Here is a 55,529-nt window from a genome sequence, read left to right as displayed (position 1 = left end):
AGCGCACCGCGCGCCTTCAGGGCAGCGGCAGCGGCGCACAGGGTGCCGGCGGTATCGACGATGTCATCGACCATCACGCAGGTCTTGCCTTCGACGTCACCGATGATGTTCATCACGGTGGAGACGTTGGCGCGCGGGCGGCGCTTGTCGATGATCGCCAGGTCGGCGTCATCCAGGCGCTTGGCCACCGCACGGGCGCGGACCACGCCGCCCACGTCCGGCGAGACAACAATCAGGTTCTCGGTGCCGTAGGCGCGCCAGATGTCGGCCAGCAGCAGCGGGGACGCATACACGTTGTCCACCGGAATATCGAAGAAGCCCTGGATCTGGTCGGCGTGCAGGTCGACGGTCAGCACGCGATCAGCGCCAGCGGTGCTGAACATCTTGGCCGCCAGCTTGGCGGTGATCGGCACGCGCGAGGAACGCATGCGGCGGTCCTGGCGCGAGTAGCCGAAGTACGGCACCACGGCGGTCACGCTGGCCACCGATGCGCGCTTGAGCGCGTCGATCAGCACCAGCAGTTCCATCAGGTTTTCCGCGCTCGGCGCGCAGGTCGGCTGGATCACGAACACGTCCTGCTTGCGGACGTTCTCTTCGATTTCCACCTGCACTTCACCATCGGAGAAGTGCGACACCAACGCCTTGCCCGGGCGGACCCCCAGTTCCTTGCAGATGTTCTGCGCCAGACGTTTGTTGGCGTTGCCGGAAAAGACCAGCAGGTTCGGGGACTCTTGCATCATGATTGTCTCGGGCGGGGACGAGTGGCGGGGATCCGGAGTCGGCAAGGACCCCGATGGACCCTTGCTGCTGACAACACCGCGGTTGTTTCCACGTCCCGCGCGGGCGATGCGCTGGAAGGCGCGGACACAGCCGCTATTGGCAGGGGCGGTAGGATTCGAACCTACGAATGCCAGGATCAAAACCTGGTGCCTTGGGCCTCTTGGCGACGCCCCTGCATTGATAAATCAGTGTTGCTCGAGTGCATCCAGCAGTGGCGAACGCGCAACGCCCGCTGCCACCCTTGCCCGCAACTCCTTCGGCAACTTCGACCGCCCCTGCTCTGCAGCAGCCTGCGATGCGAACTCGACGAAACAACCACTTCCCGAACCGGTCAGCCGCGCCGCGCCGATGTCGCTCAACGCGGCAAGCGCTGCCTCGACGGCAGGCTCACGGCGGCGCAGCACCGGTTCGAACGCGTTCCCGACCAGGGTCCCGGAAGCGAAGTCCTCTATTTTCGCCACTGGGCTGTCGCGCGTCAAATCCGGGTCTGCAAACAGGACCGGCGTAGGAACATGAACACCCGGTTCAACCACCACATACCAGGCCGGCGCCAGCGTGATCGGCTGCAGGCGCTCGCCCACCCCTTCGGCCCAGGCGTTGTGGCCACGCACGAACACCGGCACGTCGGCGCCCAGGCGCAGGGCCAGCGCGGCCAGGGCATCCTCGTCCAGGCCGGCGCGCCAGAGCCGATTCAGCGCCACCAGCACGGTGGCCGCGTCGGACGAACCGCCGCCGAAGCCACCACCGGCAGGAACGTGCTTTTCGACGATGATGTCAGCACCTTGCGCGCCCTTCGCCTCATCCTGGAGCAGGCGCGCGGCCCGCACCGCCAGGTCATCGGCCTCGGCCACGCCGGCCAGGCCCTCGCCCTGCCGACGCACCTGACCGTCTTCACGCAGGCGCAGGCCGATGCGGTCCCCCCAGTCCAGCAGGCGGAATACGGTCTGCAGCTCGTGGTAGCCGTCGGCCCGGCGGCCAGTGATGTGCAGGAACAGGTTCAGCTTGGCCGGGGCCGGCCACCAGGACCAGCCCGCGTCGTCGCGCCCGGCGCTCATGGCGTGCCCTGCCCCCACTGGTCCACCAGCAGGCGCACCTTGGCGTCGCCATTGCTGGCCTCGATCCGTCGCGGCAGCGCCGGTCGTCCGGCGTCGGCCGGGTACCAGTCCAGGAACTGCACCTGCCAGCCCATCTGCTGCATGCGGCGCGGCCGGCCTTCACCGTCGCGCTCGACCTTTTCCGGACCGGCAGCATCCCCGGCCACCAGGCCGCGGATCCACTCCGGCAGCTGATTGACCGGGATGTCCCAGCCAGTCGCTTCCAGCAGCAGCTGCTGGGCGTCCTCGCCATCGCGCGGACCGCCGGACAGCCCTTCCAGGCGACCGGCTTCGGAATGGGTGTCGCCGGTCAGCTTCCAGCTCTGCCGGGTCACCGGCGCGCTCAGTTCGACCACGTAGCGGCGGCCGTCCTGCTTCCAGTCGATGCGACCGCTGCCGCCGTCCTTGCCCTTGCTGACCGCCACCCGCCCCTGGAAGGCCCAGTCCGGCTGTGCCTGCAGCGCGGCCACGCGCGCTGCCTCGGCCTGCGCCGCTTCAGCCGAAACAATCTCGACCACCGCTGGCGCCGGGGTCTTCTGCGTGCCGACACTGGTACAGGCGCTCACCGCCAGGGTCACGGTCGCCAACAGCAGCGGCCGGATCAGGAAACCACTCATGGATTGAATTTCTCACGGGCGCGCAGCAGCGCGCGGTTTTCAGGGTCGAGCTTGGCCGCTTCGTCGAAGAAGTGGCGGGCCTCGTCATGCTTGCCCAGCACCCACAGCACTTCGCCGACGTGGGAAGCGATCTCCGGGTCCTTGGCCAGGGTCCAGGCCCGGCGCAGCTGTACCAGTGCCTCTTCCTTGCGGCCCAGGCGATACAGCACCCAGCCATAGCTGTCGACGATGGCGGCGTTGTCCGGCTCGGCCACGCGGGCGCGGTCGATCAGCTCCAGCGCTTCCTGCAGGCGGCCGGTGCGATCGGCCAGGGTGTAGCCCAGCGCGTTCAGCGCCGGCACGTTTTCCGGGTCGGTCACCAGGATCTTGCGCAGGTCGGCCTCGGCGCGCGGGATGTCGTCGCGGCGCTCCCAGGTGAGCGCACGTGCGTACAGCAGGCCGTTGTCGTCCGGGTAGGCGGCCAGGCCGCGGGCCAGCGCATCCAGTTCACCGGCGCTGTCGTCACCACGCTGGCGCAGTTCAGCTTCCAGCAGGTAGGCGTCACGGCGCACATCGTCGTCGACCACCGCGTCGGACTGGATCGCGTGCACTTCCTCCAGCGCCAGCGGCAGGCGCCCGGCCAGGGCCTGGGCATTGGCCGCGCGCAGGCGCGCTTCGCTCAGCTCATCGCCACCGGGCACGCTGTGGTACCACTGCACCGCCTCGGGGTAACGCTTCAGGTATTCGGCGATCTTGCCCAGCAACAGGCGCTGCGCCGGATCCGGCTTGGCCGCCTGCCGCGACAGCTCGTTGTAGAGGTTGGACAGCGCCGCCTTGTCGCCCTGCTTGGCCAGCAGCGAGGCGCGCATGCCCCAGGTCTGTACGTCCTGCGGGCCGAACGCCAACACGCGCTCGGCCGCAGCCGGCTGGCCCAGGCTGTCGTAGGCGATGGCCACCGCATTGCGCAGCTCGGGGTCCTGGCGGGTCTTCGGCTCGACGTCGTGCAGCAGCGACAATGCCTTGTCGGTCTCGCCCGCCTGCTGCAGCTGGCTGGCACGCAGCAACGCTACGCGCGGCTCTTCCGGGAAGCGCTTGACCACTTCATCGATCATGCGCCGCGCCAACTCGGGCTTGTCCATGCGGAGGGCCAGGCGACCGAACTCCTGCCAGGCCTCGATCTTCGGCGGAATCGCATTGGCATCGACCAGCTCGCCGAGCACCTGCGCCGGCACCGCCGGGTCGCGGCCACCGCCGATCAGCGCGGCCAGGGCGAACTTCCAGCCGCGCTCGTCGGGGTCGGCCAGCAGCGCCTGCAGCTCGGTGCGGGCAGCCTTCACATCGCCCTGGCGCATGGCCAGCGCACCGGCGGCGCTGCGCATGGTCAACGAGCGCGGGGCGCGCTGCTGCCACAGGGCCAGGCCCTTGGCGGCGCTGGCATCATCGTTGGCCAGCATGGAGATACGGGTCGCGCGCTCGGCCAGGCCGGCGTCGCCGTCGGTCTGCTGCGCGGCCTGCAGGTACCAGCGCGCGGCCTCGGCCAGCTTGCCGGCCTGCAGGGCGAACTCACCGGCCATCACCGGTTCCAGCGCCAGTTCCTCAGTGGCCGCGGCCCGCACGGGGGCCTTGGCCGGCACCGCCGCCAGGGCCTGGGTGCAGGCCAGGGACAGCAGCAGAACACTGGGGATGCGAATCAATGCGGGCATCGTCGGCATCGGGGCCTTAAAATGTCGTCCAATGGCCAGCAGCTTATCGCAAGCAACTGAACAATGACCCTGTGGGTGCTCGGACTGAATCACCAGACCGCACCGGTGGAGCTGCGCGAGCGCGCGGCCTTCGCCGGTGAGGCGTTGCCGCGTGCGCTGGGCTCGCTGCGCGATACCCCGCAGATCGCCGAGGCAGTGCTGCTGTCCACCTGCAACCGCACCGAACTGTATGCCGTGGCCGAGTCGGCACAGGCGCTGGACCAGTGGCTGCACAGCCAGGCAGGCGACCTGCAGGGCTACCTGTACCAGCATGCCGATGCCGAGGCCGTGCGCCACCTGTTCCGGGTCGCCACCGGGCTGGACTCGATGGTGCTGGGCGAACCGCAGATCCTCGGCCAGGTAAAGGATGCCTGGTCGACCGCGCGTGACCACGGCCTGCTCGGCCAGCGCCTGGACCGCCTGTTCCAGCAGACCTTCTCGGTAGCCAAGCGTGCGCGCACCGATACCCAGGTCGGCGCCAACCCGGTGTCGGTGGCCTCGGCGGCGGTGCGCCTGGCGCAGAACGCCTTCGCGCGCCTGGATGACTCCACCGTGCTGCTGGTCGGTGCCGGCGAGACCATCGAGCTGGCTGCACGCCACCTGAGTGAGGGCAAGGTGCGGCGGCTGCTGATCGCCAACCGCACCCTTGCTCACGCGCAGGAACTGGCCAGCCGCCATGGCGGCGTGGCCCTGCCGCTGACCGAACTGGACCGCCACCTCGGCGAGGCCGACATCGTGTTCTCGGCCACCGCCGCGCGCGAACCTGTGATCCATCGCGAGATGGTGGCCAAGGCACTGCGCGCGCGCCGGCACAAGCCGATGCTGCTGTTCGACCTGGCCGTGCCGCGCGACATCGAAGCCGAGGTCGGCACGCTCAACGACGCCTTCCTCTACACCGTCGATGACCTGGAACGCGCGGTGGAAGACAACCGTCGTGGCCGCCGCGAGGCCGCCGCCGAGGCCGAGGCGATCATCGACCTGCAGGTGTCGCGTTTCATCGAGACCCAGCAGGCCAGCGCCCACCAGGCACCGCTGCGGCAGCTGCGTGCGTTCGGCGAAGCGACCCGCGCCGAACTGCTGGAGCGCGCACGGCAGCAGCTGGCCAACGGCAAGCCCGCCGACGAAGTGCTGGAACTGCTGGCCCATGGCCTGACCAACCGCCTGCTGCATCCGCCGACCGCCGCTCTGCGCGCGGCCGCGCTGAGTGGCGATGCCGACCTGACCCGCGCCGCCGAGCGCCTGTTCCCGGCCACGCCGGGTTACCGCCACCCACCCGTGAGACCCGATGACGCCGACCCTGCGCCGTAAGCTGGAAGCGCTGGCCGAGCGCCGCGAAGAACTGGAACGCCTGCTCGCCGAACCCGATGTGGTCGCCGACAACACCCGTTTCCGCGACCTTTCGCGCGAATTCGCCCAACTTGAACCGGTCGCTGCCGCGCTCGCCGAGGAAGCCCGTGCCAAGGCCGACCTGGCCGCCGCCGAAGGCATGCGCGCCGACCCCGACCTGCGTGAACTGGCAGACGAGGAAATCGCTGCGGCGCAGGCGCGCCTGCAGGAACTGGAACAAGAACTGGCCCTGCTGCTGGTACCACGCGATCCGCGCGACGAAGGCAACCTGTTCCTGGAAGTACGCGCCGGCACCGGCGGCGATGAAGCCGCGATCTTCGCCGGCGATCTGTTCCGCATGTACGCCCGCTATGCCGAGCGCCAGGGCTGGAAGGTCGAGATCGAATCGGACAATCCCGGTGAGCATGGCGGCTACAAGGAAGTGGTGGCGCGCGTGGTCGGCCGTGGTGCGTTCTCGCGCCTGAAGTTCGAATCGGGCACGCATCGCGTGCAGCGCGTGCCGGCCACCGAATCGCAGGGCCGCATCCACACCTCGGCGGCCACCGTGGCGATCATTCCCGAGGCCGACGAGGTCGATGACATCGTCATCAACCCGGCCGACCTGAAGGTGGATACGTTCCGCTCGTCCGGTGCCGGCGGCCAGCACGTCAACAAGACCGAATCGGCCATCCGCATCACCCACGTGCCGACCGGCGTAGTGGTGGAGTGCCAGACCGAGCGCAGCCAGCACGCCAACCGCGACAAGGCGATGAAGCGCCTGAAGGCGCAGCTGCTCGATGCCGAGCGCCAGCGCCAGGACGCCGCGCAGGCCGAATCGCGGCGCCTGCAGGTCGGCAGCGGCGACCGCAGCCAGCGCATCCGCACCTACAACTTCCCGCAAGGCCGGATCACCGACCACCGCGTGGAAGGCCTGACCCTGTACGACCTGCCCAACATCCTCGCCGGCGACCTCGACCCGCTGCTGCAGCGGCTCAGCCACGAACACCAGGTCGATGCCCTGGCCCAGCTGTCGGCGGGCTGAGCACGATGTCGGCCTGGCAGCAGCGACAGCACCTGCAGCAGGCGATCGCACGCCAGCCCGGCGATTTCGTCGCCTGGGTGATGCTGGCCGACCTGGAACTGGAAGCCGGCGACATCGCCGCCGGCGAGCAGGCGGCACGACGCGCGCTGCAGCTGCGCCCGAACCACCCCGAGGCCCTGGCGCGCCTGGGCCGCGTGGCCTGGATGGCCGGCGCGCACGCCGACGCGGCGAAGCTGCTTGGCCAGGCCTCGGCATTGGCCCCGCAGCACCCGGGCATCGCGCTGTGGCTGGGCCATGCGCTGGAAGACGCCGACGATGCCGAAGGCGCAGCAGCGGCCTATCGCCGCGCGCATGCGCTGATGCCGGATGAACCCTACATCGCCGCGCAGCGCCTGGCATGGCAGCGCCGCCTGTGCGACTGGCAGGACGTGGACACGCTGGCTGCGCAGGTACGCGCCGCGCTCGCCGCCGGCCACGGTGCGGTGGAACCCTTCGCCTTCCTCAGCGAAGACGCCAGCGCGGGCGAGCAGTTGGCCTGTGCACGTGCGCGCGCCGCACTGATCGCCGCCTCGGTCCGGCCCTTGCCGGCAGTGACGGTACGCGCGCGCGGCCCGTTGCGCGTCGGCTTCCTTTCCAATGGCTTCGGCGCCCATCCCACTGGGCTGCTGACCGTAGCCCTGCTCGAACACCTGCGTCATGACCCGGCGTTGCAGCTGCACCTGTTCGCGCTGAACCGCGCCGATGGCAGCGGCATCCGCGAACGCCTGCAGTCCGCGACCCGGCTGCATGAGGTGGCCGCACTGCGGCATGCCGACATCGCGGCCCGCATCCGCGCACAGGGCATCGACCTGCTGTTCGACCTGCGCGGCTGGGGCGGCGGCGGCACGCCCGAAGTGCTGGCGATGCGCCCGGCCCCGCTGCAGCTGAACTGGCTGGCCTACCCCGGCACCTCGGGCGCGCGCTGGCTGGACGCCGTGGTCGCCGACGAATTCGTACTGCCGGCAGCGCTGGAACCGCACTTCAGCGAACGCGTCCTGCGCCTTCCGCGGGCCTTCCAGCCCTCGGACAACACCCGCACGCTGGAGCCGTCGCCGTCCCGCGCCGAGTGCGGGCTGCCCGAGCACGGCGTGGTGTTCTGCTGCTTCAACAACAGCTACAAGCTCAACCCGCGCAGCATGGGCCGCGCCTTCGCAGTGTTGCAGGCCGTGCCCGGCAGCGTGCTGTGGCTGCTGTCCGGCCCCGGCCAGGCCGACGCCCGCCTGCGCACCGCCGCGCAGGCTGCCAGCCTGGACCCGGCGCGGCTGGTGTTCATGGCCAAGCTGCCGCATCCGCAGTACCTGGCCCGCTACCCACTGGCCGACCTGTTCCTCGACACGCATCCGTACAACGCGCACACCACCGCCTCCGATGCACTGTGGGCCGGCTGCCCGGTGCTGACCTGCCCGGGCGACACCTTCGCCGCGCGCGTGGCCGGCAGCCTCAACCACCATCTGGGGCTGGCCCGGATGAATGTCGCCGATGATGCGGCGTTCATCGCCACCGCCAGCGCACTGGGCAATGACCCCGCAGCACTGGCCTCGCTTCGCGCCGAGCTGGCGCAGGCGCGCGACCGCAGTGGCCTGTTCGACATGGCCGGGTTTGCCCGCGACCTGTCGGCCCTGCTGCAGCGGCTTGCCGGTGAACACGGCTGGCAGGGCCTCGACAGCACCTGAGCGACCCCTGCGTTACGCTCGGGCTTCCTCCCCGCGTGGTGTGACGATGGCCAAGCTCAAGCGCAAGGACTACGACGAACTGCTTCTGCCGCTGCAGCTGGAACTGACCGCGATGGCGCGCTGGGTGCAGCTCAGCGGGCAACGCCTGCTGGTGCTGTTCGAGGGACGGGATACGGCAGGCAAGGGCGGCGCGATCCAGGCCATCAGCCAGCATCTCAATCCACGCCAATGCCGGGTGGTAGCACTGCCCAAGCCTACCGACCGCGAAGCCACGCAGTGGTATTTCCAGCGCTATGCCTCGCATCTTCCCGCCGCCGGCGAGATCGTGCTGATGGACCGCAGCTGGTACAACCGCGCAGGCGTCGAGCGGGTGATGGGCTATTGCAGCGAAACCGAGTACCAGCAGTTTCTGCGCCAGGCACCGGTGTTCGAGCAGCTGCTGGTGGATGACGGCATCCTGCTGTTCAAGTACTGGCTGTGCGTGGACCAGGAGCAGCAGGAGAAGCGCTTCGCCGAACGCCACCTCGATCCGCTGAAGGGCTGGAAGCTGTCCCCGGTCGACCTGAAATCGCGCAGCAAGTACAGCGCCTATACCGAAGCCCGCGAGGCGATGCTGCGCGCGACGCATCGCGAGGCTGCGCCGTGGACGCTGGTGGATTTCAACGACCAGCGGCTGGGGCGACTGACCCTGGTGCGCAACCTGCTGGACCGGTTGCCGGACACACGGGTGGATGCGCCGTTGCCGGAGCTGCCGAAGCTGAAGGGCAAGCTGCATCGCGAGCACTACGATGTGCTGAAGCCCATCGAGGATTTCCCGGTCGAGGATTAGGGTTGTTCGGCAGGGTTGCACCCTGCACCTGCTCAACGCAACGGCAACGGCAACAGCAACAGCGGGCATCCGCGGGATGGCGGCGCGGTGGGTGGGCACGACCGTTGGCGCCATGGATGGCGACATCGAGCCCCCATGGACGGGTCTACGGCGTGTCCTACCCACCCAACCGCCCCGCCTCCGACAGATCCCTGCGGCTGTTGGTAGGTGTCGACCTTGGTCGACACATCTGTCAGATATCGAAATGGAACCGGGGTCAGATCCGTTTTCCTGCGGAAAGCGGATCTGACCCCATCGGCAATCCCATTGGCCTGGCGGGCGTCGGATCGTGTCTGGGGCAGAGCCCCCTGAGTCAGGGGGCGGCCGCGAAGCGGCGGGGGTTTGGGTGTTGGTAAGTGGGGCCCGCGGTTCGCGCAGCGAAGCGTGGGAGCGGCAGCGCGCATGCGATGGCGCGTACCGAGGTGCAGGGCCGCAGGCCCTGCCGACCACCCCACTATTTGCCAGCAGCGATCTGCTTTTCGATGTCGGCGGCGGTCACCGGGCCAAGGAAGGTGTGGGCCAGCTTGCCCTGCGGATTTAGCAGATGCGTCAACGGCAGGCCTCGCGGCGTGGCGAAGTCGGCCGGCGGATCGAACGGGTCCACGATCACGATCGGATAGGTCACCGGATGCTTGGTCAGGAACGACTGCATTTCCGGCACTTCGATGTCCTCGTAGGCCAGGCCGACCACCTCGATGTTGCTGCGCATCGCATGCAGCGCCGACAGCTCGGGCATCTCCTTGCGGCACGGGGCGCACCAGGTCGCCCAGAAGTTCACCACCACCCACTTGCCACGATGCGCGGCCAGATCGTAGTCGCTGCCATCCACCGCCTTCATCTTCAAGGTCGGGAATTCGGCAGTGGTGCGCTCGGCCGGGGTTTCATCGACCGGTGCCGGAGTGGTCGGCGTCGGCGCCTGTGCCGGCGGCTGGCTGCTGGCCGGTGTCGGCTCCTGGGCCGGCTTGCAGGCCGCCAGGGCCAGCAGCAGGGTCAACGGGAGCAGCAGCGGCAACGGCGTCTTGCGGGTCATGGCATGTCTCCAGAGTCGGTATAGATATCACTGACCTTGCGCTTCAGGCGTTCGCGCAGGGGCAGCCGCAGATCGTCCAGCGCCGCCAGTGCGGCACGGCCCAGGCTGTCATCACGGTACGGCAGGTGCTGCTCGGCCACCGGGATGCGCAGCTGGGTGCATTCGTACAGATCGGCCAGGCTGACCTGGTCCAGGTCACGCGACAGCAGCCACTCGCCCCGCTCGTCGCGGCGCAGCAGGTCGATCTCCTGCAGGTTGCAGATCAGGTCCTGCAGCAGTGAATCGGTCAGCATCGGCTCCAGCCGCAGGATCTCGTCATCGGCCAGGCCCTTGCCCTTGGCCCGTGCATGCTGGAAGCGGCCAAGCAGGCGCAGCAGTCCATAGAACTCATACCCCTGCGGCAGGCGCAGTTCCACCGGCTGGTAGCGGAAGGCGGCCATCGAAGAAGCCAGCGACGCCCCCAGCAGCACCGCCACCCAGCACAGGTAGATCCACAGCAGCAGGATCGGCACGAACGCCACCGTGCCATACAGTTTCTGGTAGGACTGGAAGCTGCCCAGATAGGCACCGATGCCCCACTTCACCAGTTCCAGGATGACCGCCGCCAGGATCGCGCCGGGCACGGCATGCCGCCATTTCACCGTGTGGTGCGGCACCACCCGGAACATCAGCGTGATGCAGACGAACTCGATCAGGATCGGCGCCAGCCGCAGCGCCAGCTCGGCCAACCAACGGCCCTCCTGGGTACCGAACAACGGCATCGCGAACACCCGCGCCGATACCGCAAGCGATGCGGCGGCGAGCATCGCGCCCAAGGTCAGCACGGTCCAGTAGACCAGGAAGCGGGTCAGCTTGGGCCGGGTCGAGCCAACCCGCCAGATCTGGTTGAAGGTCTCTTCCACACTGTTGAGCGTGATCAGCAGTGAGGCCACCAGTGCGATGAAGCCGGCCGCCGTCAGCTGGCCGGCACTGGCCGAGAACTGCCGCAGGTAGCCCTCGGCTGCACGCGCCGCGGAGGGCACGAAGTTGGAGAATACGTAGTCGCTGAGCTGATCGCTCCAGCGGTCGAAGACGGGGAAGGCCGACAGCACACCGAATACCACGATCGCCAGCGGTACCAGCGCGAACACCGTGGTGTAGGCCAGCGCCGCCGCTGCCTGGAACAGGCGGTCGTCGAGGAAGCGATGCCACAGGAAGCGGCCGAAACTGATGGCCCGTGCGCGATCCCGCGCGCGCTCCATCCACAGGTTGAGCGTATCCAAAGGTTCCATCGGTGGAAGGGTACCCGATGCGGAATGCTGGCAGGATAGCCATACTGGTAGCCACACGACGAGGAGAAGCGGGCACGATGGGCGAGATTCTGGTGCTGTACTACAGCCGGGGCGGTTCGGTGGCACGGCTGGCGCGCCAGATCGCGCGGGGCATCGGCGAAGTGCCGGGCATGACCGCGCGCCTGCGCACGGTGCCGCCGGTGGCCGCCGTGACCCAGACCGCGCAGCCACCGGTACCCGACGATGGCGCCCCCTACGTGAGCGTGCAGGACCTGGTCGACTGCCAGGGCCTGCTGCTCGGCAGCCCCACCCGCTTCGGCAACATGGCCGCGCCGGTCAAGCACTTCCTGGATGGGCTGGGCGCCGAATGGGTCAATGGCACCCTGTCCGGCAAGCCGGCCGGCGTGTTCACGTCCACCGCCTCGATGCACGGCGGCCAGGAATCGACCCTGCTGTCGATGCAGGTGCCACTGCTGCACCACGGCTGCGTGATCGTCGGCATCCCGTTCACCGAACCGGCGCTGAGCCACACCATCAGTGGCGGCACGCCCTATGGCGCCAGCCACGTGGCCGGTGCCGCCGACGATCCGCAGCCGACCGACGACGAAGCGGTTCTGGCGCGCGCGCTGGGGCGCCGGGTGGCCGACATCGCGCAGCGGTTGGCCCGATGAACCGCGCGCCGCGCACGGTCCTGCTGTTGGCCCTGATGGGGCTGGCCGCGCTGTTCGCAGGCTGGTTCATCAATGACAGGCACTGGCTGGCCACCCAGCTGGTGTTCACCGCGCCACCGCTGGCGCTGGCCATCGCCGTGCGCCTGGGCTGGCGCAAGGCCGGCTTCTGGGCCTCGGTGCTGGCGCTGGGCTGGTTCAGCCACGGCGTGATGAGCGCCTGGAGCCACCCGGAGACGCGCTGGCTGGCGCTGATCGAGATCGCGCTGGCGCTGCTGGTGATCTTCAGCGCCAGCCTGCCCGGCCTGCGCGCCCGCTTCGGCAAGCGGCGCTGACGCTGCGCGCCCAGGGCCTTATCATCTGCATTCCTGGCCCCGCGCCGCAGTCCCTGTCCTGGTTTCGCGCATGCACATGATGGAAGAGCTCCTGGTCGTCACCACCGGTGGCACGATCGACAAGATCTACTTCGACGACAAGTCGGACTACCAGATCGGCGATCCGCAGATCGGCATGATCCTGCGCGAGCTGGGCGTGACGTTCCGCTTCAACGTGATTCCGATCCTGCGCAAGGATTCGCTGCACATCAACGACGAAGACCGCGAGCTGATCCGCGCCACCATCGCCGCGCAGCCCACCCGGCACGTGCTGGTGACCCACGGCACCGATTCGATGGTGCAGACCGGCAAGGTGCTGGCGACGATCCCGGACAAGACCATCGTGATGACCGGTGCGCTGAGCCCGGCACGCTTCCGCGGCTCGGATGCGGAGTTCAACATCGGTTGTGCGATCGGTGCGGTGCAGTCGCTGCCGAGCGGCGTGTACATCGCGATGAACGGGCGGATCTTCGACCCGCAGCATGTGCGCAAGAACGTGGCGGCGAACCGTTTCGAGTCGGTCTGAGGAACAGCGTGCCGGCCGAGGTCGGCACCCACCCGGACAAAAACGCCCCGGCCGAAGCCAGGGCGTGCCCTTGGAGAGGGACTTGGGCTCAGTACTGGGCGCTGAGGGTCAGGCCCGAGAAGGTGCTGTACGCCTTCACCCGCACATACCAGGTGCCGGCGGCAGGGCTGTTGATGGTGCAGGTCTCGCTGTTGCCGCTCAGGTACGGACGGCAGGTGTAGGTGGTATCGGTCGGGGCACTGCCCTGGCGCACGTACAGGTCGGCATCACCGCTGCCGCCACTGATTGCCACGCGCAGCTGGGTGCTGCCGGCCGGGACGGCGACGGTGTAGTTCAGCTCGGCACCGGTCGCGGCGCCCAGGCCGGTCACCGGCACATTGTTCTGCAGCACGTTGCCACCCGGGTTCGGGTTGCCACCGCCGTTGATCGCTGCGGTGACCGCCGCGTTGGCGTCGACGATGCCGGCGCCGCAGCCCCCCGAGCAGGCGCCCGGCAGCGGGCGTGCGGTGCTCTTGATGATGCTCTCGACCTGTGCCGGGCTCAGCGGGCTCGGCGCCACCGACTGCATCAGGGCCACCACACCGGCCACATGCGGCGCCGCCATCGAGGTGCCGTTGTAGGACGCGTAGCTGGCGCTGCCCGGCGTGGTGGTGCCGGTGTTGAGGGTGGACAGGATGCTCTGGCCCGGGCCGGAAATGTCGATGCCGGCACCATAGTTGGAGAAGCTGGCACGCGCACCGGCCGAGGTCGTGGCCGCCACCGCGATCACGTTCGCGCAGTTGGCCGGCACCGACGAGGACACGTTGGTGTTGCTGTTGCCAGCGGCGACCACCACGGTGGTGCCGCGGCTGACCGCGCCGTTGATCGCGTTCTGGTAGGTGGCCGAGCAGGTGCCGCCCCCGCCCAGCGACATGTTGATGACTTCCGCCGGATTGGCATTGGCCGGCACGCCACTGACGGTGCCGCCGGAGGCCCACACGATCGCATCGGCGATGTCGGAGGTATAGCCGCCGCACTTGCCGAGCACGCGCACCGGGACGACCTTGGCGTTGAACGCCGTGCCGGCCACGCCGGTGCTGTTGTTGGTCACCGCCGCCACGGTGCCGGCGACGTGGGTGCCGTGCCAGCTGGAGTTGGACGCCGGGATGCCCGAGCCGCACTCGTTGGCGCCATACCAGTCGCCCTCGTCGTTCGGGTTGCTGTCGCGGCCACCGCCATCGCGCGCCATCGCGGCATCGCTGATGAAGTCATAGCCGGGCAGGATGTTGGCGTTGAGATCGGGATGGTTGGTGATGCCGGTATCGATCACGGCCACCACCACGCCGGTGCCGGTGGCCTTGTCCCAGGCCGGCCGCACGTTGATCGACGCGTTGGAGGTACCAAAGCCCCACTGTTCGCTGAAGCGGGTGTCATTCGGGGTCAGCGTCGCACGCATGATCTGGTCGACTTCGACGTATTCCACGTTCGGGTCGGCGGCCAGCTTGCGCATCAGCAGCTCGGATTCAGCCTGGTCAAGCGGGCGGTCGGTCCTGACCAGGGTCGGGCCGACGGCCAGCTTGCGGACCTGCTGCAGGCCCAGCGCACGGCCCTGGCTGCTGGCCAGGCCGGCGGCGGCACTCTTCAGCGAAGAGGCCAGTGCGGTGGTGTTGGCCACCGGCGCACTGCCGTCGCGGTACTTCACGATGAAGCGCTGGTGCGTCGGCGCAGACTGCAGGCCGCTGAGCTGGACGTCACCGGCCAGCGCAGGCGTGGCCAGCAGCAGCGATGACAGAACGGACGCACCAAGGACCACCCACACTCGACGCACACGCGGTTGCGTTACCTGGGACATCGTATTTCCCTTTCTAGTGGTGTGAATGCCGGAATCGGCAGAAGCACCGGCCCGAACCATGGGCTGGCTTGCGTTGGCGAGGTTCGAAGTCCGGCGAGTCAGCGGATCCCCCTATCGATCCGCCGTGCAGATGACGCTAATGACCAAAACCGGACACCACAAGATTTTCAGCGTCTTTTCAGCAAGATGAAATGTTCGTTCTGAGACTTCCCGGGTCGAGGGTTTGTGAAGGTGAAGGAACTTTCTCATCTTCTGCACACACCTGACTGGGTCATCACCTGTCCTGCGATGACTTTGCCGACATCGGCATCCGCCGATTCGGGGTCGGAGTGGGGGGTCAGATCCCTTTTCCCACGGAAAAGGGATCTGACCCCACCCACCTGTCCACAACGCAGAAAGCCCGTCACAGGGACGGGCTTTCCAGAAACGCAGCCGCGCGTGGGCTCGGCTCTACAGTTCAGCGTGAGCGATCAGCCCAGCTTGACCAGCCAGTTGTGCCGGTCCGGCAGGCGGCCGTACTGGATGTCGGTCAGTTCCTTGCGCAGCGACATGGTCACTTCGCCGGCCGGCGCGTTGATGTCGCCCACCGAGAAACCCTCGCCCTTCAGCTGGCCGATCGGGGTAACCACCGCCGCAGTGCCACAGGCAAACACTTCGCTGATCGCACCGGAGGCCACGCCGTCCTTCCACTCGTCGATGCTGACCTTGCGCTCTTCGACCTTCATGCCACGGTCGCGCGCCAGCTGCAGGATGCTCTCGCGGGTGATGCCCTCGAGGATGCTGCCGGACAGTTCCGGGGTGACCAGCGTGCCGTCCTTGTAGACCAGGAACACGTTCATGCCGCCCAGTTCTTCCAGGTACTTGCCTTCGACCGGGTCCAGGAACAGCACCTGCGAGCAGCCCTGCGCCTGCGCCTTCTGCTGCGGCAGCAGCGAGGCGGCGTAGTTGCCACCGCACTTGGCGGCGCCGGTGCCGCCCTTGGCCGCGCGCGCGTATTCGGTGGACAGCCAGATCGACACCGGAGCCACGCCCTTGGCAAAGTACGGGCCGGCCGGGCTGGCGATGACGTAGTAGCCGGCCTTGTGCGCGCCGCGCACGCCGAGGAAGGCTTCGTCGCCGATCATGAACGGGCGGAAGTACAGGCTCGACTCGTCGGCCGACGGCACCCACTCGCTGTCGACGGCGATCAGCTGCTTCAGCGATTCGACGAAGATCTCCACCGGCAGTTCCGGCAGCGCCAGGCGCTGCGCCGAACGCTGCAGGCGACGGCCGTTGGCATCCGGGCGGAAGGTCCAGATCGAGCCGTCAGCATGGCGGTAGGCCTTGATGCCTTCGAAGATCTCCTGGCCGTAGTGCAGCACGGCCGCGGCCGGGTCCAGCTGCAGCGGGCCGTAGGCACGCACGCTGGCGTTGTGCCAGCCGGCATCCTTGTCCCAGCGCACTTCCACCATGTGATCGGTGAAGTGCAGGCCGAAGCCCGGCTTCTCCAGGATCTTGGCGCGCTCTTCAGCGCTGCGCGGGTGGTCCGAACGGGTGACGGCGAAGCTGGGAATGGACTGGGACACCGGAGGATTCCTGTTCTGGTTGCGGGTAGTGCCGGGCCCGCGTCACTGCGGGCCCTGGGTCAAAGCATGCCGGTCTCGAGCCGCGCCGCCTCGGACATCATGTGCTGGTTCCACGGCGGGTCGAACACCAGGTCGACGTCGGCCTCGGCCACCGTCGGGATCATTTCAAGCTTGCTGCGCACGTCGTCGACCAGGATCTCGCCCATGCCACAGCCCGGTGCGGTCAGGGTCATCTTCACGTCGATCTCGCGCTTGCCTTCGTCCAGATGCTTGATCTCGACTTCATAGACCAAGCCCAGTTCAACGATGTTGACCGGAATCTCCGGGTCGAAGCAGGTGCGCAGCTGCTGCCACACCAGTTGTTCCACCTGCTCATCGGTGGCGTCGGCCGGAAGCTCGAGCGGTGCCGGCGCCTCCTTGCCGATGGCGTCGCCGTCCTTGCCGGCGATGCGGAACAGGTTGCCCTCGACGAACACCGAATAGCTGCCGCCCAGCGCCTGGGTGATGTACCCATAGCTGCCGGCAGGCAGGGTCACGGTATCGCCCTGCGGGACCATCACGGCCTCGCAATCGCGTTCGAAGTGGACAGGTTCGCTGCTACGGGAATACATGGGGACCGATATGGGGCCGTGGCCGGGGCCACGCAAGACGGCATTCTAGCCCAGCCGCCCCGGCACCGCCGGTGCACTGCGGCAAACCACAGTATCCTGTGGGTGATCTTCAGGGAGCTTCGATGTCCTCCATTGCCACGCGTGCCAGGACCGTCACCTGGCTCTGGTCCCTCATGCTGTTGCTGGGTCTGCTTGTTGCTCCCCTCGCCTGGATGGTCCTGGCGCTGATGACCGGCCGACAGGTCGGCTGGATGGCGGTAGTGTCCGCCCTGGAACTGGTGTTCATGCTGCGCCTGGGCACACTGGGCCCGGGCCGGTTGCGCATCGCCCTGGTCGTGCTCGGCACTCTGCTGGTGGCCGCCGTGGCCAACTGGGCCATCGCCAGCGCCTGGATGGGCGGCTCGATCGGTCTGGACCTGTGGGACGCCACCACGCGGATGGGCCCGCACCTGGCCTGGACCCTGATCAACCTGGCCAATGGCGCGATGGAATGGCTGTGGCTGGCCGTGGCCGTGGTCGTCGGCGCCTGGCTGGCGCGCTGAGCGCGTAGATCCACGCCACGCGCGGATGGGGGTTAATGCCGGACGCTGGCCGGCAAAAGCGTGCGGCCCCAGGTCCGCACTACCAGATGCAACCACCACGCGCGGATCCGGTAGTGCCGGCCGCTGGCCGGCAAAAGCGCGCGGCCCCAGGTCCGCACTACCAGATGCAACCACCACGCGCGGATCCGGTAGTGCCGGCCGCTGGCCGGCAAAAGCGTGCGGACCAAGGTCCGCACCTACCAGATGCAACCACCACGCGCGGATGGGGGTAGTGCCGGCCGCTGGCCGGGAAAGGGGTCAGAGCCCTGTCCTGCGGAAAGGGATCCGACCCCGGTCTTCAATGCCCGCCGTCGAGCGCCTTCAGCTCGCTCACCAGCGAGGCGGCCGCTTCGGCGCCGTCGCCATAGAGCATGCGGGTATTGTCAGCGTAGAACAGCGCATTCTCGATACCGGCGAAGCCGGTGCCCTTGCCGCGCTTGATCACCACCACGTTGCGCGCGTTGACCACGTCCAGCACCGGCATGCCGTAGATCGGGCTGGCCGGATCAGTACGCGCGACCGGATTGACCACGTCGTTGGCACCGATCACCAGTACCACGTCGGTGTTGGTGAACTCCGGATTGATGTCATCCATGTCGGCGATCAGGTCGTAGGGCACGCCCGCTTCGGCCAGCAGTACGTTCATGTGCCCGGGCATGCGCCCGGCGACCGGGTGGATGGCGAACTTCACCTTCACCCCGCGCTGGCCCAGCCGCTGCGCCAGTTCCCAGATCTTGTGCTGGGCCTGGGCCACGGCCATGCCGTATCCAGGCACGATCACCACGCGTTCGGCGTAGGCCATCATCGCCGCGACATCCGGGGCTTCGATCGGCTTCTGCGCGCCGCTGATCGCCTGCGCTTCGCCACCAGCACCGCCGCCGAAGTTGGAGAACAGCACGTTGCGGATCGGCCGGTTCATCGCCTTGGCCATCAGCCGGGTCAGCAGGATGCCGGCCGCGCCGACCATCATGCCGGCGATGATCAGCGCCTCGTTGCCCAGCACATAACCTTCGAACGACACTGCCAGGCCGGTGAACGCGTTGTACAGCGAGATCACCACCGGCATGTCGGCACCGCCGATCGGCAGCGTCATCAGCACGCCCAGCGCCAGTGCCAGCACGAAGAAGGCAACGATCGCCCAGGCACTGAGCGTACTGCCCGCGATGATCGCCAGCACCACCACCGCCAGCGCCACCAGCAGGTTCATCACCTGCTGGCCGGGCCAGGTCACGCGCTTGTCCAGGCGTCCATCCAGCTTGGCCCACGCGATCACCGAGCCGGACAGCGACACCGCGCCGATCGCCGCGCCGACCACCGCCAGCAGCAGCATCGTGCCGGACGGCTGGCGCGCGGCCAGGTCGGCCAGCGCCTGCGCGCTCCAGTGGCTGGTATCGCGGTGGGCCAGGAAGGCATAGCGCAGCAGTTCCACCGCACCGATCGCCGCCGCCGAGCCACCACCCATGCCGTTGTACAGCGCCACCATCTGCGGCATGTCGGTGATGGCAACCTTGCCGGCCGACCACCAGGCCAGGCCCGCACCCAGCAGCAGTGCCACCAGGATCAACGGCACGTTGTGCAGTTCGGGCAGGAAGAAGGTGGCCGCGGTGGCCAGCAGCATGCCCAGCCCGGCCCAGCGGATGCCGCTGCGCGCGGTCAGCGGCGAGGCCATGCGCTGCAGGCCGAGCAGGAACAGCGTGGCGGCGACCAGGTAGCTGGCCTTGACCAGCCAGTCGAGCAGTTCGACGGTGCTGATGTTCAAGCCTGCGGCTCCTTCGGTTCGTCCTTGCCGCCCCTGGGCGCGCTCGGCTTGAACATTTCCAGCATGCGCGCGGTGACCACGTAGCCACCGGCGGCATTGCCGGCGCCGAGCACCACGGCCAGGAAGCCCAGTGCCTTCTCCAGCGGCGTCTGCGCATGCCCCAGTACCACCATCGCGCCGATCAGCACGATGCCGTGGATGAAGTTGGAGCCCGACATCAGCGGGGTATGCAGGATCACCGGCACCCGCGAAATGATCACGTGGCCGGCGATGGCTGCCAGCATGAAGATGTACAGCGCTACGAACCCGTCACTCACCGGCAACGCTCCTGCTCTGTCTTCGTCGGCCCATCATAACCATGGGCTGAACCCGGCGCGCACCCGGCGTCAACCGGAGCGCCGCTCACGCGTTGTCGATAGTGACCCCGAGCGAGGAACCGTACCCTGTGCTGGTGAGCAGCCCCGCCCCCCCGAGCGCCGAGACCGATGCCCTGCCGGCATCGCTGGAGGCATTCCTGGCCAGCGTCGGCCCGCGTGCGTTCCGCTTCGCCGAGGCCGGCCTGCGCCAGCGCGAAGACGCCATGGATGCGGTGCAGGACGCGCTGCTGCGCATGCTGGATTACACCGACAAGCCGGCCGCCGAATGGGCGCCGCTGTTCTGGAGCATCCTGCGCCGCCGGGTGATCGACCTGCAGCGGCGGCGCCGCTTCCGCCTGCCGTTCTGGCGCGACAACCAGGACGCGGAAGGCGGCGAGATCGACTGGGCCGATCCCGGCCCGGACCCGGCACAGGCACATGAGCAGCGCCAGCAGTACCAGCAGCTGGTGGACGCGTTGCGCACCCTGCCCGCCCGCCAGCGCGAGGCCTTCACCCTGCGCGTGCTGCAGGACCTGGACGGGGCCACCACCGCCCGCGCCATGGGCTGCAGCGAAGGCGCGGTAAAAACCCATCTGGCACGCGCCCGGCAGGCGCTGCAGGACTACCTGGAGACCCACCCGTGAACCGCTCCCTGCCTTCCGATGACACCCTGCGCCGCCTGCACGCGCAGTCGCTGCAGGCGCTGTCGCCGGCAACGCTGGCCCGGCTGCGCCAAGCTCGCCACGGCGCCACGGCCACCACCCATCGTGGGCGCTGGCGCTGGTGGCTGGCCAGCGCCTGCTCACTGGTGGTTGCACTGGGCATCGGCCTGCAGTTCACCGGCCATGGCACGCTTGCGGGTCCGCCGCCGGACCCCGTGCTTGCTTCAGTGGAAGACAACGGCGCGCTCTACGACGAGAATCCCGATCTGTACCTGTGGCTGGGCGATACCGACCTGGCGATGGAGTAAATCATGTCCCGACTGCTTGCCCTGCCACTGCTGTTGACCCTGGCGCTGCTGCCGGCCGTTCCGGCGCTGGCGCAGAACGCCACGCCCGCCCCTGCCGCACCGGTCGCGCCATTGCCTGCGTGGGAGCAATTGAGCGAATCCCAGCGAGAGTCCCTGCTGGCGCCGCTGCGCGACCGTTGGAACAGCGCTGATGCCGGCCAGCGCCAGCGCATGCTCTCGCACGGCCAGCGCTGGCAATCGATGAGCCCGGAGGAGCGCGACAAGGCCCGCCGCGGCCTGCGCCGCTTCGAGCACATGAGCCCGGAACAGCGTGAACAGGCACGCGCCCTGTTCGGGCAGATGCGCAACATGCCGCCGGCACAGCGCGACGCGCTGCGCGAGCGCTGGTCGCAGATGACGCCGGAGCAGCGCCGGGACTGGGTGCGCGACAACCCGCCGCCGGCGAAGCCGCGGTAAGGCCCCGGGGAACGGGGTCAGAGCCCTTTGCTGACGCAAAGGGATCCGACCCCTGGCAGATTGCGGGAGATCGGGGTCAGATCCCTTTGCCAGAGGCAAAGGGATCTGACCCCACGTCATTCATGCCTGCCAGCGCGTCTTTGCCAGCAGCTCGTCGTCCCAGTCGAAACCGAGCCGCCCCTCGCGCACGAACAGCGCAACGAAGTTGAGCAGGTTGCGCGCATACATCTCACTGGCCTGGGTCGCGCCGCGACTGGCCAGGCCCAGCGGACCATCGATGGTCACGCCCTGGTGTTCGATGCAGTGCCCCGGCTGGGTCAGTGCACAGTTGCCGCCGCTCTCGGCCGCCAGATCGACAATGACGCTGCCGGTGGCCATGCCCTCCACCATCGCGGCGGTCACGATGGTCGGCGCCGGCCGACCGGGTACGGCAGCCGTGCAGATCACCACGTCCACGCTGCGCAGGTGGTCGGCCAGCCGACGCTGCTGCTCGGCGCGCTCCTCGTCGGTCAACGCACGCGCGTAGCCGCCTTCACCGGTCGCGCTCACGCCAAGATCGAGGAAGCGCGCACCCAGTGACTGGATCTGCTCGCGGGTTTCCGGGCGCACATCGAAACCTTCCACCTGTGCACCGAGGCGCCGCGCGGTGGCGATGGCCTGCAGGCCCGCCACGCCGGCACCGATCACCAGCACCTTGGCCGGCCGCACGGTGCCAGCGGCGGTGGTCAGCATCGGGAAGAAGCGCGGCGCGCGTTCGGCGGCAATCAGCGCGGCCTTGTAGCCGGCCATGCCGGCCTGCGAACTGAGTACATCCATCGCCTGCGCGCGGGTGGTGCGCGGCAGCTGCTGCAGCGGGAACAGCTGCAGGCGATCATCGGCCGCCAGCGCGGCCAGCGCCGGATCGTTGGCCGGTGCCAGCAGGCCAACCACGCTGGCACCGGGCCTGAGCTGCTCCAGCACCGTCGCAGGAGGTGCCTGCACGCACAGCAGGATATCGATCTCGGCCCAGCGGCCCGCGTCGAAGACACGTGCGCCGGCGTCGTCATAGGCGGCATCGGTGAAGCCGGCGGCCAGCCCGGCGCCGGCCTCGTACCAGACCGTAATGCCGAGGGCACCGAGCTTGCGCGCGGTTTCCGGTGTCAACGCCACGCGCCGTTCACCCGGCGCGGTCTCCTTGATCCCCAGCAACGCCACGGCCATGCAGGTCCCCGCTGATCGGTGAGTTTTCCCGATCCTAGCAGGCAGCCAGCACTCAGTGCAGGGTGGTGCTGCCCGGGTCGAGGCGGTCGATCACGCCCTGCATGGCGCTGTCGAAGGCGCCATCGTCAACGTGGGCACGCAGGCGGCCGAGCCGCACCATCACCGCCAGCTCTTCTGGCGAGGCCACGCAGAAGCGCACGCCGCGACGGTTGACGAACAGCAGGCGCGAGGAAATCGGGCTGACCCAGGACAGCTTGCCCGCCTGGACCTTGCCGTCCTTGTCGACGAAGTCCAACCAGTTGCCGATTTCCATGCGTCGGAAGCGGTCGGCATCGGCGTTGTCGAAATCGTCGGCATCGATCTGCCCGCTGAGTTCCACCGCTGGCGATTCGGCCACCGGCGGTGCCGGCAGCGCGACCTGCGGCAGCTCGGGCAGCGCGCGCTGCAGTTCCGGCCGCGACTCGGCGATGCCCTGCAACGTGTCGTGCAGGGCGTCGATCGCACCGGTAGCCGCATCGCCGTGCACACCGACGCTGGCAAACACCTTGGCCAGCACCGGCTGCCAGGCCTGCAGCCATGGCTTGCCGACAATCTGCCGGCGTGCCTCGGCCACTTCCTCCAGCAGGCCGTCGCCGAGGCTCAGTGCCTCGGCCACCGACGCGCCTTCTTCGCCCTCGCGCAGCAGCGCCAGGGTCAGGTGGTGCTGCCAGGGCTGGCGCAGGAACTCGGCAATGGCCGGCGGAAGGGTGGCATCACCGATGCGACGATCCAGTTCCGCACCGGCCCGGGTGCGGGCCATTTCCAGCTTTTCCTGGCCGCGTTGCGTTTCTGCGGCGCGACGCTCGGCGATTTCCACGCGGCGGCGATGCTGCACCAGGAACTCGCGGAATTCTTCTTCCAGGGTCAGGAAGATCGCCAGGTTTTCGTTGAACTCGGCCACCAGGCGCTCGATGATCTCCTCGACCTTGGCCATCAGCATGCGCTCGGCCTGGCTCTCGCCGGTGTTGCCCTCGCAGGCCTCGGCCAGCGAATTGAGCAGCTTGCGCGCCGGATGGGTCTTCTGCACGAACATGCGGCGGTCGAGCATGGCGACCTTGACGAAAGGCACGACCAGGCGGCCGATCAGTTCGCGCGAGCGGCCTTCCAGTTCACGCTCGTCCAGCATCACGTCGAACAGCATGCCGACCAGGTCGATGGCATCCTCATCCTGCGGGTCCAGCCGGGTCTGGCCCGGATCGACGCCGAGCTGGGTGGCGCTGGACAGCACTTCGCTCTTCAGCCGCTGCGCCAGCGATTCGCCGTCCTCGCCGATGGCTGCACGCAGCGTCGCGCTCGGCGTGGCCTGCAGCAGCGACAGCACCGACATCATTTCGCGCTGGCTGAGCGGGCGCTGCTGGCCGACCGCCACCTGTGCCGCAGACGTGGCGTCCTCACGCACATGGCGGGTCTGCTGCAGCAGTTCGTGCAACGCTTCCAGCAGCATGCCTTGCTGGCCGGCGTAGGCCTCGCCGGCGGCGCCATCATCGCCGCCCAGGTGCTGCTGCATATGCCCGCGGCGCTCGGACCAGCGGGCGGCAAAGCGCTGCGCCCAAGCCGGTGCGGCCTGCTCGTCATCGCTGAACCCCGGATCGACGCCCGCGCCGTGGCGATGCTCGACCAGGTCATCCAGCATCCCGGTCATGCGCGGATCCGGTGCCGGCGGTTGTGGGCGCTGCGGAGCCCCCATCTGCGACATCACGCCGGCTGCGGCCAGCTGCTCGTCCAGCTTCTCGTAGATGCGGCCGACCGGTGCACGCAGGTCGCGCTCGCACAGCTTGATCAGCACCAGATGCACTTCCGGGGCCAGTTCGCAACCGGCAAAGGCCTCGTGGATGGCCACGCCCAGATGTTCGGGGCTGATGGGATTGTGGTCGGCGTCCAGTTCCACGCCGCCGATCAACCGGCCCAGGCGGCGGTCCAGCCGCGCCAGCACCGGCTTGAAGTCACGCAGCAATACAGTGGCGAAATTGCGCACCGCCAACCGCGATTCCAGTACGTGTTCGGCCAGCAGGCTCAGGCCATCCTCGGCCGGCCCCGACAGGGTCGCCTCGGCCGACAGCGGCTCACCGGCCGCCAATGCGGCCCACGCCTGCTGCAGGTGGCCGGCGAAGGCGGCAGCGATCTCCTCACGGCGGCGGCGCAGTTCGCGCATCGCGTCCAGGAACAGCAACTGCGACGAGCCGGCATTGCCGGCGCGGTCGAACAGGGCATCGTCGAATCGCGCCAGTGCGGCCCCGAAGGCCTGGCACAGCGCGGGCAGGACCATGTCCCGGGCAAGCTGGAGCTGGGCCGGGTCACGGCCCGGCGATCCCATCGGTGTGGGCACGCTCATCATTCGGGAAGGCTCCCCACCTTCTCTGGTACGACAGACAGCATGGACATCGCGACGACCGGCACACCCCATGTACCGGAACGTCGATGGTAGGCCGGCCAGCCCGTCACGGACAGTGAAACAGTCCTCACTTCAAACCTCATGACCGGCGGCCCGGCAAGAGGGGTATCGTAAGCCGTGCAAGGCCCACGAGGCGAGGGGAAGCGGCTGTCCGTTTCCCGCCAGTGGCATGATGTTCATCACAGTTTGGTATTCAGGGGCCGGACGCGACACAGACGGCGTCATTGACCACCCCGACTATAATCAAACACCCGTGATGACCGGTTCAGACTCCATGCCCGACCCCGCTGCCCTGCTCGCCCTGGATGCCCGCCGCTCAGTGCCTTCGCGGCAACTGGGCGAGCCCGGCCCGGACCCGGCCACCCTGCAGCGGATGCTGGCGTCGGCCGTGCGCGTGCCCGACCACGGCAAGCGCGTGCCGTTCCGCTTCCTGAAGATCGCCGGCGATGCACGTCACACTCTGGGCGACTTCCTGGCCAAGCGCAGCCGCCAGCGCGACCCGCATGCCGGCGAGGCCGTGTTCGAGAAGGACCGCCAGCGTTTCAGCCACGCCCCTCTGGTGATCGTGGTGGTCGCCAGCCCGCGCCCGGACCCGAAGGTGCCGGAACAGGAACAGCTGATGACCGCCGGCTGCGTCTGCTTCGCCCTGCTGCAGGCCGCGCAGGCGCTTGGCTTCGGCGCACAGTGGCTGACGGCCTGGATGGCCTTCGATCCGGTCGTGCAGGCCCACCTGGGCCTGGTCGAGGGTGAACGCATCGCCGGCTTCATCCACATCGGCACCGCCAAGGCCGACGTGCCCGAGCGCGAGCGCCCCGACCCAGCGACCCTGCTGCAGGACTGGACGCCGCCGGCATGACCCTGCCGGCACCGCCGCCGTCGCTGTACCTGGTCGATGCCAGCATCTACGTGTTCCGCGCCTGGCACTCGCTGCCGGACCAGTTCCAGGACGCGCAGGGCTGGCCGACCAATGCCGTGCACGGCTTCGCCCGCTTCCTGCTGGACCTGCTGGAGCGCGAGCGCCCGCGGCACATCGCCATTGCCTTCGACGAAGCGCTCGACAGCGGCTTCCGCCACCGCCTGTATCCGGCCTACAAGGCCAACCGTGATCCGGCACCGGAAGCGCTCAAGCGCCAGTTCGTGCACTGCAAGGCGCTGTGCGCGGCGTTGGGCCTTGCCGTCCTCGCCCACCACGACTACGAAGCCGACGACCTGATCGGCAGCGCACTGCACGTGCACCGCGGCAGCCATCGCGGGGTGATCATCTCCGCCGACAAGGACCTGTCGCAGCTGCTGCTGGATCACGACGAACAGTGGGACTATTCCCGCAACCAGCGCTGGGACGTGGCCGGCGTGAAGGCACGGCACGGCGTGCATGCGCACCAGATTGCCGATTACCTGGCGCTGTGCGGCGATGCGGTGGACAACATTCCCGGTGTCAGTGGTGTCGGCAGCAAGTCCGCCGCCGTGCTGCTGGCCCATTTCGGCAGCTTGGATGCGCTGTACGAACGCCTGGACGAAGTGCCGTTCCTGCGCCTGCGCGGTGCCGCCCAGATGGCGGTGCGCCTGCGCGAGCAGCGCGAGCACGCCCTGCTCTGGCGCCAGCTGACCACCATCGCGCTGGACGCGCCGCTGGAAGGCAGCCAACCCGGCCTGCTGCGCCAGACCGCCGACCCCGAGCTGCTCGGCGGCCTGTGCCAGACCCTGCGCTTCGGCCCGATGACCCGCCGCCGGCTGTTCGATGCCGCCGGCGTACCCGATATTCTTCCCACCCACAGCGAGCCCGCATGAGCCAGCGCAACACCGAAGCCCCGCGTGTCGTCTATGAAGGCAAGTACCAGCGCATGCTGGTACGCGGCACCTGGGAATACAGCGAACGTACCCATGCCGGCGGCCTGGCCGCGATCATCATCGCGGTGACCCCGGAGGACAAGGTGCTGTTCGTCGAACAGTTCCGCGTGCCGCTGCAGGCCCCCACCATCGAGATGCCGGCCGGCCTGGTCGGCGACATCCACGCCGGCGAATCGATCGAAGTCTCGGCCGTGCGCGAGCTGGAAGAAGAAACCGGCTGGACCGCCGATCACGCCGAAGTGCTGATGATCGGCCCGACGTCCTCCGGCGCCAGCAGCGAGAAGATCGCCTTCGTACGCGCCACCGGCCTGCGCCGGATCGGCGAAGGTGGCGGCGATGACAGCGAAGACATCACCGTGCACGAGATTCCGCGCGCGCAGGCGGCGGCCTGGCTGGTGCAGAAGATGGGCGAAGGCTATGAGCTGGATGCCAAGCTTTGGGCGGGCCTGTGGATGATCGAGCACCACCTGGACGGGCGCCCGCGTGGCTGACGCCGATCTGCACGTACTGCCGGCGCTGCTGGGCGCCGACGACCCGGCGATCTATACCCTCCACCGGCCGCAGGGCGCCTCGCCTTACCTGCTGCTGGCCGATCACGCCGGCCAGCAGGTGCCACGCGCGCTGACCGGGCTCGGCCTGGCCCAGGCCGAGCTGGACCGCCATATCGGCTGGGACATCGGCATCGCCGGCACCACCCGCGCACTGGCCGAACGGCTGGATGCATGGGCGATCGAACAGACCTATTCGCGGCTGCTGATCGACTGCAACCGCCCACTGGCCTCGCCGACGCTGATTCCGGAAGTGAGCGACCACACCGTGGTCCCGGGCAATGCCAGGCTGTCGGCTGCACAGCGGCAGCAGCGCATCGATGCGATCCACGCGCCCTACCATGCGCGCATCGACGCGGAACTGGATGCACGCCGCGATGCCTGCCGCCCCACCCTGCTGGTGATGATGCACAGCTTCACGCCAGTGATGAACGGCACGCAGCGGCCGTGGCACGCCGGCGTGCTGTACCACCAGGACACGCGCTTTGCGCATGCACTGCTGCAGGCACTGCGCGATGAAGGCGACCTGGTGGTGGGTGACAACGAACCGTATTCGGTCAGCAGCACCAGCGACTACGCGGTACCGGTGCACGGCGAAGGGCGCGGCCTGGTGCACGTGGAACTGGAGATCCGCCAGGACCTGATCGCCGATGCCGCCGGGCAGCAGGCGTGGGCGGAGCGGCTGGCGCGGATCTTCAGCGCCTTGCAGCCACAGTTGCTGGCGTTCGGTTGAACGCTCTTGGACCCATCCCGTATCGGTAGTGCCGGCCGCTGGCCGGCAACCTCAATGATCCAACCACCCCGAGGTTGCCGGCCAGCGGCCGGCACCACCGCAGGCGTGGCACATCCACCTACGGCAGCGCCTTCAATCATGCCTCGTTGACCGGGCAGACGGCAGCAGCCGATTCGACCGGCGCCGGGCGCAGGCCCAGCGCGATCACCACGCCGAGCGCGGCGAACAGCGCGGCGCCGTACTGCGCATTGACCATGCCCTGCAGCGCATCAGGGCTGGTTGCCTCCTGCGTGCCGCGCGCGGCGTTGGCCACCATCACCAGTACCGCCAGTCCCAACGCGCCGCCGATCTGCTGTGCGGTGGCGGCCATGCCGGACGCCACACCCTGCTGCGGCCCCGGCACGCCCTGCCCGGCCACGATCCACATCGCCGTCCAGCTCATGCCCTGGCCCACGCTGAGCACCACGATGCCCGGCAGCAGCGGCCAGTAACCGGCGCCATGCGGCATCGCCAGCGCCACCGCAGTGATGCCGATGGCACCGGCCGCGAAGCCCCAGGCCAGCACCTGCCGTGGCGAACGGCGCCGCAGCATGCGTTCGGCAATGCGGATGCCGAAGGTGCACACCACGGTCGGCAGCAGGAAGGCCATGCCGGCCTGCAGCGGGCTCCAGCCGTAACCATCCTGGAAGTAGAGCGCCAGGAAGTAGTACTGCACGCCATAGCTGCTCATGAAGGCGAAGGTCAGGCCGAGTGCCGCGCGCAGGCCGGGCAGGCGCAGCAGCGCAAACTGCATCAGCGGGTCACGGCTGCGCTTTTCGATCTGTACGAACACCGTCAACAGTACGGCTGAAAGCAGCAGGCAGATGAGCGTGGCGCGGGCCGTCCAGCCCCACTCCGGCCCTTGCACCAGGGTGGTGACCAGCAGGCTGCCGCCGGCGGTGACGGTGAGGCAACCGGCCAGATCGAAGGAACGGCCCTGCACACGCGGGCCATCGGCCGGCAACCACGCGCCGGCCGCGACTGCACAGGCGGTGGCCAGCGGAACGATCACCGCCAGCACCGCCGGCCAGCCGAACGCCTGGGTCAGCACGCCACCGAGCAGCGTGCCCAGCGCCAGGCCGGCCGCACTGGCCATGCTCCAGATCGCCAGTGCGCGGTTGCGCACCCGGCCTTCCGCATACAACGTGTTGATCAGCGCCAGCGTGGCCGGGAACAGCAACGCGGCACCGATGCCCTGCGCCGCGCGCGCGATGATCAACAGGGTGGCATTCGGCGCCAGCGCGCCGAACAGCGACGCCAGCGCGAACAGCAGCATGCCCAGCCGGTAGAAGCGGCGGCGGCCGATCAGGTCGGCGGCGCGCCCGCCCAGCAGCAGGCTGCCGCCGAACGCTACGGTGTAGGCACTGACTACCCATTGCAGCTGCTGCGCGTTGATCTGCAGCGCGCGGCCCATGTCGTGCAGGGCGACGAAGATGATGGTGGCATCCAGGGCGATGATCAGCTGGGCAGTGGCCAGCAGGGTCAGCGCCCAGCGCGGGTACTTGAGGGGAGGCATCGGCGGTCTGGTGCGGTGGGGGAGCGCAGTCTCATTGATGCAACCGAATCAATAAACCCCCTACCAGCCATATCTGTCATGATTTTCATCATGAATGGGACCTCGATGGACCTCAATGCAGTGCGCATGCTGGTGCAGGTGGCAGAAGCCCGCAGTTTCACCGTCGCCGCCGGGCAGCTGGGCCTGAGCCAGTCCGGCCTGTCGCGCGCGATCGGCCGGCTGGAGGCCACGCTGGGGGTGAAGCTGCTGCAGCGGAACACCCGCAACGTGGCGCTGACCCCGGATGGCCGCCAGTTCGTCGATCAGGTGGCACCGCTGCTGTGTGGCCTGGAGGATGCCGAACGCCAGTTGGCCGACCGTCCCTGCACGCCCGCGGGCACCCTGAAGATCAGCGCGCCCTCGATGTTCGGGCGCAAGGTGCTGGTACCGCTGCTGGCGCCGTTGCTGCAACAGCACCCGCAACTGCAGGTGGAGGCCGTGCTCAGTGACCGTCTGGTCGATCTGGTCGAGGAAGGTTTCGATGCCGCCCTGCGCACCGGCGTCATCGCCGACCAGCGCATCGTCGCGCGCCCGCTGCGTCCGCTGCGCTGGGTGACGGTGGCCAGCCCCGCGTATCTGGCCCGCTGTGGCGCACCGGACGATGTGGCCGCGCTGCGGGATCACGCGTGCCTGGCGGTGCGCAACCTGCGCAGTGGCCGGCTGGTGGACTGGCAGTTCCTGCAGGAGGGCCAACTGCGCGACTTCACCCCACCGACGCGGATGGTGTTCGACAGTGGCGATCCGCTGGTGGAAGCGGCCATCGCCGGCATCGGCATCGTGCAGGTGATGGATTTCGCGGTGGCCGACGCGCTGGCTGACGGCCGCCTGCAACGCGTGCTGCAGCCGCTTGAAGGCCGCAGCCGCGCGCTGTCGCTGATCTACCCACCGTCGCGCCAGCACTCGCCAAAGCTGCAGGTGCTGGCCGACGCGTTGCTGGCCGGGGATTGGTAAATCCACGCCATGCGTGGATGAAGGTTTCGGCGGGGTCAGAACCCTTGGGTATCCGGTAGCGCCGGGCGCTGGCCGGCGAGCCACATCGGCCGGCGGCGAAACGGACCGGCAAGGCATTGCCGGCCAGCGGCCGGCACTACCGATCAGGCGAAGCCATCGGTGGCGCGCACCAGCGCGTCCACGTTCTCGGCTTCGAACGCCGAATGGCCCGAGGCCGGGGTGATTTCCAGCTTCGCCTTCGGCCACACCTTGGTCAGGTCCCAGGCGTTGGCCAGCGGGCAGACCACGTCGTAGCGGCCGTGCACGATCACGCCCGGGATGTCGGCGATGCGGTGCGCGTCGCGCAGCAGCTGGTCTTCCACCTCGAAGAAGCCACCGTTGACGAAGTAGTGGTTCTCGATGCGGGCGAAGGCCAGGGCGAAGTGCGGGTCTTCGTGGCTGTTGATGAAGTCGTCATCGACGTGCAGGAAACTGGTCGCGCCTTCCCACACCGCCCAGGCCTTGGCGGCTTCCAGGCGGGTGATTTCGTCGTCACTGGTCAGGCGGCGGTGGAAGGCCGAGATCAGGTCATGACGCTCCACCGACGGGATCGGCTTCAGGTAATGCTCCCACGCATCCGGGAACAGGCGGTTGGCGCCTTCCTGGTAGAACCATTCCAGCTCCCAGCGGCGCAGCATGAAGATGCCGCGCAGGACCAGTTCGGTCACGCGCTGCGGATGGGTCTCGGCATAGGCCAGGGCCAGGGTCGAGCCCCAGCTGCCACCGAACACCTGCCAGCGATCGACCTTCAGGTGCTCGCGCAGCTTCTCGATATCGGCGACCAGGTCCCAGGTGGTGTTGTCCACCAGGTCCGCGTGCGGGGTGGATCGACCCGCACCACGCTGGTCGAACAGGATGATGCGGTACTTGGACGGGTCATGGAACTGGCGCATCTTGTCGCTGCAACCACCGCCCGGGCCACCGTGCAGCATCACCACCGGCTTGCCGTCCGGGTTGCCGCACTGTTCGAAATACAGCGTGTGGCGGTCGTCGACCTTCAGGGTGCCGACGTCGTAGGGGGTGATGGCGGGGTACAGCGTACGCATGCTTGCAGCTCCAGGGTGATGCCCTGCCGGGGCAGGAGAACCCCCATTCTAGGCCGGTCGCCGGCCCAGGGTGATGCGGTCGCGCTGCTCCAGGTCCTGCACGGTCTGCACCTCGGCAAAACCGGCGGCGTCGAACAGCGCGCGGATCGCCGCGCCCTGGTCCCATCCGTGCTCGATCAGCAACCAGCCACCGGGCAGCAGATGCGCCTGGCCGCCGTCGATGATGCGGCGGATGTCATCCAGGCCGTCCACACCGGACGCCAGCGCGGAGGCCGGTTCGAAGCGCAGGTCGCCCTGTCGCAGGTGCGGGTCGTCGCTGGCGATGTACGGCGGATTGCTCGCAATCAGGTCGAAGCGCATGCCCTGCAACGGCGCGTACCAATCGTGCCCGCCCTCGGCGAAGCGGACGTTGCGCAGTTCATGGCGCGCGGCATTGCGCGCGGCCACGGCCAGCGCACCCGGGCTGGCATCGGTGGCCAGCACCTGTGCCTGTGGCCGCTCGCTGGCCAGCGCCAAGGCGATCGCGCCGCTGCCGGTGCCCAGGTCAGCCAGCCGCAGCGCACGGTCCTGCGGCAGGCGTTCCAGCGCCAGCTCGACCAGCAGTTCGGTCTCCGGGCGCGGGATCAGCGTGGCCGGATCGACCTCCAGATCCAGCGTCCAGAATCCGCGGCGGCCGGTCAGGTAGGCGACCGGCTCGCCGGCCACGCGGCGGGCCAACAGCGTCTCGAAGGCGGCCTGGTCGGCGGCGGCCAGCGGATCGGTGGCATGCGCGAACAGCCAACTGCGTGGGCGGTCCAGCACATGCAGCAGCAGCAGCTCCGCCTCGTGGCGGGCTTCGACGCCGCCCAAGCGGGCACTGGCGTCGGCCACGATCTGGCGCAGGGTGGGTTCGGTTTGGAAAGACATTCCGCAATTGTAGAGCCGAGCCCGCGCTCGGCTGCTTCTGGAGCCGCCGAGCGCGGGCTCGGCTCTACAAAATCGGAATCCGTTCAGGTTACGCCGGACGGGATAAGGAGGGGCTATCGGCCCCAGGCAGCGGTCCGGCGAGATTTTCCTTGTCACACAGTCAGTTGCAGGATGAAAGCGGCCGGGTTCAGTGCCTGCTCAGTGCATTTTGATAGACTCCATCTATCAAATAGATGCAATCAATGCATTGTTCTTATCGCCAGCGAATGGGTAACCTAGCTCCTGTCGATTCACCCACTCCCCTTCACCAAGAGGAAAAATGATGTCCCTCATCAACACCCAGATCCAGCCGTTCGAAGCCAACGCTTACCACAACGGCGAGTTCATCAAGGTTTCCGACGCCAGCCTGAAGGGCCAGTGGTCCGTCCTGATCTTCATGCCGGCCGCCTTCACCTTCAACTGCCCGACCGAGATCGAGGACGCAGCTGACCACTACGCCGAGTTCAAGAAGGCCGGCGCCGAGGTCTACATCGTCACCACCGATACCCACTTCTCGCACAAGGTGTGGCACGAGACCTCGCCGGCCGTCGGCAAGGCCCAGTTCCCGCTGGTCGGCGACCCGACCCACCAGCTGACCAACGCTTTCGGCGTGCACATTCCGGAAGAAGGCCTGGCCCTGCGCGGCACCTTCATCATCAACCCGGAAGGCGTGATCAAGACCCTGGAGATCCACTCCAACGAGATCGCCCGTGACGTGTCCGAGACCCTGCGCAAGCTGAAGGCTGCCCAGTTCACCGCCGCCAACCCGAACCAGGTGTGCCCGGCCAAGTGGAAGGAAGGCGAGAAGACCCTGACCCCGTCGCTGGACCTGGTCGGCAAGATCTAAGGCAGTACCGGCCTGCCGTGGCCCCACGCCGCGGCGCGCCCTTCATCCCCGTGCCGGTCCCCCCGCCGGCGTGGGGGTGAACCCAAGACAGCCAACGCTCGCCCGCCTTGGCCAGCCAGCCCCTTCCACGGTCGCTGTCTTGGGTTCACCCCGACCCCCAGCTGGTCCGCTACCTTGTACAGCGGTGCCACGCCCTCTGTTTGCCTGAAGCCAGGAGAAGACCGATGTTGGACGCCAACCTGCAGTCGCAGCTGAAGACCTATCTGGAGCGCGTGACCCGCCCGATCCAGATCACCGCGCACGCCGACGACGGCGCCAAGTCGCAGGAAATGCTGGAACTGCTGCAGACCCTGGACAGCCTGTCGGACAAGATCTCGCTGCAGGTGCTGCGCGATGGCCAGGGCCGCGTGCCGTCCTTCGACCTGGGCACCCCGGGCCAGGACATCCACCTGACCTTCGCCGGCCTGCCGATGGGCCACGAGTTCACCTCGCTGGTGCTGGCGCTGCTGCAGGTCGGCGGGCACCCGTCCAAGGCCACCGCCGAGCTGATCGAGCAGGTGCAGAACCTGGAAGGCGACTACCGGTTCGAGACCTACTTCTCGCTGTCCTGCCAGAACTGCCCGGACGTGGTGCAGGCGCTGAACCTGGCCGCGGTGCTCAACCCGCGCATCCAGCACGTGGCCATCGATGGCGCCCTGTTCCAGGACGAAGTCGAGAAGCGCGAGATCATGTCGGTGCCGACCGTGTACCTCAACGGTGAAATCTTCGACCAGGGCCGCATGACCCTCGAGCAGATCGTGGCCAAGCTGGACACCAACGCCGGCAAGCGCGATGCCGAGAAGATCGCCGCCAAGGACGCCTTCGACGTGCTGGTGGTGGGCGGTGGCCCGGCCGGCGCTGCAGCGGCGATCTACGCCGCACGCAAGGGCATCCGTACCGGCATCGCCGCCGAGCGTTTCGGTGGCCAGGTGCTGGACACCATGGCGATCGAGAACTTCATTTCGGTGAAGGAGACCGAGGGCCCCAAGCTGGCCACGGCGCTGGAGCAGCACGTGCGCGAGTACGAGGTGGACATCATGAACCTGCAGCGCGCCAGTGCGCTGGTGCCGGCCGGCGAAGACGGCCTGGTGCAGGTGCAGCTGGAAAACGGCGCGGTACTGAAGTCGCGTTCGGTGATCCTGTCCACCGGCGCGCGCTGGCGGCAGATGAACGTGCCGGGCGAAGACCAGTACCGCAACAAGGGCGTGGCGTACTGCCCGCACTGCGATGGCCCGCTGTTCAAGGGCAAGCGCGTGGCGGTGATCGGCGGCGGCAACTCCGGCGTGGAAGCGGCCATCGACCTGGCCGGCATCGTGTCGCATGTAACCCTGCTGGAGTTCGATTCCAGCCTGCGCGCCGATGAAGTGCTGCAGAAGAAGCTGCGCAGCCTGGGCAACGTGACCGTGCTGACCAGCGCGCAGACCACCGAAGTGCTGGGCGACGGCAGCCGCGTCACCGGCCTGGTCTACAAGGACCGCGTCGGCGGCGATGCCCACCGCGTCGAGCTGGAAGGCATCTTCGTGCAGATCGGCCTGCTGCCCAACACCGAGTGGCTGAAGGATGTGGTGGCGCTGTCGCCGCGCGGCGAGATCGTCATCGACGACCGCGGCCAGACCAACCTGCCGGGCGTGTTCGCCGCTGGCGATTGCACGACGGTGCCCTACAAGCAGATCATCATCGCCATGGGCGCCGGCTCGACCGCCGCACTGAGTGCGTTCGACCACCTGATCCGCTCGTCGGTGAGCAACAGCAGCGGTGCCGTTGCTGAAGCAGCCTGATCCACCGTTCCCAGATCACCGGGAACATTGTCTGCCTGTCGGGTAACCACGCCGTCAGCCGGTCCGTTACCCCTGGGGTGTAAGGATGAACCTACGTGATCTGAAGTACCTGGTAGCCCTGGCCGACCACAAGCATTTCGGCCGGGCTGCCGCCTCCTGCTTCGTCAGCCAGCCCACGCTGTCGACGCAGATCCGCAAGCTGGAAGAAGAGCTGGGCCTGCCGCTGGTGGAACGCGCACCGCGCAAGGTGATGCTGACCCCGGCCGGCCAGGAAGCGGCGGCTCGGGCGCGGGTGATCGTGTCCGAAGTGGAACAGCTGAAGGAGGCGGCGCGACGCAGCCGCGATCCGGAAGCCGGCACGGTGCGCCTGGGCATCTTCCCGACCCTCGGCCCGTACCTGCTGCCGCATGTGATCCCGCGCATCCGCGAGCGCTTCCCGGAGCTGGAACTGCTGCTGGTCGAGGAAAAGAGCGACGTGCTGCTGGACCGCCTGCGCGAAGGCAAGCTCGACGCCGCACTGCTGGCCCTGCCGGTGATCGACGACCAGCTGCATGCCGAATTCCTGTTCGAGGAACCGTTCCTGCTGGCCGTGTCCGGGCGCCACCCGCTGGCCCGCCGCGAACACCTGGACGTGCAGGAGCTGGCCACGCAGAAGCTGCTGCTGCTGGAAGACGGGCATTGCCTGCGCGACCAGGCGCTGGAAGTCTGCCGCCTGTTCGGCGCCAACGAGAAGTCCGAATTCCGCGCCACCAGCCTGGAAACGCTGCGGCAGATGGTCGCCGCCGACGTCGGCATCACCCTGCTGCCGAGCCTGTCGGTGCAGCCGCCGGTGCCGCGCTCGAACAACATCCGGCTGCTCGATTTCACCGGCGAAGGCCGTCCCAGCCGCCGCATCGCCATGATCTGGCGCCGCAGCTCGGCCATGAACGACTTCCTGATGGAGCTGGCCGACCAGTTCAAGCGCCTGCCGCAGGCACTGTTCACGCTGGAGGCGCTCGATGCCGGCAGCGATGCACCGGCCCTGCCCGGCCCCGCGCTGAACGGCTGAGCCCCCGCAGCACCGGCCCGGAATCGGCAGGAGTCGATTCCGGCCGCATTTGTCCCCACAATACAGACAGGCGGCGCCAGCAGGTGCCGCCTTTTGCATGGCTTTCAACCAAGGAGCTTCACCATGAACACCGCCAGCGGCCTGCCGCCGTCGATCACCGTTTCTACCTTCGACATGGACCGCCTGGACGCCATGCTCGAATCCCCTGCGCTGAGCCAGACGCCTGCCGCGCTCGCGCTTGCTGAAGAACTCAACCGGGCCACCGTGCTGGCGCCGGACCAGATTCCCGAAGGCATCGTCATGATGCATTCGCGCGTGGAGTGCGAAGATGAAGTGTCCGGCGAAAAGCACGTCCTGACCCTGGTCTTCCCCCGCGAAGCCAATGTCGATGAAGGCAAGGTCTCCGTGCTGGCCCCGGTCGGCAGTGCCCTGCTCGGCCTGGCCATCGGCCAGAGCATCGACTGGAACGCGCCCGGCGGCCGCAAGCTGCGCCTGCGCGTGACTGCGGTCCACAACGACCGCCCCTGATTACCGCTGCGCACCGCGCGCGATTCGATCCCCCTGCACCAGGAGCCGTAATGAGTACCCCGTCCAAACTGTCCCAGCTGCGCGAACTGTCCGTGGTCGTTGCCGATACCGGTGACTACGAGGCGATCAAGCGCCTGCAGCCGGTGGACTGCACCACCAACCCGACCCTGGTGAAGAAGGCGCTGGACCTGCCGGTCTACGCCGAACTGATCGAACGCGAACTGGCCTGGGGCCGCCAGCAGGCGGGCGACCGCGAAGCCGTGGTGCACGCCGTGGCCGACCGCCTGACCATCGGCGTCGGCGCGCTGTTGAGCACGCTGGTGCCGGGCCGCGTGTCCACCGAAGTGGACGCCGACCAGGCCCACGACACCGCCGCCACCGTGGCCAAGGCCCGCCAGTTCATCCAGATGTACGCCGATGCCGGGGTGCCGCGCGAGAAGATCCTGATCAAGATCGCCGCGACCTGGGAAGGCGTGGAAGCCGCGCGCATCCTGCAGGCCGAAGGCATCGACTGCAACCTGACCCTGATCTTCAACCCGACCCAGGCGCTGGCCTGCAGCGAGGCCGGCGCGTTCCTGATCTCCCCGTTCGTCGGCCGCATCCTGGACTGGTACGTGGCCAACGGCCAGACCCCGGCCAGCATCGACGAAGACCCGGGCGTGAAGTTCGTGCGCGGCGTCTATGCCGAATTCAAGCGCCGCGGTTCGAAGACGGTGGTGATGGGCGCCTCGTTCCGTTCGACCGCACAGATCGAAGCGCTGGCCGGCTGCGACCGCCTGACCATTTCGCCGGACCTGCTGGAGAAGCTGGACGCCGACCACGGCGCGCTGCCGCGCAAGCTGGTGGCCGGTGCCGCTGATGGCGCGGCGGTGCCCCCGATCGATGCGGCGACGTTCGCGGCGGATCTGGCTGCTGATCCGATGGCGACCGAGAAGCTGGCGACCGGTATCGATGCGTTTGCCAAGGATCTGGAAGCGCTGCGCGAGCGGATCCGCGCGGCACTGTGAGGATTCTGGCCAACGGCTGAGCCCCTCGTGGCGGGGGGCTCAGAGCAAAAGCCGTGCTGGGTCGGGCGGGTTGGGTTCGCGGGAGACGCCGTGAATCCATCCCTGGAGGCTTGGCCGCCGCATCCATGCGGCGGACACTCCCGCGAACCCAACCCGCCCGCCCTCTGACAGTTTTCGGTGGCCACCCGCCAGGGAAGAAAGAAAGAAGAGCAACAGCGGGTCGCGCGCTTCGCTTGCTCGGAGCCGAGCATGGCTCGGCTCTACAAGGGCAATGCAGAACCAAATAAAAAGGACGCGGCGAACGCCGCGTCCTTTTTGTTTTCCATCAGTTCGTCAGTAACCCAATGCTCTTTCCCACCCTCACCGGGAAACTGTCGGGGGTGGGGCGGTGTGGGTTGGCAGGACCGTTGGCGCCATGGATGGCGCCATCGAGCCCCCAGGGACGGGTTCACGGCGTGTCCTGCCAACCCACACTGCCCCACCCAACAAGCAGCAACCCAGAGCCGCTTTGGCTTTGGCTTTGGCTTTCAGCCGTTGACGTTGCCCGCCGCAGGCGGACCACCGCGCGTCAGCGCGGCGCCTCCACATCCAACCCGATCGGGCAGCTCACGCCGGTGCCGCCGATGCCGCAGTAGCCGTTCGGATTCTTCGCCAGGTACTGCTGGTGATAGTCCTCGGCGTAGTAGTACGCCGGTGCCGGGTACACGATCTCGGTGGTGATCGGGCCGTAGCCGGCCGCATCCAGCTGGGCCTGGTAGGCCTCGCGGCTGGCCAGCGCGGCAGCGTACTGTGCCTCGTCGGTGGCGTGGATCGCCGAACGGTACTGGGTGCCGGTGTCGTTGCCCTGCCGCATGCCCTGGGTCGGGTCGTGGCTTTCCCAGAACAGCTGCAGCAGCCGTTCCAGGCTCACCACCGCCGGGTCGAACACCACCTGCACCACTTCGGTGTGCCCGGTCAGGCCCGAGCACACTTCTTCATAGGTCGGGTTCGGGGTGATACCGCCGGCGTAGCCGACCGAGGTGCTGTACACGCCCGGCTCGGTCCAGAACTTCCGCTCGGCGCCCCAGAAACAGCCCAGCGCGAAGCGGATCTGCTGCAGGCCCGCGAAACGGTCCTTCAGCGGATGGCTGTTCACGAAGTGCTGGTTGCTGTGCAGCGGCAGCGGTTGCTCGCGCCCTGGCAGTGCCTCTTCCGGGCGCGGCAGGCGCTGCTTGAAGGCCCCGATGCCGAGGATGCCCTGGCCAATTCCCAACATGATGCGCTCCTACGCCGGCAGTCCGGCCATATCGTCTGCATCGGAAATGGGGTCGGCGGCGGCCTGGCCCAAGTCCAGCGCCGCGATGATGTCCTCCGCCTGCGGCCGCGCCGCGTCGGGGATGCCGACCCGCAACACACCGAACAACGGCAGCTCGCCCATGCCCCCCAGCAGCTGCTCGCCGAACACGAAGGCGGGGATGCCGGCGTTCTCCAGCGCGTGCTTGACCAGATGGGCGTCGAACAGGTTGTCGGCCTTGTACACGATGTGCATGCGGCGGCTCCTCGGGGCAGGGCTCCAGCATACGCCCGGGGGCTGAATGGTGCCGGGGGCGGGATCGGAGAGTTGCCGGCCAGCGGCCGGCACTACCAGAGGGCGGGGCCGGCATCCCCACACCCCACCGGGCAGCCCTGCCCCGTACGCGCTAGACTGTTGGTCTTTCTGCCTTTCTTTTCGCCGACTCATGTCCGAGCACACCCCCGCCAGCCCCGAGACCCCCGCCGACAGCCACGAAAAGCGCGATTTCATCCGCCAGATCGTGCGCGAGGACCTGGCCAGCGGAAAGCACCAGGCGATCAAGACCCGCTTCCCGCCGGAGCCGAACGGCTACCTGCACATCGGTCACGCCAAGTCGATCTGCCTGAACTTCGGCATCGCCGGTGAATTCAGCGGCGTCTGCAACCTGCGCTTCGATGACACCAACCCGGCCAAGGAAGATCCGGAATACGTGGCCGCGATCCAGGACGACGTGCGCTGGCTGGGCTTCGAGTGGAACGAGCTGCGCCACGCCTCGGACTATTTCCAGGCCTATTACCTGGCCGCCGAGAAGCTGATCGAACAGGGCAAGGCCTACGTCTGCGACCTGTCGGCCGAGGAAGTGCGCGCCTACCGCGGCACCCTGACCGAGCCGGGCCGCCCGTCGCCATGGCGCGACCGCAGCGTCGAGGAAAACCTCGACCTGTTCCGCCGTATGCGCGCCGGTGAATTCCCGGATGGTGCGCGCACCCTGCGCGCCAGGATCGACATGGCCAGCGGCAACATCAACCTGCGCGATCCGGCGCTGTACCGCATCAAGCACGTCGAGCACCAGAACACCGGCAATGCGTGGCCGATCTACCCGATGTACGACTTCGCCCACGCGCTGGGTGATTCGATCGAAGGCATCACCCACTCGTTGTGCACGCTGGAATTCGAAGACCACCGCCCGCTGTACGACTGGTGCGTGGACAACGTCGATTTCGCCCATGACGATGCGCTGACCCAGCCGCTGGTCGATGCCGGCCTGCCGCGCGAAGCGGCCAAGCCGCGCCAGATCGAGTTCTCGCGCCTGAACATCAACTACACGGTGATGAGCAAGCGCAAGCTGATGGCGCTGGTCACCGAACAGCTGGTGGACGGCTGGGAAGACCCGCGCATGCCGACCCTGCAGGGCCTGCGTCGCCGTGGTTACACCCCGGCCGCGATGCGCCTGTTCGCCGAGCGCGTGGGCATCAGCAAGCAGAATTCGCTGATCGACTTCAGCGTGCTGGAAGGCGCGCTGCGCGAGGACCTGGACAGTGCCGCACCGCGCCGCATGGCAGTGGTCGATCCGGTCAAGCTGGTGCTGACCAACCTGCCGGAAGGCCACGAAGAGCAGCTGACCTTCAGCAACCACCCGAAGGACGAAAGCTTCGGCAGCCGCGAAGTACCGTTCGCACGCGAAGTGTGGATCGACCGCGAGGACTTCGCCGAAGTGCCGCCGAAGGGCTGGAAGCGCCTGGTCCCGGGGGGCGAAGTGCGCCTGCGCGGCGCCGGCATCATCCGCTGCGACGAAGTGATCAAGGATGCCGACGGCACCATCACCGAGCTGCGTGGCTGGCTGGATCCGGAATCGCGTCCGGGCATGGAAGGCGCCAACCGCAAGGTCAAGGGCACCATCCACTGGGTCAGCGCCGTGCACGGCGTACCGGCCGAGATCCGCCTGTACGACCGCCTGTTCTCGGTGCCGAACCCGGACGACGAATCGGAAGGCAAGACCTACCGCGATTACCTCAACCCGGAATCGCGCCGCACTGTCACCGGCTATGTCGAGCCGGCCGCGGCCAGCGCCGCGCCGGAGCAGTCGTTCCAGTTCGAGCGTACCGGCTACTTCGTGGCCGACCGCCGCGACCATACCGCAGCCACGCCGGTATTCAACCGCAGCGTGACCCTGCGCGATACCTGGTCGGCCTGAGGACCTGCGCGGGCGCCTGGATGGCGCCCGCAGGACCGCGACGATGATCACCGCCCTTTCCGTCCTGCTCTGGTTCATCTCGCAGCATCCGCTGCTGACGTTCTTTGCAGCAATGGTGCTGGCCGGGCTGGTCTCGTGGTGGCGGCGCTTTCCGGGCTACGCCATCGTGGTGTTCCCGCTGGCGATGCTCAACATGTTCCTCGGCCACTTCCTCAACGCCGCCTTCCTCAGCGTGGTGGGCGAGCGTGGTGAAGCGGTGATCGTCAAGGCCGAGCGAACCAGCTCCACGCTCAACGAACAGTACATCTGGCGCTACGAAGCGGTGCTGCGCACGGCCGAGGGGCGCGACGTGGACGTGGTGTTCCACACCAACACCGCTTCGCTGTGGCCGCTGGAAAACGCCATCCGTATCCCGGCGCGCGACCAGCCGTTCGTGGTCAAGTACACGCCGGGCTTCCCGCGCAACTTCGTCATCCTCACCAACGAGTCACCGCACGGCGTCGCCCAGGCCCGGGCCAGCGCGCGCGAGCGGGTGGAGGTGGCGGCACGCAAGCTGCATTTCAGCCCGGGTAATGCCGGTTTCCGCGCGGACTATCGCCGCGAGCTGGAAACCTGGCTGCGCGACCACGGCAACGATCCGCAGCAGCAATCCGACGCGCAGCGATATCGCGCCGAGCTCGACGCACTCGACCGCTAGCCCCAGGCCCTGCCTGGATGTTCCGCCTTATCCATCCACAGGCCTGACATGACCACGAGCGCCACCGCCCTCCTCCCGCTGCTGCAGCAGGCCCTGCAGGACACCGGCACCGCCAGCCGCATCGACGGCAACGCGCTGCTGCTGGACAGCGGCCTGCGCCTGACCCCGCATGCAATGGCCGCGCAGGCGCGCGACAACGGCGGCTGGCAGACCTCCACCGTCATTGAAAGCCAGCATCCGCAGTTGTTCGCCGATGGCCTGTTCGAGTACCAGCACGCAAATGGTGCCGATGAGCAGGCATCGCTGTTGTCCGGCTTCCAGGCCTGGGCCCGGGTGGACCTGGTGACCCTGCAGACCGCGATCGGCGCCCAAGACGCACAGGGCCTGCCGATGATGGGCCTGACCTATCCGGTCGGCGACGAGGGTGAGGAACATCAGCGCACCGTGGTGCTGGGGCCGTTGGCGCACTACCGTGCACAGGACGTGGATGCCTCCACCTGCAGCGAAGACGATCATGGCTCCTGCCCCTGCTGCCTGTTCACCCGCAGCATGGAGGCCTTCGACGAGCTGCTGAAAGCCCGCCATTTCCTCGCCATCCGCCTGTTCGCCTCGCGCGATGCCGACGGCCTGTGCGAGGCCGATTGCCGGGTCAACGGCCACGACTTCGCCGCCGCCCTGCCCCTGCTGCGCGCCTATGCTGCCAGTTGGCCGCAGGCCGGGCTGGAATTCCGCAAGCAGTACGTGGTGATCCGCACCGGCTCGCCGGGCTGAGCCCGGCCCACGCGCGGTACAGGCCGGTGCGGCTACACTGCGCGCCGGTTTCCCCAAGCAACCGCACTTTTTCCCATCCCACACGAGGCACCCCCGCGATGCTGTACGCGCAAGTCCACCTGACCCTTCCCGCCTGGATCCACGACCAGATCGACCTGGATCGTCGATATCCGGGCGATGAGGCCAAGGTCGCGCTGGCGATCGAGCTGTCGCGGCTGAACGTCGAGCACGCCAGTGGCGGTCCGTTCGGTGCGGTGGTGTTCGGACCGGACGACAAGGTCATCGCCGCCGGCGTGAACCGGGTGATGCCGCACGCGACCTCGCTGGCGCACGCCGAGAACATGGCCTACATGCTGGCCCAGCAGCGCCTGCAGACCCCGCGCCTGAACGCGGTGCTGTCGCCGGTCACCCTGGCCACCAGCTCGCAGCCGTGCTGCCAGTGCTACGGCGCCACCGTGTGGGCCGGCATCGACCGCCTGCTGATCGGTGCCAACTCGGCCGACGTCGAGGAACTGACCCCGTTCGATGAAGGCCCGCTGCCGGCCGACTGGGTGGGCGAGCTCAACAAGCGCGGCATCGAAGTGGTGCAAGGCCTGAACCGCGACGCCGCGCGCAGCGTGCTGCGTGCCTATGGGGAAAGCGATGGCGCCCGTTACTGAAACCGGCATCGGCCTGCTGTGCCTGTGCCGGCAGGGCTTCGAGCCCGAGCTGGCCGGCGAGCTGCAGTTCCGCGCCGGTGAAGCCGGTTTCGCCGGCTATGCGCGCACCCAGCGCAATGACGGCTACGTGCTTTTCATGTGCGACGAAGCCGCCGCGCTGGCGCCGCGCCTGCGCTGGCGCGAGCTGATCTTCGCGCGGCAGAAGCTGGTGGTGCTGGCCGAACTGCCGCAGCTGGACCCGGCGGACCGGATCACCCCGATGCTGGAAGTGCTGGCCGATGCGCCGCGCTTCGGCGACCTGTGGGTGGAACACCCCGATTCGGACGCCGGCAAGCCACTGTCCGGTCTGGCCCGTGCCTTCGGCAATGCACTGCGCCCGGCGCTGCGCAAGGCCGGCAAGCTCACTGATAAGCCGAACAACCGCCTGCCGCGCCTGCATGTGGTGTTCGTCGATGGCACCCATGCCTTCGTCTGCGTGGCCGACCCGGCCGACAGCGCACCGTGGGCGCTGGGCATCCCGCGCCTGAAGCTGCTGCCCGAGGCGCCTTCGCGTTCGGCGCTGAAGCTGGACGAGGCGCTGCTGACCCTGCTGACGCCGGAAGAACGCGAGGCGCTGGCCAAGCCCGGCATGCGTGCGGCCGACCTCGGCGCCGCACCCGGCGGCTGGACCTGGGTGCTGACCCGCCAGCACATGCACGTGCTGAGCATCGACAACGGCCCGCTGCGCCAGCACGTGCTGGACACCGGACTGGTCGAGCACCTGCGCGCCGATGGCTTCCACTGGCACCCGGAACAGCCGCTGGACTGGATGGTCTGCGACATGGTCGAGCAGCCGCGCCGCGTGGCCGAACGCATGGCCACCTGGTTCCGCGAGGGCTGGTGCCGGCATGCGATCTTCAATCTGAAACTGCCGATGAAGAAGCGCTGGGACGAAACCCGGCTGTGCCTGGACCTGTTCCAGGACCAGGCCGGCAAGCCGCTGGTGGTCCGCGCCAAGCAGCTCTATCACGACCGTGAAGAGATCACCGTCCTGGCTTCGCCGCTGCGCTGATCCGTCATCGGCGGCACAGGTTGCCGGGAGTACGCTCCCGGTACCCTCTGGCAAGGAGCCTGTCATGAACCTTCCACGTGCTGCCCTGCTGTTGACCATCCTGCTGGCCTCGGTACCGGCCATCGCCCAGCACGGCCCGTCCACGCCGGCGCAGAGCCAGCCGCTGGGCCCCACCGGCGGCGCGATCCGCCAGCAACCGCTGGATGCGGGCCGGGTCAGCGGCAGCGTCGAGATTCCGCAGCCGGCCGGCGAGGCGCAGGTGACCGTGCGTTCGCTGGAACCGAGCAGCGTGGTCGGCCAGTACCGCGTCCATTTCGCCGCGCTGGATGTGAACGGCGACGGTTTCATCAGCCGCGAGGAAGCACAGGCCAATCCGGCGCTGGCCGACGAATTCAATTCGCTGGACCGCAGGCACCGCGGCAAGCTGGACCGCACCGACCTGGCCGGCTGGCTGGTGGATTGAAAAAGGGGACGGAGGGGATTAAGTCGTATGTGCACAAACGACTTAATCCCCTCCGTCCCCTTTTTGCTTCAGACGCCGGCGGCGCGCTTCCAGAACGCCTGTACCAGCGGCGGCCATTTGCCGACACAGCCCAGCGCGCGGCCACGGGCCAGGGTCAAGTGCATCTCGTCGTTGGAGAACAGGCGGTTGATCGCATCGAAGCTGTAGGCGGCGATCTGGTTGTCGCTGCGCCGTTCGCGTGCCCAGCGCTGCAGGCGCTGCGGCGACAGCCGCGGCTGGCCACGGCGCTCGGCCGACGGCGCCAGCCACTGCTGCAGGGCGGCGACATCGCGCAGGCCCAGGTTCACGCCCTGCCCGGCCAGCGGATGCACCACATGCGCGGCATCACCCAATGCCAGCACGCGGCCGGCCACGTAGTGACGGGCCAGTTGGCGACGCAGCGGGAAGGCCGCACGCGGTGACGCCAGTCGCAGCTCACCCAGCCGTGCCGCGAAGGCGCGGGTCAGTTCCCGGTTGAAGGCGTCCTCGTCCAAGGCCAGCACACGTGCCGCCTCGTCCTCGGGCAGGGTCCAGACGATCGAGCTGCGGCGCTCGGCCACCGGCAGCAGCGCCAGCGGCCCGCCCGGCAGGAAACGCTGCCAGGCGGTGGCCTGGTTGGGAAGATCGCTGTCCACGTAGGCCACCACGCCACGCTGGTGGTAGTCATGCTTTTCAACCTCGATCCCGGCCAGTTGGCGCAGGGTCGATTCGGCGCCGTCGGCGGCCACCGCCAACGCCGCTTCCAGGCGACGCCCGTCATCCAGGCGCAGGCGCACGCCCTCCTCGTCCTGCTCCAGCGCGTCCACCCGTGCCGGGCAGTGCAGCTGCACGCCCGCCGCCGGCAACGCCGCCCACAGGCGATCCTGCAGCAGGCCGTTCTCGACGATGTAGCCCAGTTCACGACGGCCGAAGCGATCGGCATCGAACAGCAGATCTTCGCCACCGGCCGCATCCCACACCTGCATGCGCCGGTAGGGCCAGGCACGGGCCTGCGCGATCGCCGGCCACACACCGAGGCGGTTCAGCAGCTGAACGTTGTCAGCAGCGAAGGCGAACACGCGCAGGTCAGGCTGTGCGGCCTGCCACGGCGCGGGCTCACGACCTTCCACCAGCGCAACCGACAGGCCGGCATCGGCCAGCGCCAGCGCGCACGCGGCACCGACCACGCCACCACCGACGATGGCCACATCAAGGCGCATGCGCCGGCTCATGCGGCTTCTCCGCGGCACAGGCGCGGCACTTCGCCGCGGAAGCCCATCGCGCCACCGACCAGCATCGACTGCACCGAGGCGCGTTGCGCGGCCACCAGGCCGAGGCTGCGCAGCGGCCGCATCAGCGGTGCCGGATTGCTGGTCAGCCGTGCCAGGCCACCCGAGAACGCCACCGTCTGCCGTCGGTCTTCCTGGCGGCGCGCAACATAGGCCTGCAGCAGCACATCGCTGCCGGCATCCTCGTGCGCATCCTCCAGCAGTTCGGCCAGGGTCAGCGCATCGCGCAGGCCCAGGTTGAAGCCCTGCGCACCCAGCGGATGGATGGTCTGCGCGGCATTGCCCAGCAGCACCGTGCGTTCACCGGCCAATGCGCGCGCCAGCACCTGGATGAGCGGGTAAGCGCTGCGCGGGCCGGATTCGAGCAGCCGACCGGCACGCCAGCCGATCGCATCCTGCAGGCGCTGCAGCCAGGCCGCATCGTCCAGCGCCATCACCGCATCGGCCTGGTCCCGCGCCACGCCATGCACGGTGCCGAAGTGGCGGTCGCCGCGCGGCAGCAGGGCGGTCGGGCCGGTATCGGTGAAGCGCTCCCAGGCCGTGCCATCCGGCGCGCGCTGGCTGCGCACGCGGGCCACGAACAGGGTCTGCTGGAAATCATGCCGGTCGACCTCGATGCCCAGCGCGCCACGCACACCGCTGGTCGTGCCATCGGCACCGACCACCAGCCGTGCCAGCAGTACGCGCTCGCCGGTCTCGTCGGCCACCCGCACCTGGCGGTAGCCGTCGACCACCTCGCCCAGGCCCAGGAACCGCATCGGCCGGTAGCGCCGCAGCTGCGGCAGCTCCTGCAGGCGCGCTTCCAGCGCTTGGCCGAAGTCACGCGCGACAACCACCTGGCCGAACCACGGCCGGTCGTAGTCGGAAGCCTCCAGCTGCACGCGGCCGAAATCGCCGGCGCGGCTGACATGGATGCGGCGGATCGGGCCCGGCGCCATCGCCAGCTTCTGCATGACCCCCAACGCGGTCAGCGCGTTGACGGTCGCCGCGGCGAAACTGAGGTTGCGCTGGTCGAACACCGCCGGCAGCTCGCCGGCCGGGCTGGCTTCGAGCAGGCCCACGTCGCGGCCCAACCGGTCCAGGGCAATGGCCAGGCTGGCACCGACCAGGCCGCCACCGACGATCAGCACGTCATGTCGTTCACTCATGGTGTTCATGATACGCGCTCGCCCCGCCCGGACACCCAACAGCCCCCGACCTGCGCCAACCGGCGCGGCGGGCTAGAATGAAACCTGAATCCGCTCCGGGCCCGCTGCCATGTCCGCCACCGCCAACCGTGCCTTCGTCCTGTCCGTACTCGTGCTGTTGCTGGCGGCGACCCGGGTCAACCACTTCGCGGCGATCCCGGATGCCTCCTGGGCGGTGTTCTTCATCGGCGGCTTCTACCTGGCTGGCTGGACCCGCTGGGCGTTCCCGCTGCTGATGGTGTTCGCGGTGCTGGTGGACTGGATCGTGATCCGCAGCAGCGGCCTGGATTTCTGGCAGCACTACTGCGTGTCGCCGGGTTACTGGCTGCTGCTGCCGGCGTATTTCTCGCTGTGGGCCGGCGGCATGCTGCTGGGCCGCAACTACCAGGGGGCACGCTGGCCGGTACTGGCCAAGGGCGCGCTGCTGCTGGTGGCCTCGGTGGCGGTCTGTCACCTGCTCGCGCAGGGCGGCTTCTACTGGACCAGCCGCAACGTGGCCGAGCCGACGCTGGCCGGCTGGGCACAGAACTACGCACAGTGGTTCGGGCCGTACCTTCGCACCACCGCCATCTACGTGGCGCTGGCCGCCGCCCTGCAGCTGGCCGTGGAGCAGGTACTGAAGCTCCAGCAGGCCCGCCGCGACATCCGGCACTGAGCCGCGCCATGGGTCATCGCCTCTCGCGCATCTATACCCGCACCGGCGACGACGGCAGTACCGGCCTTGGCGACGGCCAGCGCGTGGCCAAGGATGATGCCCGCGTGGCGTCCTACGGCACTGTCGACGAAGCCAATGCCGCACTCGGCCTGCTGCTGGCCACGGCGCTGCCCGACGACGTGCGCGCGCTGGTGGTGCATCTGCAGCACCAGCTGTTCGACCTGGGCGCCGAACTGTGCATCCCCGGCCACGCCGCGATCCACGCCGCCGATGTGTCGGCACTGGAACAGCAGCTGGACCACTACAACGCCAGCCTGCCGATGTTGAAGGAATTCATCCTGCCAGCCGGTGGCGAGGCCGCCGCACGCTGCCACCTGGCGCGCACCATCGTCCGCCGCGCCGAGCGCGAGACGGTCACCCTGGCCCGCCACGACGCCGTGCGCAGCGAGGCGCTGCAGTACCTCAACCGGCTGTCGGACCTGTTGTTCGTGCTGGCCCGGGTGCTGGCCCGTGCCGATGGCCATGGCGAAGCGCTGTGGCAGCCACAGCAGCGCCAGCGCTGAGTCGGCACGATGCTGGTCTTCACCCATCCGTCCTGCCTGCTGCATGACCCCGGCCCTGGCCATCCGGAGTGCCCGCAACGCCTGCAGCATGTGCTCGATGCCCTGCACGCCGCCTTCCCCGGCCAGCTGGACTGGCGCGAGGCGCCGCCGGCCAAGTTCGGCGAACTGACCCGGGTCCACGACAGCGCCCTGCTCGACTTCGTGCTGCAGCCGCAGACCGCGCCGCTGCGACAGCTGGACATGGACACCTGGACCTCGCCCGGCTCGGCCAGTGCCGCCGTGCATGCCGCCGGCGCCGGCGTGGCGGCGGTAGATGCGGTGATGCTGGGCGAGGACCCGCTGGCGTTCTGCGCGGTGCGGCCACCGGGCCACCACGCCACCAGCAGCACTGCGATGGGCTTCTGCCTGCTCAACAACATCGCCATCGCCGCCGCCTACGCCCGCGACCGTCATGGCCTGGAGCGGATCGCGGTGGTCGATTTCGATGTCCACCATGGCAACGGCACCCAGGACATCTTCCAGCACGACGCCCGGGTCTCGTACTACAGCACCCACCAGGCCGGGCTGTTCCCCAACTCCGGCCTGCGCCGCGACCGCGGTGCCGGCAACCTGATGAACATCCTGCTGCCCCCCGGCAGCGGCGGTTTCCGCTTCCGCAATGTGTGGGCCGACGAGATGCTGCCGGCCATCGACGACTTCCGGCCGCAGCTGCTGCTGATTTCGGCCGGCTTCGATGCCCACCTGCGCGATCCGCAGGCCGACCTGATGCTGGAAACCGACGATTTCGCCTGGATCACCCGCGAACTGCATGCGCTGGCGCGCCGCCATGCGGCCGGCCGGGTGGTCTCGATGCTGGAAGGCGGCTATGACCTGCAGGCCCTTGCCGAGTGCAGCGTGGCCCATGTCCGGGCCCTGCTGCCCCCCCCACCGGGCAGCGTCTCCGGATGAACCCGAACCGGCAGGATCCGACGCCCTTCATTGCCCCTATGCAAGGGATGGGGCAAGCTACCGTCCGTTTTCGCCCGAATCCGAACCGCGTGCGCCGAGCCCTCCGCCTGCTTCCCCTGCCTCTGAGCATCGCCATCTGCCTGCCGGCAATGGCCGATGAAAAGCCGCTCAACTGGGGCCTGTGCCCGGCTACCGACGTGATTCCCGCGTTCACCGATGCCCCTATCCCGGTCCCGGTCCCGGGGCAGGACAAGGCCGCCGCCAGCGCCGCGCGCGAGCAGCAGCCGACCGACATCGAGGGTGACCAGCTGCTGGGCACCACCACCGTGCCGCAGTACGAAGGCAACGTGGCCCTGCGCCGTGGCGACCAGTTCGTCGGCACCGACAAGCTCAGCTTCGATACCGAGACCGGCAACTACATCGCCGACGGCAATGTCCGCTACCAGGACTCCTCGATCCGCATGGTCGCCAAGCGCGCCGAGGGCAACCAGGAAAGCGACACCCACAAGATCACCGACATCAAGTACCAGCTGGTGTCGCGCCGCGGCAACGGCGATGCCGAATCGGTCGACCTGCAGGGCGCGGTCGGCCAGATGCACCGCTCCACCTACACCACCTGCGACCCGTCGCAGCCGGTGTGGAAGCTGTCGGCGCCGCAGATCGAAGTGGACAACGACGAAGGCTTCGGTACCGCCCGCAACGCCGTGCTTCGCATCGGCAAGGTGCCGGTGCTGTGGGCGCCGTACTTCAAGTTCCCGATCGACGACCGCCGCAAGACCGGCCTGCTGTTCCCGCAGCTGGGCATGTCCGGCCGCAACGGTTTCGATTACGCACAGCCGATCTACTTCAACCTGGCGCCGAACTACGACGACACGTTGACCCCGCGCTACATGAGCCGGCGCGGCCTGATGCTCGACAACGAATTCCGCTACCTCTACAACGGCGGCCGCGGCGAACTGCTGACCGCGTTCATGCCCAACGACAAACTGCGCGACCGCGACCGCGGCCGGGTGATGTTCGGCGGCTACCACAACCTCGACGACCACTGGCAGGCCCGCGCCAACCTGGCCTGGGTCAGCGACGAACGCTATGTGGAAGACTTCGCCAACCGCCTGGTGGGGGTCACCGCGTCGAACCTGCAGAGCACCATCGGCCTGTACGGCACTGGCAGGAACTGGACGGCCGGCATCATGGCCGACCGCTGGCAGCTGACCGACTACACCCTCAACGAGGGTGCGCTGGCCTACAACCGCCAGCCGCGCCTGTATTTCAACTGGGACAAGCCGGTCCTGCCGTGGCTGGAAACCGGCATCTACGCCGAAGCCGTGCGTTTCACCCACGACGACATCAACTTCAAGTACGGCGCTGATGCGGGACCGGACCTGCAGTACACCCGCAACGGCAGCCGTCAGACCGACGGCATCGGTGTCAGCGGCGGCTCGCGGCTGGATGTCAAACCCTACGTGTCGTTCCCGATCAGCGGCGCGGCCTGGTATGTCACGCCGACCCTGGCCTACCGCTATACCGGTTACCAGCTGGACCGTGGCCTGGTTGATGGCGTGAACGGCATCCGCGGCCAGATCCTGCGTTCGCAGGGCATCGACCCGAACACCGCCACACCGGAACAGCTGCGCGGCAACACCTCGCCCAGCCGCAGCCTGCCGATCGGCAGCATCGACGCCGGCCTGTTCTTCGATCGCGAGACCCGCATCGGTGGCAAGTCCTTCCTGCAGACCCTGGAACCGCGCCTGTTCTACCTGCGCACGCCCTACCGCGATCAGGACGAGCTGCCGATCTTCGACACCCGCGACTTCACCTTCAGCTGGGGCCAGCTGTTCCGCGATTCTCGCTATACCGGCGCCGATCGCCAGAACGACGCCAACCAGCTGACCATGGCGCTGAGCACCCGCTTCATCGACCAGACCACCGGCAAGGAACGCTTCTCGGCCTCCATCGGCCAGATCCAGTACTTCGACGAATCGCGGGTGACCGTCACCCCGGGTGGCGCGCCGGTGGAGAAGGGCAAGTCGGCGTGGATCGCTGACGGCAACTACATGATCAACGACCGCTGGACCCTGGGTGCCACCTACCAGTGGGACCCCAAGTACAAGCGCGAGGATCTGGCCAGCGTCCGCGCCCGCTACCTGATGCCCAACGATGGCGTGATCAACCTCAGCTACCGTTACCGCATCAACTCCGGCGCCCCGGCCACCGCCAACAAGCATGACCGCACGCTGCTGGAACAGGCCGACCTGTCGTTCCTGTACCCGCTGAATGCGCGCTGGAGCCTGGTCGGCCGCTACTACTACTCGCTGCAGGACAAGGAACCGCTGGAGATCATCGCCGGCGTCCAGTGGGACAGCTGCTGCCTGGCCGTGCGTGCGGTCGCCCGCCGCTACGTCCGCAACCGCGAAGGCGAGATGAACAACGCCATCCAGCTGGAGTTCGTGCTCAAGGGCCTGAGCTCCCTGGGCCAGGACACGGACCGTACCCTGCGCCGTGCTATCCTCGGCTACAACCGCGACGACCTCTATCTCGTGCCGCCGAGCAACACCGGGGCGACCCGGGATGACTACGATCCGAACCTGATCCCATGACCAAGCGCTTCCCCGTTCTTCTCGCCTCGCTGCTGGCGGTGTCCAGCGTGTCCGCCCCCCTGCAGGTGCTTGCCCAGGAGGCGCAGCCGCTTGACCGCATCGCCGCCGTCGTCGATGAGGACGTGATCCTGCAGAGCGAGCTCCAGCGTGCGATCGCCAACATCAAGGCGCAGTACGCCGGCCGCGAAAACCAGCTGCCGCCGGAAGACGTGCTCAGCCGCCAGGTGCTCGAGCGCCTGGTGCTGGTCAAGCTGCAGGTGGCCCGCGCCCAGGGCAGCGGCATCCGGGTCAGCGACCAGGAGCTGAACCAGGCGATGAACTCCATCGCCCAGCAGAACGGTTCGAACCTGGACGCCCTGCGCCAGCGCCTGGCCCATGACGGCATCGACTTCAACGATTTCCGCGCCTCGGTGCGTGACGAGATCACCGTGCAGCGCCTGCGCCAGAGCTTCGCGCAGAGCCGCATCAGCGTCAGCGAGGGTGAAGTCGACGCCGCGCTGAAGCAGCAGGCCACGGTGGGCAACCAGTACCACCTGGCGCACATCCTGATCGCCCTGCCCGACGGTGCCAACGCCGACCAGATCGCCACCGGCCAGAAGAAGGCCGATGGTGTGAAGACCCTGCTGGACAAGGGCGAGCTGGACTTCAACGCTGCAGCCGTGCGCTATTCGGACAGCCCGAATGCACTGGAAGGCGGTGACCTGGGCTGGCGCAGCCTGGATGAAATCCCGCAGGCCTTTGCCCAGATGATGGAAAAGATGAAGCCCGGCGAAGTGGTCGGCCCGATCCGTGGCCCGAGTGGCTTCCAGCTGCTGAAGCTGGTGGAAGTGCGTGACGCCAGCTCCGCCGCCGCCGGTGAGCATACGGTCACCGAATTCCACGGCCGCCACATCCTGGTGCGCGTGGACGACCACCAGACCGACGCCGCCGCCAAGGCCAAGATCGACACCCTGCGTGCCCGCATCGCCGGTGGTGCCGAGTTCCAGACCGTTGCCAAGGAATCCTCCGAGGACAACAACAGCAAGGGCCAGGGCGGTGACCTGGGCTGGTTCCCGGCCGACGCGTTCGGTCCGGCCTTCGGCCAGCAGGTGGAAGGCCTCCAGGACGGTGGCGTCAGCCAGCCGTTCCGTACCGATGCCGGTTGGCACATCGTGCAGCGCGTGGCGACCCGCCAGACCGACGTGACCACCGACAACCAGCGTGCCCAGGTCCGCGAGACCATCGGCCGCCGCAAGCTGGAAGACGAGTACAACCGCTTCCTGCAGGAACTGCGTGGCGAAGCCTACGTCAGCTTCCGCAGCGGCGACCGCGCGGAAAACACCGCCACCCCGCCGCAGTCCTGAACGATGCGCCCCGAGCTCGCTCTGGTACCGGGCGAGCCCGCCGGGATCGGCCCGGAGCTATGTGTCCGCCTCGTCCAGCAGCCGCGTGAAGATTGCCGGCTGCTGGCCTTTGCCGACCCGGACACCCTGCACGCGGCCGCGGCCGCGCTGAACCTGCCCCTGCAGCTGCTGCCCGAGGACGCCGAAGCACGCGCCCCCGGCGATCTGCGCCTGCGCGCTGTCCGCAACGCTGCGCCCAGCCGCTTCGGCCAGGCCGATCCGGCCAATGCCGGCGCGGTCATCGGCGCCCTGCTCGGCGCCGGCCAGGCCTGCCTGTCCGGCGAACTGCACGGTGTTGTGACCGGCCCGGTGCACAAGGCGGTCATCAATGAAGGCGGCATCGCCTACAGCGGCACCACTGAACTGCTGGCCGACCAGGCCGGGGTGAAGGTGGTGATGATGCTGGCCAACCACATCGTGCGCGTGGCCCTGGCCACCACCCACCTGCCGCTGCGCGAGGTGGCCGATGCGATCACCGCGCCCGGCCTGGAGCACACGCTGCGCACGGTGCACGCCGCACTGCGCCGTGAGTTCGGCCTGCCTGCGCCGCGCATCGCCGTGCTCGGCCTGAACCCGCACGCCGGCGAAGATGGCCACCTGGGCCGCGAAGAACTGGATCTGGTCATCCCGCTGCTGCAGCGCCTGCGCGCGGAGGGCATGGACCTCGTCGGGCCGCTGCCGGCCGATACCGCCTTCCTGCCCGCCAAGCTGGCCGGCTTCGACACCGTGCTGGCGATGTACCACGACCAGGGCCTGCCGGTACTGAAATATTCCGGCTTCGAACAGGCGGTGAACCTGACCCTGGGCCTGCCCTATCCGCGCGTGGCGGTGGACCATGGCACCGCGCTGGAGCTGGCCGGCCGCGGCATCGCCGATCCCTCCAGCCTGCAGGCGGCAACGACGCTGTGTGCGCAGCTTGCGCGGCAACGTACACTGGGCGCATGAATTCCCCGCATTCCCCCTCCGGCCCGGTGTTCACCGCACCGGCCAAGAAGCAGCTTGGCCAGCATTTCCTGGCCGACCGCCACTACATCGACAAGATCGTGATGGCGGTCAACCCGAAAGACGGCGACCGCCTGGTCGAGATCGGCCCTGGCCAGGGCGCGATCACCCTGCCGCTGCTGCGCGTGCACCCCACGCTGACGGTGATCGAGTTCGACCGCGACCTGATCGCGCCGCTGACCGCCGCCGCCGAGCCGCTGGGCGAGCTGACCATCGTTCATCGCGACGTGCTGCGCGTGGACTTCACCGAACTGGCCGCCGGCCAGCCGATCCGCCTGGTCGGCAACCTGCCCTACAACATCTCCTCGCCGATCCTGTTCCATGCGCTGGAGCATGCCGCGGTCATCCGCGACATGCACTTCATGCTGCAGAAGGAAGTGGTCGACCGCATGGCGGCCGGCCCCGGCAGCAAGGTGTATGGCCGCCTCAGCGTGATGCTGCAGGCCTACTGCCAGGTGACCTCGCTGTTCGTGGTGCCGCCGGGCGCGTTCCGGCCGCCGCCGAAGGTCGATTCGGCCGTGGTGCGTCTGGTGCCGCGTGACCCGGCCGCGATCAACATCAACGACCACAAGCGCTTCGCCGAGGTGGTCAAGGCCGCCTTCGGGCAGCGCCGCAAGACCCTGCGCAATGCCCTGAACAACGTGGTGTCCGCCGAGCAGTTCATCGCCGCCGGCGTGCGTCCCGATGCCCGCGCCGAACAGCTGGACGTGGCCGAATTCATCGCTTTGGCCAATGCCTCCTGATTACACTGCCGGTATGGAAGACGCTGACGTTTATGCCATCTCCGTCGAAGTCGCGCCGCGCTTCCTCGACGATCAATCCGCGCCGGAAGACGGTCGCTTTGCGTTCGCCTACACGATCCGCATCCACAACCAGGGGCGGGTCGCGGCACGCCTGGTCGCGCGCCACTGGCGCATCACCGATGCCAATGGCCGTGTCGAGCATGTCGATGGCGACGGGGTGATCGGCGAGCAGCCGCGGCTGCGCCCCGGTGAAGACTTCCGTTACACGTCCGGTGTCATGCTGGGGACCGATCACGG

At 68.3% G+C, this 55,529-nt stretch carries 54 protein-coding genes, 1 tRNA gene and 1 pseudogene (2 of these 56 only partly in view); 35 read left to right on the top strand and 21 right to left on the bottom strand.

Features of this window, described 5'->3' with window-relative positions; translation table 11 throughout:
* The 5 genes from AC5P7A_RS08015 to AC5P7A_RS07995 all read right to left on the bottom strand — a co-directional run.
* Window positions 1-737, bottom strand: partial view of a ribose-phosphate diphosphokinase gene (locus tag AC5P7A_RS08015; RefSeq protein WP_005415400.1) — the 5' portion only. Its footprint begins 223 nt before the window's first position; the window shows 737 of its 960 coding nt (coding positions 1-737); it begins with the start codon at window positions 735-737; its stop codon lies beyond the left edge, outside the window.
* Between the two features lie 140 nt (window positions 738-877).
* Window positions 878-954 (bottom strand) — tRNA-Gln (locus AC5P7A_RS08010).
* 11 nt (window positions 955-965) lie between these two features.
* On the bottom strand, window positions 966-1,835 hold the full coding sequence (gene ispE / locus AC5P7A_RS08005) for a 4-(cytidine 5'-diphospho)-2-C-methyl-D-erythritol kinase (protein ID WP_495220017.1): 870 nt from the start codon (window positions 1,833-1,835) through the stop codon (window positions 966-968).
* Entirely contained in the window at window positions 1,832-2,491 is a 660-nt protein-coding gene (gene lolB, locus AC5P7A_RS08000) for a lipoprotein insertase outer membrane protein LolB (RefSeq protein ID WP_495220016.1), read from the bottom strand. Before lolB ends, ispE begins: the two co-directional genes overlap by 4 nt.
* Complete coding sequence (locus tag AC5P7A_RS07995; RefSeq protein WP_172601383.1) at window positions 2,488-4,173, bottom strand: tetratricopeptide repeat protein; 1,686 nt, start codon at window positions 4,171-4,173, stop codon at window positions 2,488-2,490. The genes lolB and AC5P7A_RS07995 overlap by 4 nt, the downstream gene beginning before the upstream one ends.
* A 63-nt stretch (window positions 4,174-4,236) precedes the next feature.
* Here AC5P7A_RS07995 and hemA point away from each other — a divergent pair, with 63 nt between their 5' ends.
* Genes hemA through ppk2 form a run of 4 tightly spaced genes read left to right on the top strand, consistent with a single transcriptional unit; the run spans window position 4,237 to window position 9,121 of the window.
* Window positions 4,237-5,520 (top strand): glutamyl-tRNA reductase, encoded by a 1,284-nt coding sequence (hemA, locus tag AC5P7A_RS07990; protein ID WP_014646031.1) that lies wholly within the window; start codon window positions 4,237-4,239, stop codon window positions 5,518-5,520.
* Complete coding sequence (gene prfA / locus AC5P7A_RS07985) at window positions 5,498-6,580, top strand: peptide chain release factor 1 (RefSeq protein ID WP_014646030.1); 1,083 nt, start codon at window positions 5,498-5,500, stop codon at window positions 6,578-6,580. Before hemA ends, prfA begins: the two co-directional genes overlap by 23 nt.
* 5 nt (window positions 6,581-6,585) lie before the next feature.
* Window positions 6,586-8,292 carry an O-linked N-acetylglucosamine transferase, SPINDLY family protein gene (locus tag AC5P7A_RS07980; RefSeq protein ID WP_495220015.1) on the top strand — a complete coding sequence of 569 codons (1,707 nt, stop codon included), beginning with the start codon at window positions 6,586-6,588 and terminating at the stop codon, window positions 8,290-8,292.
* Window positions 8,293-8,338: 46 nt separating this feature from the next.
* A complete protein-coding gene (gene ppk2 / locus AC5P7A_RS07975) occupies window positions 8,339-9,121 on the top strand; it encodes a polyphosphate kinase 2 (RefSeq protein WP_032956942.1) in 783 nt (260 codons plus the stop codon).
* Window positions 9,122-9,614: 493 nt separating this feature from the next.
* On the opposite strand, the gene AC5P7A_RS07970 is transcribed toward ppk2, so the two are convergent.
* Both AC5P7A_RS07970 and AC5P7A_RS07965 read right to left on the bottom strand, forming a co-directional pair.
* Complete coding sequence (locus AC5P7A_RS07970) at window positions 9,615-10,190, bottom strand: TlpA family protein disulfide reductase (RefSeq protein ID WP_241887123.1); 576 nt, start codon at window positions 10,188-10,190, stop codon at window positions 9,615-9,617.
* On the bottom strand, window positions 10,187-11,461 hold the full coding sequence (locus AC5P7A_RS07965) for a YihY family inner membrane protein (protein ID WP_032956948.1): 1,275 nt from the start codon (window positions 11,459-11,461) through the stop codon (window positions 10,187-10,189). Before AC5P7A_RS07965 ends, AC5P7A_RS07970 begins: the two co-directional genes overlap by 4 nt.
* Window positions 11,462-11,538: 77 nt before the next feature.
* Between AC5P7A_RS07965 and wrbA the strand changes: the two genes are divergently transcribed.
* The 3 genes from wrbA (at window position 11,539) to AC5P7A_RS07950 (ending at window position 13,029) form a co-directional block, all read left to right on the top strand.
* On the top strand, window positions 11,539-12,132 hold the full coding sequence (wrbA, locus tag AC5P7A_RS07960; RefSeq protein ID WP_069118531.1) for an NAD(P)H:quinone oxidoreductase: 594 nt from the start codon (window positions 11,539-11,541) through the stop codon (window positions 12,130-12,132).
* A complete protein-coding gene (locus AC5P7A_RS07955; protein ID WP_014646024.1) occupies window positions 12,129-12,464 on the top strand; it encodes a DUF2069 domain-containing protein in 336 nt (111 codons plus the stop codon). Before wrbA ends, AC5P7A_RS07955 begins: the two co-directional genes overlap by 4 nt.
* Before the next feature lie 79 nt (window positions 12,465-12,543).
* Window positions 12,544-13,029 carry an asparaginase domain-containing protein gene (locus tag AC5P7A_RS07950; protein ID WP_010481766.1) on the top strand — a complete coding sequence of 162 codons (486 nt, stop codon included), beginning with the start codon at window positions 12,544-12,546 and terminating at the stop codon, window positions 13,027-13,029.
* Between the two features lie 88 nt (window positions 13,030-13,117).
* On the opposite strand, the gene AC5P7A_RS07945 is transcribed toward AC5P7A_RS07950, so the two are convergent.
* The 3 genes from AC5P7A_RS07945 to sufT form a co-directional block, all read right to left on the bottom strand.
* Complete coding sequence (locus AC5P7A_RS07945; protein WP_197606791.1) at window positions 13,118-14,860, bottom strand: S8 family peptidase; 1,743 nt, start codon at window positions 14,858-14,860, stop codon at window positions 13,118-13,120.
* Window positions 14,861-15,330: 470 nt separating this feature from the next.
* On the bottom strand, window positions 15,331-16,425 hold the full coding sequence (locus tag AC5P7A_RS07940) for a branched-chain amino acid aminotransferase (RefSeq protein ID WP_014646022.1): 1,095 nt from the start codon (window positions 16,423-16,425) through the stop codon (window positions 15,331-15,333).
* Between the two features lie 59 nt (window positions 16,426-16,484).
* A complete protein-coding gene (sufT, locus tag AC5P7A_RS07935) occupies window positions 16,485-17,036 on the bottom strand; it encodes a putative Fe-S cluster assembly protein SufT (protein WP_005415385.1) in 552 nt (183 codons plus the stop codon).
* Window positions 17,037-17,158: 122 nt separating this feature from the next.
* On the opposite strand from sufT, the gene AC5P7A_RS07930 reads away from it, so the two are divergent.
* Entirely contained in the window at window positions 17,159-17,578 is a 420-nt protein-coding gene (locus AC5P7A_RS07930; protein WP_046429036.1) for a hypothetical protein, read from the top strand.
* A 337-nt stretch (window positions 17,579-17,915) separates the two neighbouring features.
* Here the strand turns inward: AC5P7A_RS07930 and AC5P7A_RS07925 are convergent, their stop codons facing one another.
* Together AC5P7A_RS07925 and AC5P7A_RS07920 are read right to left on the bottom strand one after the other, a co-directional pair.
* Window positions 17,916-19,376, bottom strand: a complete 1,461-nt coding sequence (locus tag AC5P7A_RS07925; protein WP_495220014.1) for an NAD(P)(+) transhydrogenase (Re/Si-specific) subunit beta — start codon at window positions 19,374-19,376, stop codon at window positions 17,916-17,918.
* The gene (locus AC5P7A_RS07920; protein WP_014646018.1) at window positions 19,373-19,693 is read right to left on the bottom strand and encodes an NAD(P) transhydrogenase subunit alpha part 2; all 321 of its coding nucleotides are present in this window, start codon (window positions 19,691-19,693) and stop codon (window positions 19,373-19,375) included. Before AC5P7A_RS07920 ends, AC5P7A_RS07925 begins: the two co-directional genes overlap by 4 nt.
* Window positions 19,694-19,821: 128 nt before the next feature.
* Here AC5P7A_RS07920 and AC5P7A_RS07915 point away from each other — a divergent pair, with 128 nt between their 5' ends.
* From AC5P7A_RS07915 to AC5P7A_RS07905, 3 genes are read left to right on the top strand one after another with little or no spacing between them, the layout of a single operon-like run.
* A complete protein-coding gene (locus AC5P7A_RS07915; RefSeq protein ID WP_014646017.1) occupies window positions 19,822-20,376 on the top strand; it encodes an RNA polymerase sigma factor in 555 nt (184 codons plus the stop codon).
* The gene (locus AC5P7A_RS07910; RefSeq protein WP_032956964.1) at window positions 20,373-20,702 is read left to right on the top strand and encodes a membrane protein; all 330 of its coding nucleotides are present in this window, start codon (window positions 20,373-20,375) and stop codon (window positions 20,700-20,702) included. Before AC5P7A_RS07915 ends, AC5P7A_RS07910 begins: the two co-directional genes overlap by 4 nt.
* Window positions 20,703-20,705: 3 nt before the next feature.
* Window positions 20,706-21,158, top strand: coding sequence for a DUF3106 domain-containing protein (locus AC5P7A_RS07905; RefSeq protein WP_014646015.1), 453 nt, complete (start codon window positions 20,706-20,708; stop codon window positions 21,156-21,158).
* 120 nt (window positions 21,159-21,278) lie between these two features.
* Here the strand turns inward: AC5P7A_RS07905 and AC5P7A_RS07900 are convergent, their stop codons facing one another.
* Complete coding sequence (locus AC5P7A_RS07900; protein WP_069118521.1) at window positions 21,279-22,358, bottom strand: NAD(P) transhydrogenase subunit alpha; 1,080 nt, start codon at window positions 22,356-22,358, stop codon at window positions 21,279-21,281.
* 52 nt (window positions 22,359-22,410) lie between these two features.
* Window positions 22,411-24,732 (bottom strand): PacR family protein, encoded by a 2,322-nt coding sequence (pacR, locus tag AC5P7A_RS07895; protein WP_041863077.1) that lies wholly within the window; start codon window positions 24,730-24,732, stop codon window positions 22,411-22,413.
* A 331-nt stretch (window positions 24,733-25,063) separates the two neighbouring features.
* Here pacR and AC5P7A_RS07890 point away from each other — a divergent pair, with 331 nt between their 5' ends.
* From AC5P7A_RS07890 to AC5P7A_RS07875, 4 genes are read left to right on the top strand one after another with little or no spacing between them, the layout of a single operon-like run.
* Window positions 25,064-25,645, top strand: a complete 582-nt coding sequence (locus AC5P7A_RS07890) for a nitroreductase family protein (RefSeq protein ID WP_014646012.1) — start codon at window positions 25,064-25,066, stop codon at window positions 25,643-25,645.
* Window positions 25,642-26,577, top strand: coding sequence for a 5'-3' exonuclease (locus AC5P7A_RS07885; RefSeq protein ID WP_495220013.1), 936 nt, complete (start codon window positions 25,642-25,644; stop codon window positions 26,575-26,577). Before AC5P7A_RS07890 ends, AC5P7A_RS07885 begins: the two co-directional genes overlap by 4 nt.
* The gene (locus tag AC5P7A_RS07880; RefSeq protein WP_024957736.1) at window positions 26,574-27,128 is read left to right on the top strand and encodes an NUDIX hydrolase; all 555 of its coding nucleotides are present in this window, start codon (window positions 26,574-26,576) and stop codon (window positions 27,126-27,128) included. Before AC5P7A_RS07885 ends, AC5P7A_RS07880 begins: the two co-directional genes overlap by 4 nt.
* Window positions 27,121-27,918, top strand: coding sequence for an N-formylglutamate amidohydrolase (locus tag AC5P7A_RS07875; RefSeq protein ID WP_126411753.1), 798 nt, complete (start codon window positions 27,121-27,123; stop codon window positions 27,916-27,918). The genes AC5P7A_RS07880 and AC5P7A_RS07875 overlap by 8 nt, the downstream gene beginning before the upstream one ends.
* 136 nt (window positions 27,919-28,054) lie before the next feature.
* Here the strand turns inward: AC5P7A_RS07875 and AC5P7A_RS07870 are convergent, their stop codons facing one another.
* Window positions 28,055-29,473, bottom strand: a complete 1,419-nt coding sequence (locus tag AC5P7A_RS07870) for an MFS transporter (protein WP_126411752.1) — start codon at window positions 29,471-29,473, stop codon at window positions 28,055-28,057.
* Window positions 29,474-29,578: 105 nt separating this feature from the next.
* Here AC5P7A_RS07870 and AC5P7A_RS07865 point away from each other — a divergent pair, with 105 nt between their 5' ends.
* Entirely contained in the window at window positions 29,579-30,463 is an 885-nt protein-coding gene (locus tag AC5P7A_RS07865; protein WP_014646007.1) for a LysR family transcriptional regulator, read from the top strand.
* Between the two features lie 143 nt (window positions 30,464-30,606).
* Here the strand turns inward: AC5P7A_RS07865 and pip are convergent, their stop codons facing one another.
* The gene (gene pip / locus AC5P7A_RS07860) at window positions 30,607-31,548 is read right to left on the bottom strand and encodes a prolyl aminopeptidase (RefSeq protein ID WP_126411751.1); all 942 of its coding nucleotides are present in this window, start codon (window positions 31,546-31,548) and stop codon (window positions 30,607-30,609) included.
* A gap of 48 nt (window positions 31,549-31,596) precedes the next feature.
* Window positions 31,597-32,454, bottom strand: a complete 858-nt coding sequence (gene prmC, locus AC5P7A_RS07855; RefSeq protein ID WP_414611590.1) for a peptide chain release factor N(5)-glutamine methyltransferase — start codon at window positions 32,452-32,454, stop codon at window positions 31,597-31,599.
* A 322-nt stretch (window positions 32,455-32,776) separates the two neighbouring features.
* On the opposite strand from prmC, the gene ahpC reads away from it, so the two are divergent.
* The 5 genes from ahpC (at window position 32,777) to AC5P7A_RS07830 (ending at window position 37,740) form a co-directional block, all read left to right on the top strand.
* Window positions 32,777-33,340 carry an alkyl hydroperoxide reductase subunit C gene (gene ahpC / locus AC5P7A_RS07850; protein WP_005408159.1) on the top strand — a complete coding sequence of 188 codons (564 nt, stop codon included), beginning with the start codon at window positions 32,777-32,779 and terminating at the stop codon, window positions 33,338-33,340.
* A gap of 224 nt (window positions 33,341-33,564) precedes the next feature.
* Window positions 33,565-35,157, top strand: a complete 1,593-nt coding sequence (gene ahpF / locus AC5P7A_RS07845) for an alkyl hydroperoxide reductase subunit F (RefSeq protein ID WP_014646004.1) — start codon at window positions 33,565-33,567, stop codon at window positions 35,155-35,157.
* A gap of 85 nt (window positions 35,158-35,242) precedes the next feature.
* Complete coding sequence (locus AC5P7A_RS07840) at window positions 35,243-36,205, top strand: LysR substrate-binding domain-containing protein (RefSeq protein WP_014646003.1); 963 nt, start codon at window positions 35,243-35,245, stop codon at window positions 36,203-36,205.
* Window positions 36,206-36,328: 123 nt separating this feature from the next.
* Window positions 36,329-36,733, top strand: coding sequence for a nucleoside diphosphate kinase regulator (gene rnk, locus AC5P7A_RS07835; RefSeq protein ID WP_014036052.1), 405 nt, complete (start codon window positions 36,329-36,331; stop codon window positions 36,731-36,733).
* A 50-nt stretch (window positions 36,734-36,783) separates the two neighbouring features.
* Complete coding sequence (locus AC5P7A_RS07830) at window positions 36,784-37,740, top strand: transaldolase (protein WP_049440146.1); 957 nt, start codon at window positions 36,784-36,786, stop codon at window positions 37,738-37,740.
* A gap of 568 nt (window positions 37,741-38,308) precedes the next feature.
* Here the strand turns inward: AC5P7A_RS07830 and msrA are convergent.
* A complete protein-coding gene (gene msrA, locus AC5P7A_RS07825) occupies window positions 38,309-38,974 on the bottom strand; it encodes a peptide-methionine (S)-S-oxide reductase MsrA (protein ID WP_032956996.1) in 666 nt (221 codons plus the stop codon).
* A 30-nt stretch (window positions 38,975-39,004) separates the two neighbouring features.
* On the bottom strand, window positions 39,005-39,268 hold the full coding sequence (locus AC5P7A_RS07820) for a putative signal transducing protein (RefSeq protein WP_032956987.1): 264 nt from the start codon (window positions 39,266-39,268) through the stop codon (window positions 39,005-39,007).
* Between the two features lie 190 nt (window positions 39,269-39,458).
* Between AC5P7A_RS07820 and AC5P7A_RS07815 the strand changes: the two genes are divergently transcribed.
* From AC5P7A_RS07815 to AC5P7A_RS07790, 6 genes are all read left to right on the top strand, one after another.
* Window positions 39,459-41,207, top strand: a complete 1,749-nt coding sequence (locus tag AC5P7A_RS07815) for a glutamine--tRNA ligase/YqeY domain fusion protein (RefSeq protein ID WP_049440148.1) — start codon at window positions 39,459-39,461, stop codon at window positions 41,205-41,207.
* A 43-nt stretch (window positions 41,208-41,250) separates the two neighbouring features.
* Window positions 41,251-41,904, top strand: coding sequence for a hypothetical protein (locus AC5P7A_RS07810; RefSeq protein ID WP_329768665.1), 654 nt, complete (start codon window positions 41,251-41,253; stop codon window positions 41,902-41,904).
* 48 nt (window positions 41,905-41,952) lie between these two features.
* Complete coding sequence (locus AC5P7A_RS07805) at window positions 41,953-42,675, top strand: DUF6348 family protein (RefSeq protein ID WP_014645997.1); 723 nt, start codon at window positions 41,953-41,955, stop codon at window positions 42,673-42,675.
* Window positions 42,676-42,773: 98 nt separating this feature from the next.
* Entirely contained in the window at window positions 42,774-43,334 is a 561-nt protein-coding gene (locus AC5P7A_RS07800) for a nucleoside deaminase (protein WP_004154307.1), read from the top strand.
* Window positions 43,318-44,385 (top strand): 23S rRNA (cytidine(2498)-2'-O)-methyltransferase RlmM, encoded by a 1,068-nt coding sequence (gene rlmM, locus AC5P7A_RS07795; RefSeq protein ID WP_046428937.1) that lies wholly within the window; start codon window positions 43,318-43,320, stop codon window positions 44,383-44,385. The genes AC5P7A_RS07800 and rlmM overlap by 17 nt, the downstream gene beginning before the upstream one ends.
* A 64-nt stretch (window positions 44,386-44,449) precedes the next feature.
* Window positions 44,450-44,848, top strand: a complete 399-nt coding sequence (locus tag AC5P7A_RS07790; protein WP_014645995.1) for an EF-hand domain-containing protein — start codon at window positions 44,450-44,452, stop codon at window positions 44,846-44,848.
* A gap of 68 nt (window positions 44,849-44,916) precedes the next feature.
* Here the strand turns inward: AC5P7A_RS07790 and AC5P7A_RS07785 are convergent, their stop codons facing one another.
* Window positions 44,917-46,098 carry a UbiH/UbiF family hydroxylase gene (locus tag AC5P7A_RS07785; protein ID WP_126411748.1) on the bottom strand — a complete coding sequence of 394 codons (1,182 nt, stop codon included), beginning with the start codon at window positions 46,096-46,098 and terminating at the stop codon, window positions 44,917-44,919.
* A complete protein-coding gene (gene ubiH / locus AC5P7A_RS07780) occupies window positions 46,095-47,303 on the bottom strand; it encodes a 2-octaprenyl-6-methoxyphenyl hydroxylase (RefSeq protein ID WP_014645993.1) in 1,209 nt (402 codons plus the stop codon). The genes AC5P7A_RS07785 and ubiH overlap by 4 nt, the downstream gene beginning before the upstream one ends.
* Before the next feature lie 109 nt (window positions 47,304-47,412).
* Here ubiH and AC5P7A_RS07775 point away from each other — a divergent pair, with 109 nt between their 5' ends.
* The 8 genes and pseudogenes from AC5P7A_RS07775 to apaG form a co-directional block, all read left to right on the top strand.
* Window positions 47,413-47,997, top strand: a complete 585-nt coding sequence (locus tag AC5P7A_RS07775) for a hypothetical protein (RefSeq protein ID WP_014645992.1) — start codon at window positions 47,413-47,415, stop codon at window positions 47,995-47,997.
* An 8-nt stretch (window positions 47,998-48,005) separates the two neighbouring features.
* A complete protein-coding gene (locus AC5P7A_RS07770) occupies window positions 48,006-48,560 on the top strand; it encodes a cob(I)yrinic acid a,c-diamide adenosyltransferase (protein WP_014645991.1) in 555 nt (184 codons plus the stop codon).
* A 9-nt stretch (window positions 48,561-48,569) separates the two neighbouring features.
* The gene (locus AC5P7A_RS07765; protein WP_014645990.1) at window positions 48,570-49,508 is read left to right on the top strand and encodes a histone deacetylase family protein; all 939 of its coding nucleotides are present in this window, start codon (window positions 48,570-48,572) and stop codon (window positions 49,506-49,508) included.
* A gap of 89 nt (window positions 49,509-49,597) precedes the next feature.
* Entirely contained in the window at window positions 49,598-52,105 is a 2,508-nt protein-coding gene (gene lptD, locus AC5P7A_RS07760) for an LPS-assembly protein LptD (RefSeq protein ID WP_495220012.1), read from the top strand.
* Window positions 52,102-53,433, top strand: a pseudogene (locus tag AC5P7A_RS07755) (peptidylprolyl isomerase); the annotation flags it as partial. The gene lptD and the pseudogene AC5P7A_RS07755, both read left to right, overlap by 4 nt.
* A gap of 18 nt (window positions 53,434-53,451) precedes the next feature.
* Complete coding sequence (gene pdxA / locus AC5P7A_RS07750; protein WP_046428925.1) at window positions 53,452-54,432, top strand: 4-hydroxythreonine-4-phosphate dehydrogenase PdxA; 981 nt, start codon at window positions 53,452-53,454, stop codon at window positions 54,430-54,432.
* A complete protein-coding gene (gene rsmA, locus AC5P7A_RS07745) occupies window positions 54,429-55,232 on the top strand; it encodes a 16S rRNA (adenine(1518)-N(6)/adenine(1519)-N(6))-dimethyltransferase RsmA (RefSeq protein WP_014645986.1) in 804 nt (267 codons plus the stop codon). Before pdxA ends, rsmA begins: the two co-directional genes overlap by 4 nt.
* Window positions 55,233-55,245: 13 nt before the next feature.
* Window positions 55,246-55,529: the 5' portion of a Co2+/Mg2+ efflux facilitator ApaG/CorD gene (gene apaG / locus AC5P7A_RS07740; RefSeq protein ID WP_008268668.1), read on the top strand. 100 nt of this gene lie beyond the right edge of the window; the window shows 284 of its 384 coding nt (coding positions 1-284); it begins with the start codon at window positions 55,246-55,248; its stop codon lies beyond the right edge, outside the window.

It is taken from the genome of Stenotrophomonas sp. YJH_SMC_65 (assembly GCF_059369475.1).
This window is presented reverse-complemented; position numbering and strand designations above follow the sequence as displayed.

Coding starts and splice junctions, on each gene's coding strand:
- ispE (WP_495220017.1), bottom strand. CDS start 1,835: ATGAGCGCCGGGCGCGACGACGCGGGCTGGTCCTGGTGGCCGGCCCCG.
- lolB (WP_495220016.1), bottom strand. CDS start 2,491: ATGAGTGGTTTCCTGATCCGGCCGCTGCTGTTGGCGACCGTGACCCTG.
- AC5P7A_RS07995 (WP_172601383.1), bottom strand. CDS start 4,173: ATGCCCGCATTGATTCGCATCCCCAGTGTTCTGCTGCTGTCCCTGGCC.
- hemA (WP_014646031.1), top strand. CDS start 4,237: ATGACCCTGTGGGTGCTCGGACTGAATCACCAGACCGCACCGGTGGAG.
- prfA (WP_014646030.1), top strand. CDS start 5,498: ATGACGCCGACCCTGCGCCGTAAGCTGGAAGCGCTGGCCGAGCGCCGC.
- AC5P7A_RS07980 (WP_495220015.1), top strand. CDS start 6,586: ATGTCGGCCTGGCAGCAGCGACAGCACCTGCAGCAGGCGATCGCACGC.
- ppk2 (WP_032956942.1), top strand. CDS start 8,339: ATGGCCAAGCTCAAGCGCAAGGACTACGACGAACTGCTTCTGCCGCTG.
- AC5P7A_RS07970 (WP_241887123.1), bottom strand. CDS start 10,190: ATGACCCGCAAGACGCCGTTGCCGCTGCTGCTCCCGTTGACCCTGCTG.
- AC5P7A_RS07965 (WP_032956948.1), bottom strand. CDS start 11,461: ATGGAACCTTTGGATACGCTCAACCTGTGGATGGAGCGCGCGCGGGAT.
- wrbA (WP_069118531.1), top strand. CDS start 11,539: ATGGGCGAGATTCTGGTGCTGTACTACAGCCGGGGCGGTTCGGTGGCA.
- AC5P7A_RS07955 (WP_014646024.1), top strand. CDS start 12,129: ATGAACCGCGCGCCGCGCACGGTCCTGCTGTTGGCCCTGATGGGGCTG.
- AC5P7A_RS07950 (WP_010481766.1), top strand. CDS start 12,544: ATGGAAGAGCTCCTGGTCGTCACCACCGGTGGCACGATCGACAAGATC.
- AC5P7A_RS07945 (WP_197606791.1), bottom strand. CDS start 14,860: ATGTCCCAGGTAACGCAACCGCGTGTGCGTCGAGTGTGGGTGGTCCTT.
- sufT (WP_005415385.1), bottom strand. CDS start 17,036: ATGTATTCCCGTAGCAGCGAACCTGTCCACTTCGAACGCGATTGCGAG.
- AC5P7A_RS07930 (WP_046429036.1), top strand. CDS start 17,159: ATGTCCTCCATTGCCACGCGTGCCAGGACCGTCACCTGGCTCTGGTCC.
- AC5P7A_RS07905 (WP_014646015.1), top strand. CDS start 20,706: ATGTCCCGACTGCTTGCCCTGCCACTGCTGTTGACCCTGGCGCTGCTG.
- AC5P7A_RS07900 (WP_069118521.1), bottom strand. CDS start 22,358: ATGGCCGTGGCGTTGCTGGGGATCAAGGAGACCGCGCCGGGTGAACGG.
- pacR (WP_041863077.1), bottom strand. CDS start 24,732: ATGATGAGCGTGCCCACACCGATGGGATCGCCGGGCCGTGACCCGGCC.
- AC5P7A_RS07890 (WP_014646012.1), top strand. CDS start 25,064: ATGCCCGACCCCGCTGCCCTGCTCGCCCTGGATGCCCGCCGCTCAGTG.
- AC5P7A_RS07885 (WP_495220013.1), top strand. CDS start 25,642: ATGACCCTGCCGGCACCGCCGCCGTCGCTGTACCTGGTCGATGCCAGC.
- AC5P7A_RS07880 (WP_024957736.1), top strand. CDS start 26,574: ATGAGCCAGCGCAACACCGAAGCCCCGCGTGTCGTCTATGAAGGCAAG.
- AC5P7A_RS07870 (WP_126411752.1), bottom strand. CDS start 29,473: ATGCCTCCCCTCAAGTACCCGCGCTGGGCGCTGACCCTGCTGGCCACT.
- AC5P7A_RS07865 (WP_014646007.1), top strand. CDS start 29,579: ATGGACCTCAATGCAGTGCGCATGCTGGTGCAGGTGGCAGAAGCCCGC.
- pip (WP_126411751.1), bottom strand. CDS start 31,548: ATGCGTACGCTGTACCCCGCCATCACCCCCTACGACGTCGGCACCCTG.
- prmC (WP_414611590.1), bottom strand. CDS start 32,454: ATGTCTTTCCAAACCGAACCCACCCTGCGCCAGATCGTGGCCGACGCC.
- ahpC (WP_005408159.1), top strand. CDS start 32,777: ATGTCCCTCATCAACACCCAGATCCAGCCGTTCGAAGCCAACGCTTAC.
- ahpF (WP_014646004.1), top strand. CDS start 33,565: ATGTTGGACGCCAACCTGCAGTCGCAGCTGAAGACCTATCTGGAGCGC.
- AC5P7A_RS07840 (WP_014646003.1), top strand. CDS start 35,243: ATGAACCTACGTGATCTGAAGTACCTGGTAGCCCTGGCCGACCACAAG.
- rnk (WP_014036052.1), top strand. CDS start 36,329: ATGAACACCGCCAGCGGCCTGCCGCCGTCGATCACCGTTTCTACCTTC.
- AC5P7A_RS07830 (WP_049440146.1), top strand. CDS start 36,784: ATGAGTACCCCGTCCAAACTGTCCCAGCTGCGCGAACTGTCCGTGGTC.
- AC5P7A_RS07820 (WP_032956987.1), bottom strand. CDS start 39,268: ATGCACATCGTGTACAAGGCCGACAACCTGTTCGACGCCCATCTGGTC.
- AC5P7A_RS07815 (WP_049440148.1), top strand. CDS start 39,459: ATGTCCGAGCACACCCCCGCCAGCCCCGAGACCCCCGCCGACAGCCAC.
- AC5P7A_RS07810 (WP_329768665.1), top strand. CDS start 41,251: ATGATCACCGCCCTTTCCGTCCTGCTCTGGTTCATCTCGCAGCATCCG.
- AC5P7A_RS07805 (WP_014645997.1), top strand. CDS start 41,953: ATGACCACGAGCGCCACCGCCCTCCTCCCGCTGCTGCAGCAGGCCCTG.
- AC5P7A_RS07800 (WP_004154307.1), top strand. CDS start 42,774: ATGCTGTACGCGCAAGTCCACCTGACCCTTCCCGCCTGGATCCACGAC.
- rlmM (WP_046428937.1), top strand. CDS start 43,318: ATGGCGCCCGTTACTGAAACCGGCATCGGCCTGCTGTGCCTGTGCCGG.
- AC5P7A_RS07790 (WP_014645995.1), top strand. CDS start 44,450: ATGAACCTTCCACGTGCTGCCCTGCTGTTGACCATCCTGCTGGCCTCG.
- AC5P7A_RS07785 (WP_126411748.1), bottom strand. CDS start 46,098: ATGAGCCGGCGCATGCGCCTTGATGTGGCCATCGTCGGTGGTGGCGTG.
- ubiH (WP_014645993.1), bottom strand. CDS start 47,303: ATGAGTGAACGACATGACGTGCTGATCGTCGGTGGCGGCCTGGTCGGT.
- AC5P7A_RS07775 (WP_014645992.1), top strand. CDS start 47,413: ATGTCCGCCACCGCCAACCGTGCCTTCGTCCTGTCCGTACTCGTGCTG.
- AC5P7A_RS07770 (WP_014645991.1), top strand. CDS start 48,006: ATGGGTCATCGCCTCTCGCGCATCTATACCCGCACCGGCGACGACGGC.
- AC5P7A_RS07765 (WP_014645990.1), top strand. CDS start 48,570: ATGCTGGTCTTCACCCATCCGTCCTGCCTGCTGCATGACCCCGGCCCT.
- pdxA (WP_046428925.1), top strand. CDS start 53,452: ATGCGCCCCGAGCTCGCTCTGGTACCGGGCGAGCCCGCCGGGATCGGC.
- rsmA (WP_014645986.1), top strand. CDS start 54,429: ATGAATTCCCCGCATTCCCCCTCCGGCCCGGTGTTCACCGCACCGGCC.